The sequence below is a fragment of the Kitasatospora sp. NPDC006697 genome (assembly GCF_042869935.1).
Taxonomy (GTDB): domain Bacteria; phylum Actinomycetota; class Actinomycetes; order Streptomycetales; family Streptomycetaceae; genus Kitasatospora.
This window is the reverse complement of record NZ_JBIAGU010000047.1, coordinates 1-57,671: the sequence shown is the minus strand read 5'-3', so window position 1 is coordinate 57,671 and position 57,671 is coordinate 1. Positions and strand designations below refer to the sequence as shown.

The window sequence follows — 57,671 nt, the reverse complement described above, 5'->3', positions numbered from 1 at the left end:
CTGCCAGCCGTAGCGCGGGACCAGCCCGGCGACGACCACGGTGAGCGCGGCGGACGGGCCGGTCACCTGGAGCGGAGCACCGCCGAGCAGGCCGGCCACGATGCCGCCGGCCGCCGCCGCGACCAGGCCCGCGGTGAGCGGGGCGCCCACGGCGAGCGCGATGCCGAGCGAGATGGGCACGGCGATCAGGAAGACCACCAGCGAGGCGGCCAGGTCCTGCACGGTGGGGAGCCCGCGCCGGCCCGCCGGCCGGCCGGCCGTCCTCGCTGTCGAGGCCGCCGTCGGGGTCGTCGCGGCCGAGCCCGGCGGGGCGTGGCTGTCCACCGTGCTGCCGGAGGGGTCGGCCCCGTCCTGCGGGACGGGGAGCTGGGCGGTGTGGGGGGTGTGCGGGGTCACGGGACTTCCCGTCTTTCCGTGGGGACGAGGGCGGTGGCCGGGGCGGGCGGGGGTGCCGCAGCGGCCGACGGGTCCGGGGTCCGGGTTCGGTTACGGCCCAGGAGCACCAAGAGTTGGTAAACGATCGGTAATGGAAGCTTCGCATAGTGTGACCTGGGCGGAGAGTCCTCGCAGCGACATTCACCCGGGTGGCTGGCGCGTGCGGCCGAACGGGCGCCCCGCTGTCCGCCGGCTGTGCGCCTGACGGGTGGTCAACCACCCGCGGGTCGGACGCGGACGGCGAAGGGGCCGGTGCCCGCACCACCAAGGGTGCGGGCACCGGCCCCTCTCCTGCCTGCGCGTCAGGTCTCAGACCGCGGCCGCGGCCTGCTCCTGCACGGTGCGGCCGTCGGGCAGCACGAAGTCCGGGTCCACCTGCTCGGACAGGTCGGCGCCGGCCTTGGCATTGCCCCAGCTCTCGGCGTTGCGGCGGTGGAAGTGCGCCGCCTGGTCGGCGTACCGGCGCGGGTCCCGGTCGGCGAAGGCCGCGTCCACCGCGGCGTGCAGCAGCTCCAGCGCGGACCGGTTCTCCGGCTCCAGCTCGCCGAGGCCCGGCTCGGCGCCCTGCTCCAGTCGCCGCACCCAGTCGGACTGCCCGAAGGCGGTCAGCAGGTCGTCGCCCACCTCGCGCCGCAGGAAGGCCAGGTCGTCCGCGCTCTGCACCTTGTTGCCGACCACCCGCAGTGCGACCCCGAAGTCCCGCGCGTACTCCTTGTACTGCCGGTACACCGAGACGCCCTTCCGGGTCGGCTCGGCGACCAGGAAGGTGAGGTCGAAGCGGGTGAAGAGGCCGGAGGCGAAGGAGTCCGAGCCGGCGGTCATGTCCGTCACCAGGTACTCGTCGCCCCCGTCCACCAGGTGGTTGAGCAGCAGCTCCACCGCGCCGACCTTGGAGTGGTAGCAGGCGACGCCCAGGTCCTCCTCGGCGAAGGTGCCGGTGACCAGCAGCCGCACCGAGCCCTCGTCCAGCGCCACCGGCCGGGCGCAGGCCGCGTAGACCGGGTTCTCCTCGACGATCCGCAGCAGCCGGGAGCCGCTGCCGGGCGGAGTGGTCTTGATCATCGCCTCGGCGGAGGCGATCCGCGGGTTGCCGCCGCGCAGGTACTCCTTGATCTGCGGCAGGTGGGCGCCGAGCGAGGGCAGCTCGGCCGCCTGCCGGTCCGTCAGGCCGAGGGCGGGACCGAGGTGCTGGTTGATGTCGGCGTCCACGGCGATCACCGGTCGGCCGGTGGCGGCCAGGTGGCGGATGAACAGTGCGGACAGCGTGGTCTTGCCGCTGCCGCCCTTGCCGACGAAGGCGATCTTCATCTGGACTACGGCTCCCTTCGGTCGATCACGCGGGCCCGGCGCCGCGCGGGCGCGACGCGGACCCTTGTTGGTAATCGTTATCGTCTTCGATAGGCCTCATCGTAGACCGGGTTTGCGCGCGGCCGACCCGGGGAACCGAGGATTGCCTCGAACGGGTGATGCCGGGGTTGCTGTACCGGGCTCCCGGGGTGGTTCATTACCCTCGGGTAGGTGAGCACTGGAACTGATCCGCTGACCCCGCTCGCCGAGCTGCCCGGGGTGTCCGACACCGTCGCCGAGGTCCGCAAGGCCGTCGACCGGCTCTACGGGCACCGGGTGATGCGCCGGCGCGCCCCCGAGGTGACCTCGGAGGCCGCGCTGCGCGGTGCGCGCGCCTCGGCCGCGCTCTCCGGCGCCGACTGGCCGCTGGAGGAGGTGCGCCGCCGCAGCGACTTCAGCTCCGGCGAGCAGGAGCGGGTCGTCGGCGGCGCACTACGCATCTCGGCCGAGGCCGGCCAGCTGCTGAGCATCTGGCGGACCTCCCCGCTCCAGGTGCTGGCTCGGCTGCACCTCCTCGCGGCGGGGGACGGCGAGGGCCCCGGCGACGGTTCGGCGGGCCGGCCGCGGCGGGACGGCGAGCAGCCCGAAGAGCTGTTCCCGCTGGAGCTGACCGCGGTGGAGCCGGGCGGTGCGGCGGTCGACGGCGCGCCGCCGCTGCCGGCGGCGCCGTCCGCGGGCGAGGTCGCGGCCCGGCTGGACCAGCTGGCCCAGCTCCTGGTGGCCCGCACCGCTGGAGCGCCCGGCGGTGCGCCGGCCCTGGTCACCGCCGCGGTGGTGCACGGCGAACTGCTCGCGCTGCGGCCGTTCCGCAGCCACAACGGCCTGGTGGCCCGGGCGGCCCAGCGGATCGTACTGATCGCCGAGGGCCTGGACCCCAAGGCGATCTGCCCGACCGAGGTCGGCCTGGTCGAGCTCGGCACCGCGTCCTACCGGGCCGCGCTGGCCGGTTACGCCACCGGCACGCCGGAGGGGCTGGCGACCTGGATCGCGCACTGCGGGCGGGCACTGGGACTCGGTGTGCGGGAGAGCACGGCGGTCTGCGAGGCGATGCAGCGCGGGATGGTCTGAGCGGGGCGGTCCGGCCGGCCGGGCGGCCGGTCCCGGACGTGCCGCGCCCGGCGTGCGGAGGGCGGCTGACGGGCCGTCAGCCGCTCGAACGCCGGGGCAGAGTCCTGGGTTACGGGGCGTGGGTCGCGGGCCTCGGGTCGCGAGAAAAAGGCTCGTGACACGGGTTGCGGCGACATCCCGACTGCTGATGTCGCCGCTGGCACAGCCTTCCGGGTGACCATGCGTGCACCGTTCATGCCCATCAGGCGGGGATCCTGCCCGTTCGCCTGGTGCGGCGGCCCGATCGCGGGTCGGCTGCACGTGGGTGCTCGGAAGCTGTACGCGGTCCGTGGGCCTGAACTGCGGTGTCGGTGTGACCTCTTCGGGTCCTTCCGGGTCTCGCGGGCCGTGAGTCCTTTGTATCTCGGATCCAGGGCAAACGGAACTCGAATGGCGAAGTCTTTACCTTTTGTCCGTTTTGCTGGACCGGCCCGGTGGGCCGCGGTCAGAGCGCCGGCCGCCGACGCTTCGCCAGGTGCCAGACCAGGCCCGCCGTCAGGCAGGCGGTGCCGATCGCCACGGCGGCCAGCACCGTCTTGCTCGGGGCCTTGAACTCGGGAAGACGGCGGTGCAGTTCGATCGGCCGGTCGAAGACCAGGACCGGCCAGTCGCGGGCGGCCGCCTCCTTGCGCAGCCCGCGGTCCGGATTGACCGCGGAGGGCCGGCCGACCGCCTCCAGTAGCGGCAGGTCGGTGATCGAGTCGCTGTAGGCGTAGCAGTCGGCCAGCCGGTAGCCCTCGCGCTCGGCCAGCTCGCGGATCGCGGCGGCCTTGTTCTCCGCGTACGCGTAGTACTCGATCTCGCCGGTGTAGCAGCCGTCCGCGATCCGCATCCGGGTGGCGATCACGTGGTCCGCCCCCAGCAGGCTGCCGATCGGCTCCACCACCTCGGCGCCCGAGCTGCTGACGATGACCACGTCGCGCCCGGCCGCGTGGTGCTGGGCGATCAGCGCGGCGGCCTCCTCGTAGATCAGCGGGTTGATCAGGCTGTGCAGGGTCTCCGCGACGATCTCCTTGACCTGCTGGACGTTCCAGCCCCGGGTCATCGCCGACAGGTACTGCCGCATCTTCTCCATCTGGTCGTGGTCGGCGCCGCCGACCAGGAAGACGAACTGGGCGTACGCGCTCTTCAGCACCGTCCGACGGTTGATCAGGCCACCCTGGTAGAACGGCCGGCTGAAGGCCAGGGCGCTCGATTTGGCGATGATCGTCTTGTCGAGGTCGAAGAAGGCGGCAGTGCGGTCCCGCGCCCCCGCGATCGGGTCGGCCGCGCCGTCCGCGGCGGCGCGGGGCGCGGCGGCGGTGGGGATCGGAGCGCCGTCCGCAGCGGCATTCGGTGCGGTGTCCGAACCGGAGTTCTCGGCACCGTTGGCGATGTCGGCGTTCTCGGTGGTGTCCACAGGAACCGAGGATAGATGGCGGTTCCGAAGAGACCGCCATTCGGTGGACTCGGGGGCCTGCTGGTTTGTGTTTCTGGCCGCTCGGGTACACCATGGAAGTCACGGATCGTTCGCGACCGTGCTAACCCGGTCCGGCTCCTCCCCCCCGAGTCGGGCCGTGGATAGACGACCCCCGCTCTCCCCCCCGGCGGGGGTCGTCGCATGTCCGGGGCCGTTTTCCGGCCCGGGCGGGTGTTTCCGCGGGGGTCTCCGAGGGCCGTGGGGGCTGCGGTTCGGACGGGAACCGGCCCTCGTCGGGGCGGGCAAATCATCACTCACGGTAGTTGATCTGGCGCTGCCGCGAGACCTCCGAGAAGGCTGTCAATTCGCCGTGGACGGCTCCTCGCACGAGTGAAGCTGGGCCATCCGAGTGAGTTCGGATATCCACATCCATCCACATCCCCCGGGTTATCCACAGGATTCGATCGGTTGCTGACGGAATCCGGCACAAGCGGCACGGTGGCACCAGATCGGCAGCGCGAAGGCGCGGCCGACGGACCGTCAATCCACTCGCCGCACCGGGGAGGCAGCCATGTCGACGCCCACCACCACCGACCCGCACGGCCCGCGCTCCGAGGAGCCCGCCGACCTCGCACCGCTGGTCCTCACCGAGGACGCGGCCCTCACCGAGCAACTGCTCCGGCTCTGCGCCGCGGTCGGCACCGAACCGCAGGTCTTCGCGGGAGTCCCGCCCGGCTGGCTCTGGGAAGGTGCGCCGCTGGTCCTCGTCGGCGACGACCAGGCCGAGCGCTGCGCCGGGCTCGCCCGCCGTCCCGGCGTGCTGCTCCTCGGGCTCGACCTCGACGACTGCGACATCTGGATCCGCGGCGTCCAACTCGGCGCCGAGCAGGTGCTCTTCCTGCCCGACGCCCAGGCCTGGCTGCTGGACCGGATCGCCGACGCGGTCGAGGGGGTGACCACCCCCGCGCTGACCGTGGCCGTCCTCGGCGGCCGCGGCGGCGCCGGCGCCTCCACGCTCGCCTGCGCCCTGGCCGTCACGGCGGCCAGGGCCGGCCACCGCACCATGCTGATCGACGGCGACCCGCTCGGCGGCGGCCTGGACGTGCTGCTCGGCGCCGAGGCGGCCGAGGGGCTGCGCTGGCCCGACCTGGTCGCCGTGCGCGGCCGGGTCAGCGGGACGGAGCTGGTCCGCTCGCTCCCGCGGCCGCACGGGCTGGCGCTGCTCTCCTGGGACCGCGGCGAGACCTCCGCGGTCGCCCCCGAGGCCATGCGCGGGGTCCTCGCGGCGGCCCGCAGGCGCGGCGGCCTGGTCGTCCTCGACCTGCCCCGATTGCTGGAGCCGGCTGCCGCCCAGGCCCTCGAACAGACCGACACCGGGCTGCTCGTGGTCCCGGCCGAGCTGCGCGCCACGGCCGCCGCCGGCCGGGTCGCGGCGGCCGTCGGAATGCGGCTGGCCGACCTGCGGGCCGTGGTCCGGCTCTCCGGACCGCCCGGTCTGCGCAGCACCGAGATCGCCCGCGGCCTGAGCCTGCGCCTGGCCGGCGAACTCCCCGACGACACGGGCCTGGCGGCCGATGCCGAGCGCGGCCGCCCGCCCGGCGGGCGCGGGCGCGGCCCGCTCACCCGCTTCTGCGCCGCCTACCTCGGCGAAGTCCTGCCCACCGACGATGAACGGACCGCTCCGTGAACCCCACCCGCAAGATCCCGCGCCCGCCGTTCGGCGCGCACCGCGCCCCGGCCGCCCGCCCGACCGTGACGCCGCTGCGCCGCCGCCCGGTCGCGGCCGCCGTCCCGATCCGTCCGCCGGTGCCGTCCGATGCCCTGCTGGACGCCGTCCGGCTGCGGCTGGCCGAGTCGGGCGCCCCGCCGAGCGCCCCCGAGGTGGCCGCGGCCGTGCGCGCCACCAGCCCCTCGCTGGACGGCGACTCGGTGCTGGACGCCGTGCGCGCCGTCCGCTCCGAACTCGTCGGCGCCGGCCCGCTGGAGGAGCTGCTCCGCGCGCCCGAGGTGACCGACGTCCTGGTCAACGGCCCGGAGGAGATCTGGGTCGACCGCGGCGCCGGACTGCGCCGGGAGACCTCGGTCCGGTTCCCCGACCCCGAGGCGGTGCGCCACCTCGCGCACCGGCTCGCCACCGTGGCCGGCCGCCGGCTGGACGACGCCCGGCCCTGGGTGGACGGCCGGCTGCCGGACGGCACCAGGCTGCACGCGGTGCTGCCGCCGATCGCGGCCGGCTGTACCCACATCTCGCTGCGGATCTCCCGGCCGCAGCCGTTCACCCTGGCCGAGCTGGTGGAGGCCAGGGCGGTGCCCCGGGCCGGCGCGGAGCTGCTGCGCGCCATCGTCCGGGCCAGGCTCTCCTACCTGGTGTCCGGTGGCACGGGCGCGGGCAAGACCACCTTCCTGGCCGCGCTGCTCGGCCTGGTCGGCCGCGGCGAACGGATCGTCATCGCCGAGGACTCCGCCGAGCTGCGGCCCGACCACCCGCACGTGGTGCGGCTGCAGAGCCGCCCGCCGAACCAGGAGGGCGCCGGCGAGCTGACACTGCGGGACCTGGTCCGCCAGGCGCTGCGGATGCGCCCCGACCGGGTGGTGGTCGGCGAGGTCCGGGGCGCCGAGGTGCTGGACCTGCTCGCCGCGCTCAACACCGGCCACGAGGGCGGCTGCGGCACGGTGCACGCCAACGCGGCGGCCGATGTGCCGGCCCGGCTGGAGGCGCTGGGCTCGATGGCCGGCATGGGCCGGCTCGCCCTGCACAGCCAGCTGCAGTCGGCGCTCGACCTGGTGGTCCACCTGGTCCGCGACCCCCGGACCGGCCGGCGCCGGGTGGCCGAGGTGCACACCCTGGACCGGAGCACCGGCGGAATCACCGTCACCTCGCCCGCCGTGACCTTCGGTTCCGACGACTCGGTGGCCTGCGGCCCCGGCTGGGACCGGCTGCTGCGGCTCTGCAACGCGCGGGGCGTGCCGATCACCTGGGGGAGCCGATGACCGGGCGCCTGCTCCCGCTGCTGGCGGTGGTGCCGCTCTGCGGCGCCGCGGTGGCCGGCTGGCTCCGGGTCAACCAGCGGGCGGTGCGCCGGCGCAGGGGGTCGCTGCTGCTGCCGGGCGGGCCGCCCACCCGGCACCGGCCGTGGGCACGGGGGCGGGGGCGGCCGGGGTGGCTGGCGCCCGAGCTGGTCCTGCTGCCCTGCGGGCTGCTCGCCGGCTGGCAGCAGCACTCGCCGCTGCCGGCGGTCGCCGGAGCCCTGGCGATCGTCCCGGCCCGCCGCTGGCGGTGCGGCCGGCGAGCCGGGCGGCTGGAGCGGGACCGGGCCGCCGCGGTGGTCGAGCTGTGCGCCGCCGTGGCCGGCGAACTGCGCAGCGGAGCCACCCCCGAGCAGGCGCTGGAGACCGTGGTCGGCCCCGGCGGGGACGTGGCCCGCCGGCTCGGCTCCGAGGCCGCGGCCCGGCTGACCGCGGCCGCCCGCTACGGGGCGGACGTGCCCGCGGCACTGCGCTGGCTCGCCACCCTGCCGGGCGGCGGCGGTGCCAACGCCGTCTCGGCCTGCTGGCAGGTGGCCACCGGCAGCGGCACCGGGCTCGCCCCCGCGCTCGACCAGGTGGCCGAGGCGCTGCGCGCGGACCGGGTGCTGCGGGAGGAGATCCGCGGCGAGCTGACCGGGCCGCGGACCACGGCGCTGCTGCTCGCCGCGCTGCCGGCCTTCGGGCTGGTGCTGGGCAGCGCGCTCGGCGCCTCGCCGCTGCGCATCCTGCTGCACACTCCGGTCGGCCTGCTCTGCCTGGCCGGCGGGGCCCTGCTGGAGACGGCCGGGCTGCTCTGGACCGGCCGCATCGTCCGTCAGGCGATGGCGGACCTGGGCCTGCGGGCCGGCACCGGCTCCCGCCCCGGGCAGCAGGTACCGCTGCGGCCGGCCCGCCGGTCCGGCTCGCGCGGAGCGCGGCCCGGCGAGCGCGTCCGGCGACCGGGTCCGCCCGGACCCGGGAGGGGGCTGGCACGTCGGCGGGCGGGGAGCGGCTTCGACCGGCGGGTCCGGGGCACCGGGCCGCGGCGCCGGTCGGCTTGGGGATGCGCGATCGGAGCCGCGTCGTGACGGCGCGGTGGTGGGTGCCGGGCGGTGCGTCTCGGCGCCGGGACAGGGCCGGGGTCGGGGCCTGCGGTCGGAGGTGTCCTGTGGCAGCGGCTTCGGCTGCCGGGCGGTGCGGCTGGGGCGGCCTGCCCCGGCGCTGGACGGGTCTGGGGCCCTGTGGCCGGAGGGTCGCCGTGGTCCCGGATCGGTGGGTCCCGTGCAGGCCCACCCGGCTCTGGGACGGTCCGGGAGGCCAGGTTCCGGGGCCCGGGCTCGGAGCCGTGTCGTGAGTGCCTGGGCGGGGGTGGTGTGGTGAGCGGACTGCTCAGCCCCTACTCGGTGGCACCCGCGGTGCTGCCGGCCGGCCTGCTGGCCGCCGTGGCGCTCTCCTGCGGAACGGTGGTGGCGCTCTGCGCGGGCCGTCTGGCCCGTAGCCGACTGCGGCGGCGGGCGCTGTACCGGCGGACGCTCCGGCTCGCCCCACCCGCTGCCACCGCGGACCGCAAGCCCGCCGGGCGGCGGCGGAGGCCGACGGCACGGGCCCCGGGCGGGGCCGCCGCCCTGGCGGTGCTCGCCGGAGCGCTCACCGCCTGGCTGCTGCCCGGAGCGCTGGGGGCGCCGACAGGGGTGCTGGTCGCCGCGGTGGCGTGGCGGTTGGCCCCGGCGCTCCACTCCCCGGCGAACCAACGGGCCGATCGGGAACGGGAACTGCTCACCGCACAGCTCCCGTTGGCTGCCGATCTGCTCGCCGCCTGCCTGGGGTCGGCCACCTCGCCGGCCCAGGCGGCCGAGGCGGTGGCCCGTACCGTCGGGGGCCCGATGGAGCGCCGGCTCTCCGGCACCGCAGCCGAACTCGCCCTCGGCGCGCACCCGGAGGCCTGCTGGGACCGGTTCGGCGCGGGCAGCGCCGTGCTGGCCCCACTGGCCCGCTGCCTGATCAGAACCACGGTCAGCGGCGCCCCGCCGGCCCAGCCGCTGCGCGAACTCGCCGCCTCCCAGCGGTCGGCGGCCGCCCGGGCAGCACACGCCCGGGTGCGCAGGGCCGGGGTACTGGCCACCGCGCCGCTCGGCCTGTGCTTCCTGCCGGCCTTCGTGCTGATCGGCATCGCACCCGTGGTGGTGGGGCTGGTCTCCACCTTCGCGGACCGGCTCTGATGACCTACCTGATGGCTCATCAATTCATCGACCTCGCAGTGACATCACCCGAGGTCGGAGCAGTTGGCGGCTCCCCATGGACGGGCGAGCTCGCCGCAGTGACCAAACCGATCGGAGTACTCGCCATGACCCGCATCATCCACCCGGCCACCACCGTCGTCCCGATGGCCGGCCGCACCCCGTGCTCGATCCAGCGGCCCGCGCGTGGACCGCTGTTGGACGAGTACCAGGGCCTCGCCCGCCTGGTGGCGGTCGCTGCCCGCGAGCAGCGGAGCGCCCTCGTGGAGGCCCCGCCGGGCGCCTCCGGCGTCCCGGACGGTCCGGGCGCCCCGGATGCCCCCGACTCCCCGCCTGCCTCCCCGCCCGCCTGTCGAGCGGACTGCCGCGAGCGCCGTGACCTGCTGCGGCGACTCGCCGTCAGAACCCGTGCCTGGTGCGGTCGTCGCGGGATGGCGGCCGATGCCGGGATGTCCACCGCCGAGTACGCCATCGGCACGGTGGCGGCCTGCGGTTTCGCCGCCGTGCTCTACAAGACGGTCACCGGTGGCGCGATCGCCAGTGCGCTCACCGACCTGCTGGACCGGGCGCTCCATGCGGTCTGACCGCCGCCCGCGGGGCGGCCCGCTCCGGTGGGCCGCCGGCGTCTCGGCGCGGAGCCGGGCCGCGCCGGACGGCGGGTTCGTGACCGCGGAGACGGCCGTCGTGCTGCCGGTGCTGGTGATGCTGATGCTGCTGCTGGTCTGGGGCGTGCTGGTCGCGGCGGCCCAGCTGCGGTGCATCGACGCGGCCGGGCTGGCCGCCCGGGCCGCCGCCCGCGGTGAGCGGGACGCGGCGACCCGGGCCCGCGCGGTGGCACCGGCCGGGGCCGCGGTGGACGTGGTCGAGTCCGGCGACACCGTGCGGGTGCTGGTGGAGGCGGACTGCCCGGGGCTCGGGGCCCTCGGGTCCGGGATGTCCATGAAGGTGTCGGCGGTCGCCGTGGCCGCCAACGAGGCAGTCCTCGGAAGGGAGTGAGGAGTGAGCCGCAAGCCCGTCAACGACCCGGACCGGGGATCCGCGACGATCTGGATGGTCGGCCTGGCGCTGCTCGGCTTCGCGGTCTTCGGCGCCGCGCTCTCGCTCGGCGCGGTGCTGGCCGCCCGGCACCGCGCCGAGTCGGCCGCCGACTCGGCCGCGCTCGCGGCCGCCGGCCGGCTGCTGCTGGACGAGGACGGCGGCTGCGCCCGGGCGGCCGCGCTGGCCGCCGAGCACCGGGCGGCCCTGGTCTCCTGTACCGCCGACTTCGCGGCGGACAGCGTGGAGGTCGAGGTCCGGGTCCCGGTCCACGGGATCCGCCTGCCGATCGGACCGGCCGTCGGCCGGGCCCGGGCCGGCCCGGTCTGGTCGCTCGGCGACGCCGACGGCCTCGACCTGCCCGCGCAGCCGGGCGCCGAGCCCGAGGAGCCCGCCCGGCCCGTCGGCCGGACCGGCCGACGCTCACCCCTCCTCGCGCCGACCCGCGGGGCCGCCGGAACCTCCCGGTGCGCCGGGATCGCCGGGCGCCCCCGCCAGCAGCGTGGTGAGCAGCCGGACCGCACCGTCCTTGTCCAGCGGCTCGTTGCCGTTGCCGCACTTGGGCGACTGCACGCAGGACGGGCAGCCCCGCTCGCACTCGCAGGCCCGGATGGCGTCCCGGGTGGCGGTCAGCCATTCGACGGCGTGCCGGAAGCCGTGCTCGGCGAAGCCGGCCCCGCCCGGATGCCCGTCGTAGACGAAGACCGTGGGCAGCTCGGTGTCCGGGTGCAGTGGGACCGAGACGCCGCCGATGTCCCAGCGGTCGCAGGTGGCGAACAGCGGGAGCAGCCCGATCGAGGCGTGCTCGGCGGCGTGCGCGGCTCCCGGCAGCTGGTCGAACGGGACCAGGGCGTCCAGCAACTGCTCCTCGGTCACGGTCCACCAGACCGCCCGGGTGCGCAGCGTCCTGGGCGGCAGGTCCAGCTTGCTCTCGCCCAGCACCTCGCCGGTGGCGATCCGCTTGCGCAGGTAGCCGACCACCTGGTTGACGACCTCGACCGACCCGAAGTTGAGGGTCCCCTCGCCCCAGCGCACGGTGCGCTCGGTGGACATGACGGAGATGGAGGTGACGTCCCGTGCGGCGGTCGTGTACGAGGGATTGGCGGCGGAGACCAGGGCGACCGAGCTGTCCAGGTCGAGGTCGCGCACCAGGTAGGTGCGGCCTTGGTGGAGGTGGACGGCACCGGTGTGGACGGTGGTGTGCGCGGCCGCGGCGTCGACGGTACCGAGCAGCCGGCCGGTGGACTCCTCGACGACCTGCACCGGGTTCCCGCCGCTGCCGCGCAGGTCGACGGCGTCGGCCGCCCGCTCGCGCCTGGTCCAGTACCAGGCGCCGTCGGAGCGGCGCCGGAGCAGGCCGCGCCGCTCCAGCACCGGCAGCAGCTGCGCGGTACTCGGGCCGAACAGCTCGGAGTCCTCGGCGGTCAGCGGCAGTTCGGCGGCCGCGGCGCACAGGTGCGGGGCCAGCACGTGCGGGTTGTCGGGGTCGAGCACGGTGGCCTCGACGGGCCGTTCGAAGAGCGCCTCGGGGTGGTGCACAAGGTAGGTGTCCAGCGGGTCGTCCCGGGCGATCAGCACCGCCAGCGCGCCCTGCGCCTCCCGTCCGGCCCGGCCCGCCTGCTGCCAGAGCGAGGCCCGGGTGCCCGGGTAGCCGGCCAGCAGCACCGCGTCCAGGCCGGAGACGTCCACGCCGAGCTCGAGCGCGGAGGTGGAGGCCAGGCCGAGCAGCCGGCCCGAGTGCAGGTCGCGCTCCAGCGCGCGCCGCTCCTCGGGCAGGTAGCCGCCCCGGTAGGCGGCCACCCGGTTGGCGAGCTGGGGCTCCAGGTTGTCCTGGGCCTGCAGCGCCACCAGTTCGGCGGCGCGCCGGGAGCGGACGAAGGCCACCGTCCGGGTGCCCTCGGCCACCAGGTCGGTGAGCAGGTAGGCGGTCTCGGCGGTGGCGGTCCGCCGGACCGGGGCGCCGTGCTCGCCGACGTGCTCGGTCAGCGGCGGCTCCCAGAGCGCGAAGACCAGCGGGCCGCGCGGTGAGCCGTCCTCGGTGACCGCCACGGCCGGCAGGCCGGTGAGCCGTTCGGCGGCCGCCGCCGGGTCCGCTGAGGTCGCCGAGGCCAGCAGGAAGGCCGGGTCGGAACCGTAGCGGCGGCAGACCCGGCGCAGCCGCCGAAGCACCTGGGCGACGTGCGAGCCGAAGACGCCCCGGTAGCTGTGGCACTCGTCCACCACCACGTAGCGCAGCGCCTTCAGGAAGGTGGACCAGCGGGGGTGGGCCGGCAGGATGCCGCGGTGCAGCATGTCCGGGTTGGTCAGCACGTAGGAGGCGTACTGCCGGACCCACTCGCGCTCCTGCGGCGGGGTGTCGCCGTCGTAGAGCGCCGCGCGGACCCGTTCCGGGGCGAGTTCGGCGGCCCGGCGCCGCTGGTCCGCCGCCAGCGCCTTGGTCGGGGCCAGGTAGAGGGCGGTGGCGCCGCGCCCGTTCGGCGCCTCGGTGCCGTTCAGCAGGTCGCTCAGCACCGGCGCCAGATAGCCGAGCGACTTGCCCGAGGCGGTTCCTGTGGCGAGCACCACAGTCTGACCGGATTTGGCCAGGTTCATCGCCTCGACCTGGTGCGTCCACGGCTCCCGGATGCCCAGTTCCAGGGCCGCCGCGCGGATCTCGGGGCGCACCGAGTCCGGCCATGGGGCGTGCCGCCCCTGGCGCGCGGGGAGATGCTCCGTATGGGTGAGCCGGTCGGAGCGCCCCCGGGCGGTGGCCAGGGTGTCGAGCAGGGCTTCCGGCGGGCGATGGCTGGGCGGCATGGAGACCCAGTGTGTCACTGGAGTGACGGAGAATCGTTGCAAGCCATCGTGCGGGCATGCTGCCAGGTGGTTGAATGATGCGGTGGCGGCCGATTGGCCGGACCGGCGGCACCTGAGCCGGTCGCTCGACCATGCGGTGGAGACCGTTCGCGCGGTGGAGACCGGCGGTGGAGACCGCCCTCGGCGGGATCGGCGGCTTCGGTCGCCGACACTGTCCGAGTCGCCGTAGAGAACGCAATGTGACCTAGCAAGGCAAGGTGCTGGAGGTTCCGTGGACCTGTCCCTGTCGACCCGTACTGTCGGCGACCGCACGGTCGTCGAGGTTGGCGGCGAGATCGATGTGTACACCGCCCCTAAGCTTCGCGAGCAGCTGGTCGAGCTCGTCAACGACGGCAGCTACCACCTGGTCGTCGACATGGAGGGCGTGGACTTCCTGGACTCGACCGGTCTGGGCGTGCTGGTGGGTGGCCTGAAGCGGGTGCGCGCGCACGAGGGATCGCTGCGCCTGGTGTGCACCCAGGAGCGCATTCTGAAGATCTTCCGGATCACCGGTCTGACCAAGGTGTTCCCGATCCACTCCTCGGTGGAAGAGGCCGTCGAGTCCACCGACTGACCTGGCAGGGCCCGGGAGTCCGCGGTGCGGGCGCCCGGGCCTGACCACTGCCTTGGAGCGGCCCCGGCGGTCGGCAGTTCGCGGTCCAGGACCGTCGGACTTCCGGCCCGGCCGGGCCGGTTGGCCTGACGTCCGGGTATCCGGGCGCGGGAGACCCGAGAGGGAGAGATGGCAACCGTCGAACTGCGCTTCAGCCCCCTGCCCGAACACGTGCGGACGGCACGGCTGGTGGCGGCGGCGGTGGCCAGACGCGCCGGCGTGGACGAGTCGGTGCTGGACGAGCTCCGGCTGGCCGTCGGCGAGGCCTGCTCGCGGGCCGTCGGACTGCACCAGCAGGTCGGCAAGGGCGGTGCCGTCCGGGTCGCGCTGATCGACCAGGAGAAGCGGTTCGTCATCGAGGTCGGTGACGGTGCCGGCCAGGTCGGCGAGCCGGCCGAGCCTGCAGGCGGCAGCGGCGACGGTGCCGATCCGGCCGAGGACGCGCTGGGCCTGGCCGTGATCACCGGCCTGGTCGAGGACCTCGAGGTCGGCCAGGACGACGACGGCGGCCTGATCCGGATGAGCTGGCCGATCAACCCGGCCTGAGCCCCGGTGCGAGCCCGACCCGGACGGCGGCGGCCGAGTCCGGCCGCCGGGCCGTGAGACACAATTGACAGACTGTTGAAGCTGCCGCTTCGCCGAGTCCGGCGCGACCTGACTCAGCGAAGGAACAGCCATGCGGATCCGCATCCTCTGGCCGGCCGGCCAAGCCACCGCGACCCTGCGGTCGACCCCCACCAGCGAGGCGCTCTGGGCAGCGCTGCCGATCGTCGCGTCGGCCAGTACCTGGGGCGAGGAGGTGTACTTCGGCACCCCGGTGAGCGTGCCCCTGGAGGCGGACGCCCAGCAGGTGGTGGAACCGGGCACCGTGGCCTTCTGGACCGACGGGGACAGCCTGGCGCTGCCGTACGGCCCCACCCCCGTCTCGCGCGGCCAGGAGTGCCGCCTGGCCAGCCCCTGCAACCTGCTGGGCATACTGGACGGCGATCCGCAGCGGCTGCGCACCGTGCACCCCGGCGACCCGATCCGGGTCGAGCGCGCCTGACCCTGCCCGTACCCGTGCCCGCCCCTGTGTCTGCCCTGTGCCTGCCCCGGTACCGGGAACCGTTCCGGTGGCCGGGCTCGTCGGTCGGGGGGTGTCGGGTAGGTTCACCCGGGACGGACGGCGACTGACGGAGGGCTCTCCAGGTGGACGGGCGAGTGCGGGTGGACGGCGGGCGGGACGGAGCGCGGCGCTCCCGGGCGGGCGGCGCGGGCCGGGTGCTCGCACTGCCGCTGCTCGGGGCGCTGCTCGCCACCGGTGCGGCGGCCTGCAGCGGCAGCGACAACGGTGCGGCGCTCGACGGCTGGGCCAAGCAGGTCTGCGACGGGCTGCGCGACCCGGTCGCGCAGTCCCGGACCGCGCTCGCCGACACCGCCCAGGTCAAGCCCGACGAGGCGCCCGCGGACCTGCAGAAGCGGCTGGCCGCCGACCTGGGCACCCTGGTCACCGCCAACCAGCAGATCGCCGACGTGATGGACAAGGCCGGAGCTCCGAAGGTCGACAACGGCGCCGGCGTCCAGAAGGACGCGGTCAACGAGCTGCGACAGGCCTCCCAGGGCTTCCAGGACGTGCAGCAGAAGCTCTCCGCGCTCTCCACCGACGACCAGGCGAAGTTCGCCGACGGCCTGAAGAGCATCGGAGACCAGGCCCAGCAGATGGCCAAGCTGTCCAACGGCGCGATGACCACCGTGCAGAGCGGCGACCTCGGCAAGGCGATCGCCAAGCAGCCCGGCTGCCGCACCGCCGCCTCCGGCAGCCCGATGCCCAACGCGGCGCCCTCCGGCAGCGGTGCCCCGGCCGGCAGCGGCGCTCCGACCGACGGCGGGTCGCCCGCGGCCGGCGGCGCGCCGGCGCAGTCCGGCAGCCCTGCCCCGGCCGCCTCCGGCAGTCCGGCGGCCGGCGGTAGCCCCGCGGCGAGCGGCAGCCCGGCGGCCGCCGCCTCCGGCAGCCCCAGCGGTTCCGCCTCCCCGCATTGACGCCTCCCCGCACTGACGCCCCGCTCACGCTGCGCCGACGACGCGCGGGCAACCCGCACGGGACCGCGCCCTGACGCTGCGTGGAACCCGTACCGACGCTGCACGGGACCGGCGGCAGGAGGCGGGAGAATGGGCGGGTGACCACGCTTCCCGCCCCCGACCCCACCCGCCTCGCCCGTCTGCGGGAGGCGCTGCTGACCGCCTCCTACACCGCCGACGGCTGCCTCGACCTGCTCGGCCCGACCGCCTACGCGGCCCTGGCCCGCAGCGAGGCGGTGCCCGCGCTGCGCGCGACCCGGGGCGGCACCCCGCTGGAGACGCTGATCCGGCTCTTCCTGCTGCAGCAGCCCGCCCCGCGCGCGGCCGCCGCCGCTGCGCTGCCGGTCGAGGACTGCCTGGCCGACGGCTGGCTGCTGGCCGACGGCGACCGGGTGCGGGCCACCGTGGACGTCCGTCCGTACGCCAACGAGGTGGCCGGCCAGGAGAGCGCCGACGCCTGGGTGGTCTCCGACCTGGGTTGCGCGGTCGGCGGCGCGGGCGGCATCGGCGCCGGCGGCAGCACGGCCGGCGTGCCCCGGCGCGAGCTGGTGCTCGGCGTCGGCGGCGCCTCCACCACGCTGGCCAACCTGGCCGTCCGCCGCCCGGTCCGCAGCGCGCTGGACCTGGGCACCGGATCCGGCGTCCAGGCCCTGCACGCGGCCCGGCACGCCCAGCGGGTGACCGCCACCGACCTCAACCCCCGCGCGCTGGCCTTCGCCCGCCTCACCCTGGCGCTCTCCGGCTTCGACCAGGTGGAGACCGCCGAGGGCAGCCTCTTCGAGCCGGTCGGCGAGCAGCGGTTCGACCTGATCGTCTCCAACCCGCCGTTCGTGATCTCGCCCGGCAGCCGCTTCGTCTACCGGGACGGCGGGATGGCCGGCGACGAGCTCTGCCGCTCCCTGGTGCGCGGCGCCGCCGAGCGGCTGGTGCCCGGCGGCTACTGCCAGCTGCTGGCGAACTGGCAGCACGTCAAGGGCGAGGACTGGCACGACCGGCTGGCGGGCTGGGTGGCCGGGACCGGCCTGGACGCCTGGGTGGTCCAGCGCGAGGTGCAGGACGTGGCGCAGTACGCCGAGCTGTGGCTGCGCGACGGCGGCGACCACCTGGCCGCCCGGGAGGCCTACGAGGCCCGCTACGGCGAATGGCTGGACGCCTTCGAGGCGGGCGGCGTGGAGGGCATCGGCTTCGGCTGGATCACCCTGCGCAATTCGGGCAGCGAGCGCCCCGCCGTGCGGATCGAGGAGTGGCCGCACCCGGTGGAGCAGCCGCTCGGCCCGCACATCGAGCAGTGGTTCGCCCGCCAGGACTTCCTGCGCGAGCACGACGACGCCGCGCTGCTCGCCGCCCGCTACGTGCTCGCCGAAGAGGTGCTGCAGGAGCAGGTCGGCGCGCCCGGTGCCGAGGACCCGGAGCACGTGGTGCTGCGGCAGGGCCGGGGCATGCGGCGGGCGACCAAGGTGGACACCGTGGGCGCCGGTTTCGCCGGGGTCTGCGACGGCTCGCTGGCGGCCGGTGAGATCGTCGACGCGATCGCCCAGCTGCTCGGTGAGGACCGCCTGGTGCTCCGCGACCGGGTGCCGGAGTCGCTGCGGCTGCTGGTCGAGCAGGGCTTCGTCCAGCCGGTCTGACGGCCGCTCCCGGAGTCGGTCCGGAGGCTGTTCTGACGCGCGCTCAGCAGCCCTGCGGCCGCCGCCGGATGGCAGATCCGTTCACCCAGTCGTGATCCCGCGTTCTCCTCACGTCCCCCGTGAGTCGGCCTCCGGTTGGCCGCCGGTTGCCACCCTGCGGGAACGTGGCCCCGTGCGGGCCGGGCGAGCGGGGGGACCGGGTGGAGACGCCGACGGCGGGGGTCGCGGGGGGCGTGCTGGCGCTCTTCGGAGGCGCACTGTTGTTCTGGTGCGCGGCTGAGCTGCGCCTTCGCCACCGGCTGCGGCGGCACGGCGTTCCGGTGACCGCCCTGGTGGTGCCCGACACGGCCGCCGGCCAGGCCGCCGATCCGGCCCCGCTGCTCTCCTACGCCACGCTCTCCGCGCACGGCACCGAGGCCGCCGTGGTGCTGGCCCGCCCACGCGGCAGCACGCCGCTGAGCCGCCCGGCCGGGCTCTCGCCGGGCAGCTCGGTCCGGGTCCACTACGATCCCCGCGAGCCGTCCCGGGTGGTGTTCGCCGACCGCGGCCCGGCCCCTTCGCTGCTGCAGGACACCCTCTGGCCGCTGCTCGGCGTCGGAGCCCTGGCCGCCGGCCTCGGCCTGCTGGCCGCCGCGCTCTGACGCGGGCCGGTCGGCCGCGCCGGGGCTCGACCACTCAGCGCAGTCGGCGGGTGACCCGGCGTCAGGGCGCTGGGCGGCGGTTTCGCGCCCGATTAGCGCGAGCTTTCGGCCGGTTCCGGCCGGTTCGGCGGCCTGCGGACGCCCCCGACGCGAGAACCGCGCGGCGCCGGGGTCCATCATCGGGTTACCGTTCGAGTGGCGTCGGTCGGCCTTGCCGGTGAAAAAGCGGGATCCGTCCGTTTGACAAGGGTGACCAGGGTACGGTCACACTCCGCAGGTGGGGTCGTCGCAATGCGGTCACCCCCGGCGGTGGTGTGCCGGGCGTCGGCCAGCCGTCGGCCAGCACACACGAAGCGACCGGGAGAGAAGAGCGAAGGTGTCCCCGAGCAGCGAGACCGCGCAGGGCGGTAAGCGACTCGTCATTGTCGAGTCGCCCGCCAAGGCGAAGACGATCAAGGGCTACCTCGGCCCCGGCTACATCGTCGAGGCGAGCGTCGGGCACATCCGCGACCTGCCGAAGACGGCAGCCGAAGTGCCGGACAAGTACACCGGCGAGTTCCGTCGGCTCGGGGTGGACGTCGACCACGACTTCACCCCCATCTACGTGGTCAGCCCCGAGAAGAAGGCCCAGGTCACCAAGCTCAAGCAGCTGCTCGCGGAGTCCGACGAGCTCTTCCTGGCCACCGATGAGGACCGCGAGGGCGAGGCCATCGCCTGGCACCTGCAGGAGGTGCTGAAGCCGAAGGTCCCGGTCAAGCGGATGGTCTTCCACGAGATCACCAAGGCCGCGATCCAGGAGGCTGTGGCCAACCCGCGCGAGCTGAACCAGCGTCTGGTGGACGCCCAGGAGACCCGCCGGATCCTCGACCGCCTCTACGGCTACGAGGTCTCCCCGGTGCTCTGGAAGAAGGTCATGCCGAGCCTCTCGGCCGGCCGCGTCCAGTCGGTCGCCACCCGTCTGGTGGTCGAGCGCGAGCGCGAGCGGATCGCCTTCACCTCGGCCTCCTACTGGGACCTGACCGCCGTCTTCGGCACCGGCCGCACCCCCGCGGACGCCGCCAACCCGGAGACCTTCGGCGCCCGGCTCTCCGCCGTGGACGGCCGGCGGATCGCCAGCGGCCGCGACTTCGGCCAGGACGGCCAGCTCAAGACCGCCAACACCCTGCACCTGGACGAGCAGGCCGCCCGCTCGCTGGCCGCCGCCCTGGAGCAGACCGCGTTCAGCGTCCGCAGCGTCGAGTCCAAGCCGTACCGTCGCTCGCCCTACGCGCCGTTCCGCACCACCACGCTGCAGCAGGAGGCCAGCCGCAAGCTGGGCTTCGGCGCCAAGCGGACCATGCAGGTGGCCCAGAAGCTGTACGAGAACGGCTTCATCACCTACATGCGCACCGACTCGACCACGCTCTCCGAGACGGCCGTCAGCGCCGCCCGGGCCCAGGTCACCCAGCTCTACGGCGCCGACTACCTGCCGGAGGCCCCCCGGGTCTACGCCAGCAAGGTCAAGAACGCCCAGGAGGCGCACGAGGCGATCCGCCCCTCCGGCGACCGCTTCCGCACCCCGGCCGAGACCGCCCTGAGCGGCGACGACTTCAGGCTCTACGAGCTGATCTGGATGCGCACCGTCGCCTCCCAGATGAAGGACGCGGTCGGCCAGTCGGTCAGCGTCAAGGTGGCCGGCACCTCGGCCGACCGGCGGGAGGTCGAGTTCACCGCCTCCGGCAAGATCATCACCTTCCACGGCTTCCTCAAGGCCTACGTGGAGGGCGCCGACGACCCCAACGCCGAGCTGGACGACCGCGAGCGCCGGCTGCCCCAGGTCACCGAGGGCGACCCGCTGGCCGCCGAGCAGCTCAGCCCCGAGGGCCACGCCACCAAGCCGCCGGCGCGCTACACCGAGGCCTCGCTGGTCAAGGAGCTGGAGGAGCGGGAGATCGGCCGCCCCTCGACCTACGCCTCGATCATCGACACCATCATCAACCGCCGCTACGTGTTCAAGAAGGGCACGGCCCTGGTGCCGTCCTTCCTCTCCTTCGCGGTGGTCAACCTGCTGGAGAAGCACTTCGGCCGGCTGGTCGACTACGACTTCACCGCGAAGATGGAGGACGACCTCGACCGGATCGCGGCCGGCCAGGCCGAGTCGGTGCCGTGGCTGAAGCGCTTCTACTTCGGTGAGGGCGAGGGCGCGGGCGGTGCCGCCGACGCCGGCAACGGCGACGGCGACCACCTGGGCGGCCTCAAGGAGCTGGTGACCGACCTGGGCGCGATCGACGCCCGGGAGATCAGCTCGTTCCGGCTCAGCGACGACATCACGCTGCGGGTCGGCCGCTACGGCCCGTACGTGGAGAAGGCCGCCACCGAGGCCGACCAGCCCGGCCAGCGCGCCGACATCCCCGACGAGCTGCCGCCGGACGAGCTGACCGTCGAGCTGGCCGAGGAGCTGCTGGCCAAGCCCAGCGGCGACTACGAGCTGGGCAACGACCCGCAGACCGGCCACATGCTGGTCGCCAAGGACGGCCGCTACGGCCCGTACGTCACCGAGATCCTGCCCGAGGGCACCCCGAAGACCGGCAAGAACGCGGTCAAGCCGCGCACCGCCTCGCTCTTCAAGACGATGTCCCTGGACACCGTCACCCTGGACGACGCGCTGCGGCTGCTCTCGCTGCCCCGGGTGGTCGGCACCGACGCCGAGGGCGTGGAGATCACCGCGCAGAACGGCCGCTACGGGCCGTACCTCAAGAAGGGGACCGACTCGCGCTCGCTCACCAGCGAGGACCAGCTCTTCACGGTCACCCTGGAGGAGGCGCTGGCGATCTACGCCCAGCCCAAGCAGCGCGGCCGGGCCGCCGCCGCCCCGCCGCTGCGCGAGCTGGGCACCGACCCGGTCAGCGAGCGGCCGGTGGTGGTCAAGGACGGCCGGTTCGGCCCGTACGTGACCGACGGCGAGACCAACGCGACGCTCCGCAAGGACGACGACGTCGCCACCATCACGCCGGAGCGCGGCTACGAGCTGCTGGCGGAGAAGCGGGCCCGCGGGCCGGTGAAGAAGACCGCCAAGAAGGCGCCGGCGAAGAAGGCCACCGCGAAGAAGACGGCGGCCAAGAAGACCACGGCCACCAAGACGGCCGCGGCCAAGAAGACAGCCGCCAAGAAGACCACGACGGCCACGAAGGCCACTGCGGCGAAGAAGACCGCGGCCAAGAAGACGACGGCCGCCAAGTCGGCCGGCGACTCGGGCGCCGAGGACTGACCGGGTGACGCGGAACGCGGCGACCGAGCCGCGTTCCGCGTCACAACCCGGTCATAGCGGCGTTCGACCGGGCCATGCGCCTCTTGACGCCGCGCCCCGCCCGCTACGCTGACCGTATGACGAGCGAGGAGCAGCCCACCCCCACTGTGCCCGCCCTCCCCGAAGTGGTGCCCGCCGGAACACCCGGCGAGCGGGCGCGCGCGTTGCTGCGGTCGCGCCCGTACCGCCGGTTGTGGACGGCTCAGCTGATCAGCGGTACCGCCGACCGGTCGGCCTTCCTGGTGCTGCTCGCGCTCACCGTGGTGGCGGCCGGCACCGCCGGGCAGTTCGGCGGCGGCTACCGCGGCGCCGCCTTCGCGCTCACCCTGGTCTTCGCGGCCCGGCTGCTCGCCGCCGGCCTGGTCGGGGTGGCGCTGCTCGGCCCGCTGCACCGTCTGGTCACCGGTCCGCTGGACCGCCGCTGGACGCTGATCGCCGCCGACGGGCTGCGCGCCCTGCTGATCGGCATCGCGCCCTGGTGGCCGGTCTGGACCCACCAGTCGACGCCCGCCTACCTGCTGCTCGGCACCGTCTTCGTCAGCGGTGCGGCCGAGCGGGTCTGGTCCACGGCCAAGGGCGCGATCACGCCCACCCTGCTCCCGGTCGGCAACCCGTACGCGGCTCCCGCCGAGCAGCGCCCCTCGGCCGCCAACCTGGAGACCGTGCGCACCATCGACATGCGCACCGGCTGGGCCACCGTGCCGCTGGCCGCCGTCGTCCTGATCGCCTGCACGCTGGTGAACAACCTGCTCGCCGCGCTCGGCTCGGACTGGCTGCGCTACCACCAGCTGGCCTCGGCCGCGGTCGGCTCGGCGGTGCTCTTCGGCGCCTCGGCCGTGCTGCTCTTCCAGCAGCAGGACCTGCCGGCCCGGGCCGGCGGCCCCGTCCCCGTCTCGCCGCTGCAGGGCCTCAAGGCACCCACCGACGCCACCCCGGGCCCGGCGCTCGGCAAGGGCCGCACCGGCTCCGCCCCGTACTTCACCTTCGCGATCGCCGCCGCCTACGCCGCGGTGGCCGGCACCGCCGCGCTGGCCTTCTTCACCGCCGCCGAGCACGGCGCCGGCCCGATCGGGTACGGCCTGCTGGTGCTGGCGGCGACCGGGCTGCCCTGGCTCGGCCTGCGGCTCACCCGGGTGACGCTGCCCGCGCTCTCCCGCCGCCGGCTGCTCGCGATCGGGCTGCTCATCATCGGTGCCGCGCTGATCCTGGCCGGCCTGGTCTTCGACTACGTGCTGATCCTGCTGCTCACCTCGGTGGCGGCGGTGGCCGCCGGCCTGGTGATCGGGGTCGGCCGGGCGCTGCTCGCCCAGGAGGTCGAGGAGGCCCGGCTGCCCAAGGTCACCGAGCACCTGTACGCGGTGCTGCGGCTGGTGGTCGGCGCCGCGCTGCTCGGCATGCCGCTGCTGGCCGCCGCCTACGGCGAGGTGGACTACGGCAACCGGACGCCCGGCACCTTCACCTTCGTGCACGGCGGCGCCGCGATCGCCGTGGCCACCGCCGGCGTGCTGACCCTGGCGCTGGCCGGCCTGGTGCTGCTGCGCACCGACGACCAGCGCGGCACCGTGCCGTTCGGCCGGGAGCTGCTGGAGGCGCTGGGCGGCGGCCGCGAGGTGCCGGAGCACCGGGTCAGCGGCACCGGCTTCTTCATCGCCCTGGAGGGCGGCGACGGGGCCGGCAAGTCCACCCAGGCGCAGGCGCTGGCCGAGTGGATCCGCAGCAAGGGCCACGAGGTGGTGCTGACCCGCGAGCCCGGCGGCAGCCCGGTCGGGCAGCGGCTGCGCGGCCTGGTGCTGGACGTCGGCAACACCGGCCTGTCGCACCGGGCCGAGGCGCTGATCTACGCGGCCGACCGGGCCGAGCACGTGGAGAACGTGATCCGGCCCGCGCTGGCCCGCGGCGCCGTGGTGATCACCGACCGCTACATGGACTCCTCGATCGCCTACCAGGGCGCCGGCCGCGACCTGGCCGCCACCGAGGTGGCCCGGATCTCCCGCTGGGCCACCGGCGGGCTGGTGCCCGACCTGACCGTGGTGCTGGACGTGGACCCGGAGCGGGCCCGCGAGCGGTTCACCGAGGCGCTGGACCGGCTGGAGAACGAGCCGGTGGAGTTCCACACCCGGGTCCGGGCCGGCTTCCTGGCGCTGGCCGCCGCTGACCCGGCCCGCTACCTGGTGGTGGACGCCGGCAAGGCACCGGCCATGGTCACCACCGCGATCCGGCACCGGCTGGACCGGGAGCTGCCGCTCTCCGAGCAGGAGAAGGAGGCCCGCCGGGAGCGCGAGCGGCTGGCTCGCGAGGAGGCCGAGCGGCGTGCCGCCGAGGAGGCCCGGCAGAAGGCGGAGGCCGAGGCGGCCGAGCGCAAGCGCCAGGAGCTGCTGGAGCAGCTCCGCGCCGAGCAGGCCGAGAAGGAGCGGCTGGCCCGTGAGGAGGCCGCTCGCAAGCAGGCCGAGGAGGACCGGAAGAAGGCCGAGGAGGCTCGGCTCGCCGCCGAGGCCGAGGCGGCCCGGCAGGCGGCCCGGGCCGAGGAGGAGCGCAAGGCGGAGGAGGCCCGGCTGGCCGCCGAGGCCGAGGAGAAGGCCCGCCGGGACGCGGAGGCCGCTGCCGCCGCCGAGTTCCAGCGCCAGCGCGACGTGCAGCGCGAGGAGCAGCGCCGGCGCGCCGAGGAGGCGCTGCAGCGGGCCGAGGCGGCCCGGCAGGCGGAGGCCGCCGCGGCGGCGGCCCGGGCGGCCAATGACGCGGAGGCGGTGACCGAGGAGATCTCGGAGCGGGACCGGCAGGCGGCGGTGGCCGCGGCGGACCGGCTGGCCGCCGAGCGTGCGGAGGACGGTGCGGACGGCCCGGAGAGCGCACTGGAGCGCACGGCGGTGCTGCCGGCGGTCTCCGCGCCGGGTGCCGCGGACGAGACGGCCGTGCTGCCGGCGGTGCCGGGGAAGCCGGGCGGCAAGGCGGAGCGGCCGGACGCGGGGCGGCCTGAGCAGGCGCGGCCGGAGTCCGTGCGGCCCGAGCAGGCGCGGCCGGAGTCGGCCGTGGAGCGCACCGCGGTGCTGCTGCCGGTGGCGGACGCTCCCGGTGCTGCGTCGCGGGGCGCGTCGGGCGGGTCCGCCGGTGCGCCGGGCGGCGGCGCCGGTGCGTCGCGTGCCGCGGCCGGCGGTGCGCCGGCCGGGAAGGCCAAGCTGCTGCCGGTGCGGCCGGTCGAGGACCGGGTGCCGCCTGGCCTCTGGCGCGCTGAGCCCACCGAGCCCACCGAGCCCGCCGAGCCGGCCGGGGAGCAGGCGGCCCGGCCCCCGCGCCGGCCGTCCTGGGCCGAGGAGACCCCGATGGACGACCTGCCGAGCCTGACCGACTCGCTGCTCGGCTCCCGCGAGGAGTGGGCCCGCTGGGACGCCGAGGAGCCGGACGGCGAGGACGGTGGCCGCGGCCGCAAGCGCCGCAAGTAGGCCGCGAGGCGCCCGGCCCGCCGCGGGTTGTCCGCGGCGGCCCGTATGCTCGCTGGCGGAAGGCGTGCAAGGCGCGACGGGCAGGGGCGCCGCAGGGCGCGGAGCGTGGGAGCAGCGGTGACCGTCTGGGACGACCTGGTGGGTCAGGATCGGGTGGTCGGGCAGCTGACCGCCGCGGCCTCGGCCGCCCGGGCCACGGTGCTCGCCGGCCGCTCCGGCACCCCCGAGCCCGGCGCCAACGCCTCGCTGATGACGCACGCCTGGCTCTTCACCGGCCCGCCCGGCGCCGGCCAGACCACCGCCGCCCGCGCCTTCGCCGCCGCCCTGCAGTGCACCAGCCCGGACCTGGAGCTGGGCGGCGTGCCCGGCTGCGGGTTCTGCGAGGGCTGCCACACCGTGATGGCGGAGAGCCACGCGGACGTGAAGTTCGTCCGCAGCGACGGCCTGTCGATCGGCGTCGGCGACATGCGCGACCTGGTGCTGCGGGCCTCCTCCTACCCGACCGGCGGCCGCTGGTCGGTGATCCTTATCGACGCCGCCCACCGGCTCACCGAGGCGGCGGCGAACGCGCTGCTCAAGGGCGTGGAGGAGCCCTCGCCGCGGACCGTCTGGCTGCTCTGCGCGCCCTCGGTGCAGGACACCCTGCCGACCATCCGCTCGCGCTGCCGCCACCTGGTGCTGCGCACCCCGGCGCCGGAGGCGGTGGCCGACCTGCTGGTCCGCCGGGACGGGGTGGCGCCGCAGCTCGCCGAGCTGGCGGCCCGGGCCGGCCAGGGCGACGTGGAGCGCGCGCGCCGGCTCGCGGTGGACGAGCAGACCCGCACCCGGCGTCTTGAGGTGCTGCGGATCCCGCTGGAGGTCGGCGACATCGGCGGCTGTCTGGCCGCCGCCCAGCGGCTGGTGGACACCGCCAAGGCCGATGCCGAGGCGCTGGCCGAGACCCGGGACGCCAAGGAGACCGAGGACCTGAAGGCCGTCTACGGCGCGGCCGAGGGCCTGGGCGGCAAGGCGCCGCGCGGCATGGCCGGCGCGGTCAAGGAGCTGGAGAAGCGGCAGAAGAGCCGGGCCACCCGGACCCGCCGGGAGACCCTGGGCACCGCCTTGCTGGACCTGCTCGGCTTCTACCGGGACGTGCTGGCGCTGCAGCTCGGCGCGCCCGGCCTGCCCGCCAACCAGGACGTCCGCCCGGCCCTGGACCGGGTCGCCGCCGCCGGGCCGCCGGAGGCCACCCTGCGCCGGATCGAGGCCGTGCTGGCCTGCCGCACGGCGCTGGACCGCAACGTTGATCCGCTGCTGGCCGTGGAGGCCATGACGGTCGCGCTGCGGGCCGGCTGACGGCCCGTCGGCCGGGGGCGGCGGCACGGCGGCGCACTTCGCTCGTTCGAGTGAACACCGGGAACCGGCCTGCCCGCTGCGCCGGTTCCGGGCCGGTGTCCCGCACGCTGTGGAGCGAGCGCGCCGGGGCGGCGCGGTAGCGAATCCTCGCGAGGTGGTGCCCGATGTCCCGTCCGCTGCTGCTGTCGCTGGCCGCCGTGGTGCTGCTGGCCGGCTGCTGGCTGGCCCGCGGTGCGCTGGGCCGGTGGCGCGGTGAGCAGGCCGCGCTGGTCTACGAGCTGGTGTCCGACCTGCGCCCGGTGCTGTTCAGGCTCGGCTCGGCGCTGCTCTGCGGCCTGGGCGCGACCGCGCTGGCGGTCACGGCCCTCTTCTCCGGGCCACGGCCGACCGGTCCGACGGCCCGTCAGGCGGCCGTCGAAGCGGTGAGCGCGCAGCCGGTCCGGGCGGTGCAGCCCGCGCCGCCCTCCGAGGCCCCGTCGGCCCCGCCGGTGCCAGCCGCCCCGCACTTCGACAGCATCGGGCACCCGGCCGACGGCGAGCTGCTGCAGGCGGCGGTGGCCGGGACGGACGGCCGGCCGCGCACCGTTCGGGTCTGGCTGCCGCCGCACTACGCCGACGACCAGTCGGCCCGCTACCCGGTGCTGGTGCTCCAGGCGGCCGCCCCGGGCCGGACCGCCGACGCCGACCTGCCGGACGTCTTCGACGGCCTGGCCTCGGCGATCAAGCTGGGCCGCACCAGCCCGTTCGTGGCCGTCGCCCCCGCCGCGCCGACCGGCACCGAGCACCCCTGCGAGCTGGCCGCCGCGGCCCCGCAGTCGCTGGCCGACGACGCCCGGGTGCGCGCCGCCGTGACCGCCGCCTTCCGCACCCTGCCGCCCGGCCCGGCCGGCTGGGCGGCGCTCGGGGTGGCGGACGCCGCGCCCTGCGCCGTGGCCGCGGGCCTGACCCGGCCCGACCTGTACGGCGCGACGGCCGGCGTCTCCGGCCGCTACGACCCGGCCGCCCTCGCCCAGGCGGCCGCTGACGCCCCGCCGGGCCCGGCGCCCCGGGTGCTGCTGGCCGCCGCCAAGGCCGACGCGGACGGCCTGGCCGCCGCCCACCGGCTGGCCGACGCGCTGCACGCCGGCCGCGGCCAGGCGCCCCGGGCGGTGGTGAAGCTCTCCGACGTGGTGCAGGACTTCACCCCGGACCGGGAGCGGCTGCGCCTGGTCCGGCTGGCGGCCCAGTACCTGGGCGACACGCTGGCGCACCCGGCCGGCTGACCCGCCGCCGCCCGCTACGCTCGACGCCGACCACCGAGGGAGAACCACCCATGCCGCAGCCCGCCGCGCTGTTGAGGACGGTGGCCGCGCTGGCCGCCGCCGGCCTGCTGCTCGCCGGGTGCAGCGGCGGCCGCCCGGCCGCGGCGCCCGCGGAGCGGATGCCGCCCTCCTCGGACGGCCACGCCGCCGCCCCCGCACCGGTGCCGCTGCGGCCGCTGCCGACCGAGGTGCCGGCCGCGCTGGCCCCCTACTACCAGCAGCAGCTCTCCTGGCAGCCGTGCGACAACGGCTTCCAGTGCGCCAAGGTCAAGGTGCCGCTGGACTACGACCACCCCGGCACCGGCGACCTCAGCCTGGGCGCGGTGCGCCGCCCGGCGGACGGCGCGGGCGGCCGGCAGCGGCTCGGCTCGCTGCTGCTCAATCCGGGCGGGCCCGGCGGCTCGGCGGTGGAGTACGTGGAGGCGGTGGCGGGCGGCTACCAGCCGGTGGTCCGGGCCGCCTACGACCTGGTCGGCCTGGACCCGCGCGGAGTCGGCCGCAGCTCCCCGGTGAGCTGTCTGAGCGGCGACCGGATGGACGCCTACACGGCGGTCGCCACCACCCCGCGCAGCCAGGACGAGATCGACCGCCTGGTGGCCGCCGACCAGGAGTTCGCGGCCGGCTGCCGGACCCGCTCGGGCAGCCTGCTGGCCCACGTCAGCACGGTGGAGGCGGCCCGGGACATGGACGTGCTGCGGGCGCTGCTCGGCGACCAGCGGCTCAACTACGTCGGCAAGTCCTACGGCACGCTGCTCGGTGCCACCTACGCCGGGCTCTTCCCGTCCCGGGTCGGCCGGCTGGTGCTGGACGGCGCGATGGACCCGTCGATGGACGCGGTCACCGGCAACCGCACCCAGGCCAGCGGCTTCGAGACCGCCTGGGCGGCCTTCGCCAAGGACTGCGCCACCCGCTCCGACTGCCCGGTGGGCAGCACCGAGCAGCAGGCCGGGCAGTGGCTGGACGCGCTGATCGGCTCGGTCGGCGACCGCCCGCTGCCGGCCGGCGGGGCTCGGCAGCTGACCGAGGCGCAGGCCGTCACCGGGGTGCTGGAGGCGATGTACGCGGAGTTCCTCTGGCCGCAGCTGCGCAGCGCCCTGGCGGCCGCGCACGGCGGCGACGGCGGCCCGCTGCTCCGGTTGTCCGACTCGTACTACGAACGGGCGGCGGACGGCAGCTACCCGAACCTGATGTTCGCCAACATGGCGGTCAACTGCCTGGACCTGCCGCCTGCCTTCACCTCGCCGGCCCAGGTGGCCGCGGCGCTGCCGCAGTTCCGGCAGGCCTCGCCGCACTTCGGCACCGACATGGCCTGGATGGCGCTCTCCTGCGCCTATTGGCCGGTCCACGCGACCGGCCAGCCGCACACCATCCGGGCCGCCGGGGCGGCGCCGATCGTGGTGGTGGGCACCACCCGCGACCCGGCCACCCCCTACGCCTGGGCCCAGTCACTGGCCGACCAGCTGGAGTCCGGGCACCTGGTCACCTACGACGGCGACGGCCACACCGCCTACGGGCGGCGCAACGACTGCGTGGACAGCGCCGTCGACCTCTACCTGGTCGAGGGCAAGGTGCCGGCGGCGGGGCTGCGCTGCGCCAAGTGAACTGGCGCGGACGGGACCGTTGAGGGGAGCATGCCTCCCGTCACGTACGCCGTCCGAGGAGTAGTACCGCCGTGTTCGCCCTCCCCCTCACCGTCCCCGGTTCCGAACTGCGCCCGCTGGAGCCGCACCACGCCGCCGAGTATCTGGCGCACATGGACCGGGCCAGGGCCAACCTGGATCCGTTCATCCCCTGGGCCTCCCGCGCCACCGACCTGGACTCGGCCCGCGCCCTGCTGCGCCAGTACGCCGAGAAGCAGGCGGCCGACAGCGGCCGGCTGTTCGGCATCTGGCTGGACGGCACCCTGGTCGGTGGAGTGATGTTCGTCAGCTTCGACGTCCGCTCCGGCAACTGCGAGGTGGGCTGCTGGATGGAGCCGGCCGGCGAGGGCCGCGGCCTGGTCACCGCCGCGGTCCGGGTGCTGCTGGAGTACGCGCTGGTGGAGCGCGGGCTGGCCCGGGCCGAATGGCACTGCAGCCCCGAGAACCTGCGCAGCCGGGCGGTCGCGCAGCGGGTCGGGATGGTCCTGGAGGGCGTGCGCCGGTCCGTCTTCCCGCACAACGGCGTACGCCAGGACGGCGAGGTCTGGGCGCTGCTGGCCGAGGAGTGGACCGCCCGCGCCCAGGCGTAAATCTGCAGCTCAGAGCCGGTCCGGAGAGCTGGCTCGGCGTCAGAACGTCAGTGCTACGGTTGAGTTCGCCCATCACCGTGGTGGGCGAGTGAAGAACCGGGAGGGAATCGATGTACCAGGTCGCCGTGGCTTTCGAGGTCGCCGCCGACCGGCGGGAGGACTTCATCGCCGCCGTGCTGGAGGACAGCCGGCGCTCGACGGCGGACGAGCCGGGCACCCTGCGCTTCGAGCTGGTCGAGGACGACGAACGCCCGACCCGCTTCTACCTCAACGAGGCCTACGAGGACGAGGCGGCCTTCATCGCGCACTGCGAGGGCCCCAACTTCCAGCGCTTCTTCGAGACGGTCCAGGGCTATGCGCAGGGTCCGAGCTGGCTGCTGCGCGGCAGCCTGATAACCGAGCGGTAGGCCGCCATGGCCCCCACCCCCGGTTTGGTCCCACCCACCGGCACCAACCCCGCCCCCCGCCCCCGCGGCTAGCCGCGGGGCAGTCGGCACCCGGGCGGCGGACCCGGACAGCCCGGCCGTGCGGGGCCGGGCCCTCCTGCCGCCCCAACCCCGCCCACCAGCCCCCACGACGAGCGCCCCGTACGGATCACCCCGCAGAACTGTGTAGACTGACCCGCGTTGCCAATGCGATGGTGTCCGTACCCGGCCCATCGAACGGGCAGCGGCGCCGCCTTAGCTCAGTTGGCCAGAGCAACGCACTCGTAATGCGTAGGTCGCGGGTTCGAATCCCGCAGGCGGCTCAGTGAAGGCCCAGGTCACATAGCCCGTGACCTGGGCCTTTTGCCATTCCTTGACGTGTGGGCAGGCGTCAGTGCCGCGCTACAAGACCGCTTGCGTGAGCGATGCGTGAGCGCCGGTGTTGATCTTGGGTTAGCCCTTGGCCTTCTTGGCCTTGGACTTCGCCTTCTTCGCCGCCTTCCGCTTCGCCTTCTCAGCTTCGGCTGCGGCCTTGGCGTGAGCCTCGGCTTCGGTCTTCCGCTGGAGGGGGACGAGCTTCGCGGCAGCCTCGGCGGCGTCCTTGGCGATCTCGGGCAGGACGCTGGTGTAGATGTCCGAGGTGATCTTGATGGAGGAGTGGCCGAGCATCTCGGACACCACCTTCATGTCGACCCCGCCGGCGAGGGCGAGCGTGGCCGCGCCGTGGCGGAGGTCGTGCAGGCGGATCGGCGGCAGCCCGGATGCGGCGATCAGTCGCGCGAACATCTCGGTGACCTTGCCGGGGTGGAGCCAGGACCCGTCCTCGTTGGTGAAGGCCCGGCCGGTGTTCTTCCAGGCAGGCCCCCAGTCGTTCCGCTCCTTCTGCTGCCGCTCGCGGTGGCGCCGCAGGACGGCCACCGTGTCGTCGTCCAGCGCCACGGTCCGGAAGCTCCCGTCGGTCTTGGGGTCGGACTCCTCGACCTCCCAGCCGTCCTGTACGAGCTGGGTCGTCACGGTCAGCGAGTTGTCGTCGAGGTTGGTCTCGGACCACAGCTGCCCGCACGCCTCGCCCCGGCGAAGGCCGCGGAAGGCGATCACGTGCCACATCGCGTACAAGCGGTCGTCGGCCACGGAATCGAGGAACGCGCCGGTCTGTTGAGGCGTCCAGACCATCACGGGGGAGGGCTTCACGCCGGTCTCCCGCCACTGCGCGACCCGCTCGGGTGTCCACACCAGACCCTTCGGCTTGGTGGCCGGGTCGAGCTTGACGTGGGCGGCCGGGTTGAGGGTGATCAGGCCCTCGGGGATGGCGGCGTTCAGGGCGGTCCGGAGCGTGGCGCGGATGCGCTGGCGGGTTGCCGCGCCGGTCGTGCGCCGGAACGGCGGCATCTCGGCAAGCTCGGCGCGCATAGCCTTGCGGCGGGCGCGGTTCTCCACGCCCTTGATCGGCACCGTGGCGAGCTCGGCCTTCAGCGCATGCCGCAGGGCGTTGTTCTCCAGGATCTCCTCGTTCGTGTCGGCGATGGCCGTGAACATCTCGGCGAGCGTGCTCACCCGCAGCCGGTCGACGCGGATGTGCCCGATGCGGGGCTTGAGGTGGACCCGCACGTCACACTCGTAGCGGGTGATCCCGGACTTGCGGATCTTCTTGCCGGCCAGCCAGGTATCGAGCCACTCGCCCACGGTGACGCGGGAGGAGAGATCCTGACCGGCCTTCAGGCGGTTACGGGTCTCCTCGATGTCGGGCAGCTGGGCCTTCTCGTCGGCGACCTTCACCAGCAACTCGGCGACCAGGGCCAGGTCGTCCGGATCCTCCTTGCCGAGGGCGAGCAGGCCGCGAACGTGGTCGAGGTCGGCCTGCGCCTCCTTCAGCGTCTCGTAGCCGGCGCGGTTGAACGAACGGCGCGTGCCGTCCTCGGCGTTGGGCAGCTCCTGGCGTATGGAGTAGGCGCCGTGCTTCCGGCTGCCGAGCTTCGGGCACGCCTTGCCGAGCGGCTTACCGGTCTCGGCGTCGCGGCAGTAGCAGCGGTGGTAGGTGGAACCCTTCATTCGTCCTCCAGATCGGTATCGGTGTTCAGTGGGGGAAGCTCGGCGTCGAGAAAGTCGAGACTCGGTGCGAGGTGCGGGACTTCCAGGCCGATCTCGCGCAGGTGTGCCCTGACGGGTTGAAGCCGCTCGCGGACGGCGGCGACGAAAGCGTCGAGTTTCTCCTGCGAGCCGGGAGGCCATTCCTCCCGGAACAACTTGAATTCCAGCTGGAACGCGTCGTGATGTTCGTCCTGAAGCTCTTGCCAGATCCGTTCGTGCTCCCGGTAGAGGCGGAGGCGGTACATTCCGAGCGAGTGGCGGGCCTCTCCTGTGAAGTGGGTGAGCGCCGACCAGCGGTCGCTGGGCATCTCTGGCAGGTAGTCGACCCAGCCGCCGAGGGCCGGGGAGAAGAGCAGCTCAACAGGAGCGATGTCCAGGGCCTCCGCCACGACGATCAGCTCGGGAATCGTGATCGTCTTGCGCCTGCCGGACTCCCAGTTGGCGATGACGTTCCTGGGGACTTCGTAGCCCAAGCCCCCTGTTTCGTCGGCCACATCCTGCGCGGACAGTCCAAGGTCTTGCCTCCTTCGGGTGATTGCTCGGATCACGTCCTTGGTGATCCGTTCGGGCCAGTCGGGCGCGTCTTCGTCGTCGGTGGACCAGTGTTCCTCGCGGCGTTGTGTCATATCGACACAGTAGCCACTGGAAAGCTCTTCTCTGTTGCGGCACTCCGCCGCAGCCCCCCGTCCGGGGGAGCTCGGATTTGGAGTTCATATGCGAACTGGTGACATATCGGCGACGGCTCAGGGGATGGGTCGGGCCGAACTTCTCAGGCTGCCGGCGGCCATCGACCTCGACACCGCCAACCGGGCCATCGGCCTCGGGCGGAGCAAGGGCTACGAGCTGGCCCGCCTCGGCGCGTACCCCTGCCGGGTCCTGCGGCTGGGCAAGAAGTACCGCGTGATCACAGCGGACCTTCTGCGCCTGCTCGGCATCGACGCGGCGCTCGGCGAAGGTGCGGCGGCTGATGCAGCTTGACGTGGTGAGAGCCCGATCCACAAGCCTGTCTGCCGTGGGCGTACTTGCCCGGTTGGAGTGGATCTACCCGGCATGTGTGCGTAGGTTCGTGGTCCCTCGGCGGCCCCGGCCGCCGAGGAACCGCTGCCAACGTTTCGGCAGATCCTCCGAGTTGGGTGAGCTTGGCTTCCCGAGCTCACCCGCCCTGGACGCACGAAGGCCCCCGGTGCTGGAACACCGAGGGCCAGGCGAAGTCCCTATCCGCGACCTTCATCGGTGGCGCGCGACGGATCAGGTCCCGCGCCCCAGTCTGGAGCTTCACCATGGAGTTTACGGGCCACACGCCCGATGCGGCAGCCCCCGCTACGAGTTGGCCTCCGGTCGCCAAGCCGGGCGGGCCCGGCACCTACCTGCCCGCCCAGCAGACCCCCCTGTCCACAGCCTGTGGACACGACGCCGAGGCCGCACCGGCCGGGCCCGCCACCCCGGACGGGACCGACCTGATCCCGGACACCGAGCCGACCGAGGGCGCCGAGGTGCTCGCGCAGCTGAAGGCCCGGATCGCGCGGTTCGTGATCCTGCCCTCCGAGGAAGCGCTGGTCGCCACCACGCTGTGGGTGGCAGCGACGCACCTGCAGAAGTCGTGGCAGCACGCCCCGCGCCTGGCCGTGGTCGGCCCCGCGAAGCGGTGCGGCAAATCGCGCCTGCTGGACGTGCTCACCGAGACCGTCCACCAGGCGCTCCTGACGGTGAACTCGTCTCCGGCCGCTGTGTTCCGCTCGATCACCGACGAGCCGCCCACCCTGCTGGTGGACGAGGCGGACACGATCTTCGGCAGCCCGAAGATGGCCGAGAAGAACGAGGAGATGCGCGGCCTGCTTAACGCCGGGCACCAGCGTGACCGCTACGTGCTGCGGGTCGTCGGCAACGACCACACCCCGCGCAAGTTCCCCACCTTCGCGATGGCGGCCATCGCCGGCATCGGCGACCTGCCCGACACGATCATGGACCGGTCGATCGTGATCCGCATGCGGCGGCGTGCCGAAGGCGAGAGCGTCTCGCCGTACCGCTCCGAGCGCGACCGCCCCGGATTTCACGAGATCCGGGACCGCATCGCCCGCTGGACCGCACCGCTCGCCGGCCGGGCCCTGCACCTGGAACCGGACATGCCGGTCGAGGACCGCGCCGCCGACACCTGGGAACCCCTGGTGATCATCGCCGACCTCGCCGGCGGCCCCTGGCCTCGCCTCGCCCGCCAGGCGTGCAAGCGCATGGTCGACGCCGAGGTCCAGGCCGAGGAGGAAAACCCCGGCGGCGCGCGGATCCTCGCCGACATCCGCCGGATCTTCCACGCCAACCGCGAGGCGGACAGCCTGACCACCGACCAGCTGCTGCGCGAGCTCAACGACAACGCCGAGGCCCCGTGGGCCGAGTCGAGCCGGGGCGGGCTGACCCCGCGTGGGCTCGGCTCGATGCTCCGCGAGTTCGGCATCATCTCCGGCAACGTGCGCCTCGGCGACGGAACCCAGCGCAAGGGCTACACGCGCCACAAGTTCCTCGACGCCTGGCGCCGTTACTGCCCCACCGTCCACCCCATCACCTCCACGGCCACAGAAGAGAGCGCGGGCACGGGCAGCAGAGGCTGACCAGCCTCCCCGAACTGCCGTCCATGCCGTCCCTGCCGTAACAGCGCAGGTCACAGCACCTGCCGCCGGGACGGAACGGCATCCCAAGACGGAAACGCTTCCGCACCGGGGACGGCAGCACCCCGCCTGCAAGACGGCGCGTGGGACGGCAGCCGTCCCAATCCGCCACGGGCCCGCCGACGCCCCGACCACGGCGCGAGCGGCGGGCCCACCCGGGACGGGAAACACATCCGTCTTGTGCCGTCCCAGCCGTCCCTGCCGTAAAACCGCAGGTCACAGGCCATGCCTCCGGGACGGATACGAGCCCCAAGACGGATACCGCACCGTCCCGAACCCGAACACCGCCGCGTCCACGGCACCACCCGGGCAGCCGAACCCGCCCCAGCCCAGAGACCGTCCCGCAGCACCAAGACGGCAAGACGGCAAAGACGGCAATCCCACAAACCACCACCGCCCGACCTGCGAGGACCACCTTCCGCATGACCGCCACCACCCCACCGCGTCTGCCCCGCCCGGACGCCGTCCTCGTACAGGCCGCCATCGCGGGCGCCCTGTCCTTCGCCCACCTTCACGACATCGCCGAAGCCGCCGGACAGCACGGCTGGAAAGCCTGGGCCTACCCCGTCTCGGTCGACCTGTTGCTCGTCGCCGCCTGGCACCGGATCCGGACCCTGCACACCGCCGGCCGCCCGGCCGGCACCGCCTGGACGTGGTTCGCCATCGCCCTGACCGCCTCCCTCGGCGCGAACGTCGCCACGGCCGGACTCCTCGACCTCGCCCACGTCCCCGCCTGGCTGCGGATCCTGGTCGCCGGATGGCCCGCTCTCGCCTTCTTCGGCGGCACCCTCCTTGCCCACAACACCACCGTGACCGCCACCGCCGCCGACCCGAAGCCCGCCGAGGACGAACTCCCGCTCCGCGAAAACCCCGAGCTCACCCTGGCGGCCCAGCCCGTGCCAAAGGCGGAACAGGACAGCCCGTCCAGCCCCACGCCGGTCACAGAGCGCAGGGACGACGGCCCGGCCTCCGACGAAGAACCAGCCGCGCCTCGCAAGCGCACCGGACGCCCACCGGCGAAGACCATGGACCAGCTCGTGGAGATGCTGCGGCCGGTCGTCACCGAGCACGGCGTCAGCGTCGCCGTGGTCGAGAAGGCTCTCAGCGACGCGGGGATTCCGATCAGCAGCAAGCGCCGTACGGAGCTGATGGCGCTCCTGCGGGATGAGCAGGCCGATCCTCAGCCTGAGAACGCCGACCGCGAGCCTGAGCAGGCGCGTGAGCACCCGGTGCCCGCCTGACGTGCCACCGCTCCATGGTGGCCGCCCGCCAACGTCCGGTACGGCGCCTGGCGGGCGGCCCCTTCACCGCCAAGTGGTCTGGCGGATGTCCACCTCGTGGCCAGCGAGATCCGCCAAAGCACCGGATCACTCTTCCGCCGAACCGCTCGCCGCCGATCCGGTCCGCGCGCTGCGTTTGCATCCCGCTCACAGCACAGCACCTCCACGACCCCGCGACAGGAGACCAGCCCGTGACCGATACCCAGCACCCCCACGACACCACCGGCGAGAGCGGGAAGGAGAGGAGGAAGTCCCATACCGTGAAGGGTCTTTGGCAGTGGGCGTTCGGCAACCGTGCCCCTGGCGGAGCCAGTAGTACCGCGTGTCCGACTCGTGGCCGGACTCGCGGGATCTCCGCCCCAGGGGTGGCGGAGACGGCCCAGCGCGAGGGCACGCCGGGCCAGGAGGTCGGGGCCGAGGGCGGCCCCGACCCGGACAAGCTCCTTGCCGTCCAGCAGCAAATCCTCGCCGACGTCCGCCCGACCGAGACCGACAACGAGTCCTCCGACCACGGCACCGCCGATGATGCTGTGCCGAAGAACCGCCGCTACACCGGCACCAAGCGCGAAGAGCGCGTCGGCCCTCTGCGGTTCGAACCCGAGGAAGAGCCTCGGCTCCGTGCGGCTGCCACCGCCAACGGCTACCGCGGCCTGTCCGGGTTCGCCGCCGACGTCGTCCTGGCCTTCATAGCCGGCCGGTTCTTCATCGACCTGCCCCTGGCGGAAGAACGCCGACTCATCCACGAGTTCCGCGCCCGCGTCCTGCGCCAGATCAGCGGTATCGCCAGCAACGTCAACCAGATCGCCCGAGCCCTCAACGGCGGATACGAGCCCCCCGTCGACATCCGCCGCACCCTCGACGAACTGCACTGCCTGCTCACCGAGATCGCCGAAGCCCTTCGCCAGCCCGCCAACCAGGAAGGCTGAACACCGCCGTGATCGCGCCCATCAAGAAGCCCGGCTCCAACACCCGCGGCCTGCTCGCCTACCTCTACGGACCCGGCCGCCACGACGAGCACCGCGACCCGCACATCGTCGCCGGTTTCGCCATGCTCGGCATGCCCGACCCCGGCCGCGACGAGAACGCCACCCTCACCCAGCTCGCCCGCTACCTCGACGAGCCCGTCCGCCTGCGCAACAGCGAGCCCGGCAAGAAGCTCACCGACCACGTCTGGCACTGCCCGGTACGCGCTGCACCCGAGGACCGCTACCTCTCCGACGCCGAGTGGGCCGAGATCGCCGAGCGCATAGTCCGGGCCGCCGGCATCGCTCCCAAGGACGACGACCTGGCATGCCGCTGGATCGCCGTGCGCCACGCCGACGACCACATCCACATCCTCGCCACCACCGTCCGCGAGGACGGCCGCCGCCCCAAGCTCCACAACAGCGGCCAGCGCGTCGGCGCCAAGTGCCGCGAGATCGAGAAGGACTACGGCCTGCGCCAGCTCGGCACCGGCGACCGGACCGCCGAACGCCGCCCCACCCAGGCCGAGATGCACAAAGCCAAGCGCCTCGGCTGGGAACAGACCAGCCGAGAGTGGCTCCAGGACCGCATCCGCGCAGCCATCCCCCACGCAAGCAGCGCGGAGGAATTCCTCACCTACCTCCAGGCCGATGGCATCGAGGTCAAGATCCTCCGCTTCCCGTCCGGCGACCTCCAGGGCTACTCCGTCGCCCGCCCCGGCGACCTGAAGGCCAACGGGCAGCCGAACTACATCCCCGGCGGGAAGATCGCCCCCGACCTGTCCCTACCCAAGCTCCAGGCGCTCCTCGCGGCAAGCACACCGGAGGAGCACCCCACCGCCCGCCGCAACAAGCCCGCCACCCGCTGGCAGCACGCCACCAACGCCCTCGACACCTTCACCACCGACCACGACACCACCGGCGACAGCGGCGACGCGCGAGCGCAGGCGCACATCACCGCCCTCGGCGAACTGATCGAAGCCACCGCCCAGACCGCGCCCCAGGACCTGCGCGCCGAACTCCGAGCAGCAGCAAAGACCTTCGCCCGCGCCCAGCGCTCCCAGATTCGTGCAGACCACACGGCGGCAGCCGGTCTGCGACAGGCGGCCCGCGACCTCGTGCACGCCAGCAGCGGCAAGGACGGCAGCACCCTCGCCGTCCTCGTCGCAGCCCTCGTCTGGGCCGCGATCCTCTCCCAGCGCTGGCACACCGCCAAGGGCCACGCCCAGCAGGCCGAAGCCGCCCGCCGAACCGTCCAGCACCTCCAGGCCGCCTACGACCAGGCCGCCGCCGACCAGCTCGCCTTCCTCGCCCAACGCCAGCCCAAGGAGCAGACCCGCAGCACCCTCGCCGCCGACGTCCGCGCCGCCATCCCCGACCACGCGACACGGATCCTCGCCGACCCCAACTGGCCCGCCCTCGCCACAGTCCTCGCCGACGCCGAGGCCGGCGGCTACATACCCCACCAGCTCCTCACCGACGCCGCCGCCCGCCGCGAACTCGGCAGCGCCCGCCTGCCCGCCAAGGTCCTCATCGCCCGTATCCAACACACCAGCTACAACCCCGCACCCAACCGCACCGTCGAGGCAGCACTCCTGCGCTCGTCCACCGCCCCGACCGTCCGCCACCACATCACCAACCCGAGTACCACAGCCGCCCTCCAGCAGCCCGGCACCCAGGCTCGACGCCGCTGACCACCAGCGACCGGGTCCGAATCCTCGGTCAGTGAGCTAACAGCCCTGCTGAGATGTCGATTTGATGTCGTCTGTGGCGGCCGGGAACCATCCCGGCCGCCGTGCGTCTTGTGTGCTTGCCGATCGTCAACCGACTTGAAAGGGCACCACTTGATCAACCCCGGCATCGACCACGACGGCCACCACCGAAGCGTCATCCGCGCCGTCGCTCACCCTGGCGAACTCGATGCCCGTGGCATCCCCATCATCTGCCCCGACTGCCGTGCCCGCCTCGACTGGCTCCTGCTCAACGTCCGCCACCAGGTCTTCGTCCGCTGCCGGTGCGCGGCCGAATGGCACGAGCCCGACCTCACCCGCGCCTACTTCGACCTGCACTTCACCGCCCCCGAACACGAGTGGGACGAGTGGGACGACTACAACACCGCCATGCGGGCACTCGCCTTCGACGGCCTGCTCGCCGGCACCACCTGGGACTAGCCCAACAGCTCTACGGGCGGCCACCCGCTGGGTGGCCGCCCGTAGAGCCTGAGCCTCGGTCAGGCAGTCAGCGCAATGTCCAGGTATGCCTGCACCGGCTCGAAGAGCCCGTACGGCACATACTCGGGGATCTCGGCGAGAGCCACCCACGCGAGCTGGTCCAGCTCCTCCGTGTCGACCACCTTGGCGGTGCCGCTGACGGCCTCGCAGGCCGTGTACGACATCAGCCGACCGGTCTTCGGATGCACCCGCTCGCCCAGGAGCTTGACGGCGGCCACACCCAGTCCGGTCTCCTCCGCCGTCTCACGCACAGCCGCCTCCTCGGGTGACTCGCCGGCCTCGATCTCACCGGCCGGGAACTGCCAGGAGAGCTGGCCCTCGCTCACCCGCCGCCTCACCATCAGGACGCGGCCTTCATGGACCACGATCGCGGCGGCAATACCCGGGCGTTCCTCCGCAGTCTGCTGTGTCACGTCTGCTCCTCCAGGGCGGCCAGGATGGGTGGGAAGATCGTATCGGCGTCGATGAAGCGGGTCACCGAGTTTCGAGGAACCCACATCACGTCGACGTTCTCGATGGCGTCGCTGTTGGTTGCCTCGCCAGCCAGGTACTCGCACAGGAAGTACTCGCACAGCACGCCCGTCACGGGGTGGACACGGCTGCCGAGGCTGCCGCGGACAGCACAGTGAACCCCGGTCTCATCCAGCGTCTCCCGGACGGTCGCGGTCTCCGGCTTCGTGCCGGGCTTGATCACCCCAGCCGGGAACTGCCAGGTGATCCCGGACGCGTCGTCGTCGCGCCGGCAGACCAGCAGCACGTCGCCTTGCCGGAGGACAACCGCGATGGCCACCCGCAGGGCCTGCGCAGCTGGCGTGCCGTCCTCGGAGGATCCGTCGCCGCGTTCTTTCGCTGTCAGGAGGGCGAAGCGCTGACGAGCCGCGTCGGAAGCTCTCTCGTGCGCGGCGTCGAGGAGCTGCTGCATCTCGGCTCTCGGCACAACGGAGGAGTCGGCGTGCCAGGTGGCCACCGTTCTCACCGCGATCCCGAGCTGATTGGCGAAAGCCTCGTTGGTGAGGCGGAGGGCGGACTGGAGCAAGCAGGCGTAACGCCCGCTCCAGACCTCGATGACGTCCAACGCCGTTCCCTCTCCGTCGTGGTCGCTGCAGTGCAGGAGGCGTGCGTCGAAGATGCACATCGACTGCACTGGCGCTTCATCGCTGCGCGGCGTGGATGCCGGAAGACTTGCGGTCGGCACCCCAAGGCCAGGCTCATCTCGGCAACTTGAGCCCTGGAAGCACCTGGGAGTAACAGGACATACACGCCGATCCCTCGGAGATTCTAGGTGAGTACCCGAAGCAGGACAGCGAGTTGGGCGATTAAGCCCGCGAGACCGCCGTGTAGCCAGGATGGCGGATCGAACGCCACCGGGCCGCGCAGGGTTCACCCGTTCGGGGGGTAGGTCGGAGCGCCGAAAGTGGTTCGCCAGCGCCGGTAACCTCAGTTCAGGACGGACTGATCGTTCGTCATGTCTGAATGCCAGAAGGCTGAAAGGGAACTGATGGCCGAGGACCAGGTCCACACGGTCGAGCGTACGCTCGTCCTGCTCAAGCCCGACGCGCTGGTACGCGGCCTCGGGGGCCGGATCATCTCGCGCTTCGAGGATGCCGCGCTGAAGATCGTCGGTGTCAAGATGAAGTGGATGGACGAGGAGTTCACCCGCAAGCACTACTTCGACCTCGAAGAGCGGCTCGGGGCCGAGGTCTACAACCTCACGGCCACCTTCATGCAGCAGGGGCCGGTCATCGCCCTGGTGCTGGAGGGCTACGACGCCATCGCCACTGTCCGGAAGATCGTGGGCAGCACCTACCCGAACCAGGCTCCGGCCGGCACGATCCGCGGCGACCTCTCGCACATGAGCTCTGCGGGCAGCGTGGCGGTCGGCAAGGCCGTGGCCAACCTGGTCCACGCCTCCGGCAACAAGGAGGAGGCCGCGCAGGAGGTCGAGCTGTGGTTCGACAAGGACGAGCTGCACGAGTACCGCACGCTGGCCGAGATCTTCACCAACTAGGCCGATCGCGGCGTCACCACTGAGACGCCGCTGCGTTGACCACCACCGGGGTACCACCGTCCGATCTGAGAGGGCACCATGACCAACCAGACCCGCCTGGCCTCCGCCGAGGAGCTGGAGTCGATCTTCCAGCGTGAGCTGGCGAGCGACCGCTGGGCGGCCACCGAGACCGCCTACGCGCTGGCGGTCCGCCTCCGCGACACCGGCGACTGGCCCAAGTCCCGCGAGTGGGTCCAGCAGTGCCTCCAGCTCCTGGAGGGCTTCCCGAACGAGACCGAGGACCAGGTGGCGACCACCCGCGTGGCCGTCGGCGGCGTCCCGCTGCCGAACTACCTGCACGCCGGCGTGATCCGCGAGCGCTTCGGCGACCTGGGCTGATCCATCTCGGGTGGTGCGGCCGGTGAAGTGACGGCCCGCCGCACCACCCGGCTCCACCACCAACTCCATACAACCCATCCGGACCAGCCAGGGGCCGCCCCGCCTTGGTTCGGCTGGATCCGCCATGCCTGAAACGAGGAGACACGACCGTGGCTGTCGAGATCGAGATGCGCGCCCGCTTCGACAAGGAGACCCACGCCCAGCTCATGGATCGCCTGCGGAAAGACGGCGAGGACCTGGGTGACGACGCCAAGCACATCTACTTCTACGTGCTGCCCGAGCAGCTGCTGAAGGTCACGGACAACACGGCTGCCGGCACCGCCAAGATCACCCTCAAGGGCAGCAAGATCGGCCAGGGCGCCGCCTTCCACGAGACCGAGTTCGCGATCGCCCGAGAGGACGTCCCGGCGGCCGTGAAGGTGTTCAACGCGCTCGGCTTCGAGTCCGCGATGCACGAGGCGTTCAACTTCCGCCACAACTTCCGCTTCCAGGGCGTGGAGATCGCCCTCAAGTGGAGCGAGGCATGGGGCTACCACGCCGAGTTCGAGGTGTTGCTCGACGACGGTGCCCCGGACGCCACCCGCGACGAGGCGTCCGCCCAGATCGTCGACGTCGCCGCCGAGCTCGGCGTGACGCTGATGAGCGAGCAGGAGTTGGCCGACTTCGCCGCCGCCTTCGAGGCCGCCGAGCAGGAGCGCAAGGCCCGCGAGGCCCAGGCCGCGCCGATCCGGTAGGAGCACGTCACCGCGGTAGACCACCAGAAGGGGGTGGGCACAGATGAGCACGACCCCGACGACCACGAGTCTGGTTGACCTGGCTGCACGCAAGCAGCTGCCGCACCACCAGTACATGGACCCGGCCACCATCGAGTGGATCAAGGCCAACCGGCCGGACCTCGGCACGGCCTGGCCGCCGCCCCTGCGGCCGGCCTCGAAGCACATCCTGAGCCGGTCCGCGCCTCCGGCGACGTGGCTGGCGGAACCCCGTTTGCATGACTCGCTCCACGGCGTCCGGCACAGCATGCGAACCGCCGCACTGGCCGCTCTGCTCGCTGAGATCCACGAGCTGGACGACACCGAGACCGCCACGGTGGTCCTGGCAGCAGCCATCCACGACTGCCAGCGCCTGCACGACCAGGACGACCGTGGCCACGGTGCTCGCGCCGCCGTCTGGCTGGCCGCCAACGCCGACACCATCTGGACACACTTCGGCTTGGTGGCCACGCCCCGGCGGATCATCCAGGCAGCAACCGCCGTCCGCCTGCACGATGTGCCGTACGGCGCCTTCTGCTTGGACGACCAGGCCGACTACCACCGCGCCGGGCTCATCTGCGACTTGGTCAAGGCTGCGGATGCGCTCGACCGTTACCGCCTGCCGAAGCTCAGCTGGTGGCCCGACGCGCGGCACGTTCGTGAGCCGGCCTTCGACCAGCTCCGCGCCGTGGCCTTCGACCTCGTCGCCGTCTCCGAGACCGCGCACCTCGCCGGAGCCAGCAGCGCCGAAGCCGTCCTGTACGCGCTCGCCGAGAAGGGGCTGGTGTAACCGTGAGCCTCCGCGACGCCTACGACCTGTGGGCCGACGCGCACGCCTTCTTCGACTCCGCGCTGCCGCCCGACGCCGGGCGGTCCGACCCACTTGCAGCCCAGACGGCCGCCTGGCACAAGCGCCTGACCGACGAGACGCCGAACGGCAGCCTGCTCCGCAAGAACGCGCTCTTCGACAGCCTGAGCAGCGACGGCAAGCTGCACCTGCTCCACGTCACCCACGCCCTGGAAGAGATCAGCGAGGAGGGGGTGCTCTACCCCTCCGGCGGGTGCCTCGTCGGCAGCATCTACTGCGCGCCGCTCACAGCGACCGAGCACGGCTTCCGCATGCACAATCTGGCCGCCTACGTCCTCACCAAGGAGGCCCCGGCCTCCCTCGCCAAGGTCGGCCTGAGCGGACGCGTGCCCACACCGCTGATCTTCGAGATCACCGCGCCGCCCCAGGCGTACCGCGGATTGGCGGGCGTGGACTACCTGCGGCTGGGCTCGATTCACCTGCAGATCTACACCGACCTGGAGTACCTGCTCAGCAAGACCGAGCGACACCACCTGCGCGAGACCGTCGTCGGCAGGATCAAGAACTCGGCCGCGTTCCTGGCCCTGGCCGCCGGCATCGTCTACCAGGACTCGACCGTGGCCACGGAGGGCTTCCTCCAGCTGCTGGATGCGGTCATCCCCCGGCTGCCGATCCTCGGCTATGTCTACTTCGAGACCCTCGCCGAGTACCTCATGCTCCACTCCACCTCCGCACGGACCCGACAGCTGGCCGACCTCGGGGAGTTCAACAACTGGCTCTACAAGGAGATGCTGTTCGCCTCCTTCCCGGACATGGCCGGCAAGTTCAACCTCGCCAGGTTCCGCCCCCGCCCACAGCAGCTGGCGGCACTGCTGCAGCGGGTGGACCCCACCATCGACGCTGACCACACCCGCGCGTACATGGTCGAGCGGATCAGCTACCTCGTCGCCGCCCGGCTCTTCACCAGCGGCCAGGTGCCCGAAGCCTGGCACCGCACACGCTGGGAGTTCGACAGCCTCGCTATCCAGCTCGGCCCGCTGCTCGGCCACCTCATCCACCGCGAACTCCGCAGCTTCGGCCGCTACCCCGACTTCTACTTCTACTTCGACCAGCACAAGGCCCTACAAGCCTGGAACTACTGGAACCACATGGACATCGTCGTGCCGTTCAACGGCACGATGCCCAAGGGCGAGATCGGCATCAACCCGGCCTACCCGAACCTGGACTACCGCGTCTGGCGTGCCGAGCCGGACGACGCCGGGCACCTCCACCCGACCGAGCAACTGGCGCTCAGCATCGCGCCGCGCCTGGTCGACATCAAGTACACGCTCATGCGCAACAGCAGCCGCTGACCGCTGCCCCACGCCCCTCGACGACCGATCGCAGAGGAGACGCATGCCCACCCACGGCCCCGCCACCCAGTCCACCACTGCCTGGCCGGCACCCACCCAACCCGCCGAGACGCTCTTCACCGAGATCTACCGCACCAACCACTGGGGATCTCCCGAGTCGGTCTCCGGTCCCGGCTCCGAGATCCGTCAGACCGAGGCCGTCCGGGCCGCCCTCTCCGCGGTTCTCGCGCGCTACCCGATCCGCACCGTCACGGACGCCGGATGCGGTGACGTCAACTGGATCCGCCAGGTCGACGGGTTCGACCGGCTGGACGGCTACGTCGGCCTCGATGTCGTGCTCGACCTCGTCCAGCTCAACCAGGAACGGCACGGCAGCAAGCGCATCTCCTTCCGACAGGCCGACCTGAGCAGGGACGACATCCCGACTGCGGACCTCGTCATCGCACGGGACTGCCTCGTCCACCTCACCCACCACGAGGTACTCGCGTTCCTCGACCGCGTGGCGGCCAGCCGCTCGACCTACCTACTCGCCACCACCTACGTCGGCGAAGCCGAGAACCGCGACACCACGGACACCCACTGGCGCCCGCTCAACCTTCAGGCGGCCCCGTTCCACCTGCCCGAGCCCGTCGAGTACTTCGACACCGACTTCACGGACGGCGGCCGGCACCACCCCGGCAACGGGCTGGGCCTGTGGAAGATCGACCAGCTCAGCTCCCGAACTCCCTGACCACCACCCAGGCGCCCCAGGAAGCGAGACCCTCGATGAGCCCGCACGACCAGCAGATAACCGCCCTCCTCGCCCAACTCGACCAGGCCCTCGACTCACCCGCGACCACGCACGGCCTCGCCCGCACCCTCCGGGCGACGGTCAAGGAAATCGAACTGCACCGCCACCACCGGGCCAGCGTCGCCGCCCTGCCCGACTGCGTCCTCACGCCCGGTCCCACCAAGGTTCAGATCGGCGGCGGCGGACACCGCATCGACGGCTTCTTCAACATCGACATCGTCCCGCCGGCCGACCTCCTGTGGGACGTGCGCGAGGGCATCCCGCTCGCCGACGCCAGCACCGAGACGGTGTTCTCCGAGCACTTCCTGGAACACATCGACTACCCCCGCTCCGCCAAGTCCTACGCCCGCGAGGCCCACCGCGTCCTCGCGCCCGGAGGCCAGCTCATCACCGGCGTCCCCGACCCCGCCTTCGTCCTGAACGAGTACCCGGCGCCGCCGGAGCGGGCCGCCGAGATGATCGAACGGTGGTACGCCAAGCGGCAGTGCCGAGGCGACATGAACACCTACCTCGACCTCATCAACTACGTCTTCCGCGACCAGGACGACGACCCGACCTACAACCCCCACTACTGGGCGTACGACCACGAGAAGCTCGCCCAGCTCTTCACCGAGGCGGGCTTCCGCACCGTCGAGCCGTGGACCTTCGACCCCGTGATGGCCAACCCGAAGCGCCAGTGGGCCAGCGTCTACGTGGTCGCCATGAAGTAGCCGCGTAGCCCGCGAGAGCGATCCGCACGGGAGCGCACAGGACCTCTGACCGTGGTGGCCGGCAATCCGGCCACCACGGGACGGCGGGACCACTGATCAACGCCAACAGCAGGCACCTGCACGCCTACGCAGCCCCGAGCGGGAGGCACCTCATGTCTCAAGGCCATTCGTACATCAGCCACCTGACCTTGGCCGATACCCCGAACGCGGTGCCCTGGGCCCGCCGGCACTCCGCCGACATCCTGCGCCGGTGGCAGATCCCGGGCGCTGTCATCGAGACGGCCAACCTCATCGTCTCCGAGCTCACCACCAACGCGGTCCGTCACCCGGCCGACAACGAGCCGCAGAGCACCGGATACTCGAGCCTTTCCGCCGTCAGCACGTTCACCCTCACCCTCCAGCTGACGGGAACGGGCCTGCTCGTCCAAGTCGCAGACCACGACCCCCGGCCGCCAGTAAGGCGCGAGGTGGGCGTGGAGGCCACTGGCGGACGCGGGCTGTTCCTGGTGAGCGAGATGGCCAATCGCTGGGGCTACTACTATCCCGCCACGGCGGTGGGCAAGGTCGTCTGGGCGGAACTTCTCCTTCACGGTTCCGGGCGGTCAGGTTCAGGCCGCACGGGGCAGGCCAAGGAACGTGGGCAACCCACCGAAGCTACCGGCCCGATCTCCGACCCCCTGCTGATCGGCAGGGTGCTGGTCGGCCTGCGTGAGCTGTAGCGGAGGACGAAGCGTCCATCTGAGCGGCATCACGGGCTGGCGTGTACGTGCCACATCCGCCTGCCCGCGTGACGGGCACGGAGATCGAATCGGCCTGATGCGTCCCACCTGTCACACAGTCCCGGTACCGTTGCCAGAAGCAATACGGCTCCGCCTCCAGCAGTGCGGGACCGCCCGAGTTCCAAGGAGAGTGGTTGTACGTGGCGAGTGGGCGCCTGGCCCTGTCGTGGGTCGGCAGGGAAGAGGCCCTGCTCAACACAGCGGACGGCGGGTACGAGTGGGTCTCTCGTCAGGACCCGAGAGTCACCGAGGTCCGCCTCCTCCGCGAGACCGGCAAGTGCGGCGAGATCACCGGTACAGCGTCCGACAATCTGCTTATCCATGGCGATAGCAATGACGCTCTCCGGGCGCTCACCCGCGTCCCTGAGTACGCCGAGCAATACCGTGGCAAGGTCAAGCTCGTCTACATCGACCCGCCTTTCAACACTGGTCAGGCATTCCAGCATTACGACGATGCCCTTGAGCACTCGGTCTGGCTGACCATGATGCGCGATCGGCTTCTGCTCATCCGGGAACTGCTCGCCCCGGGGGGATCCGTTTGGGTGCACCTGGACGACGCCGAGATGGCCTACTGCCGCGTACTCATGGATGAGATCTTCGGGCGGGGAAACTTCGTGGGCACCGTCGTGTGGCAGAAGATCCATGCACGGAACAACTCGGCTCAGCACTTCTCTGCCGTGCACGACTATCTGCTGGTGTACGCCCGTTCCAAGAGCGACCTGGTGCTCAACAGGATCGACCGAACCGAGCTGAGCGATCAGGAGTTCTGGAATCCGGACAACGATCCTCGTGGGCCGTGGCGCAGATCGGACCTCACCGCCTCGCATGCCTACGAGGATGGCCGGTACGAGGTGGTCGGACCGCACGGGGATGTCTTTTCTCCCCGAGGAAACCGGTGGTGGTCGTGTTCCAGGGAGACATTCGAGACCCTGCGGGCAGACGATCGGCTTTGGTGGGGCAAGACGGGTCGGACATTCCCGTTCCGAAAGCGCTTCCAGTCGGAGCTGGGAGGCCTTGTGCCGACGACCTTCTGGACCCACGACGAGGTCGGGGATAACCGGCAGGCGAAGGGCGAGGTAACGCGGCTGTTTGATCGCTCGCGAATTTTCTCGACCCCGAAGCCCGAGGCGTTGCTGAAGCGTGTGATCCAGATCGCCACCGAACCGGACGACATCGTCGTCGACGTGTTTGCCGGCTCTGGCACCACCGCAGCGGTGGCTCACAAGATGGGCCGGCGCTGGGTTACTGCGGAGATTTCCGGAGAGACCGTAGAGACTTTCACCCGTCCTCGCCTTGAGAAGGTGGTCTGCGGGGACGACCTGGGGGGCGTGACGAAGGCCGTCGCCTGGGGAGGTGGCGGTGGTTTCCGCAGCATGGAGGTGGCACCTGCCGCCTTCGAGATCTTCGACGGCCGGGTGTTCCTGGCTGAATGGGCCAATGGTGACGACTTCGCTGAGATGGTCGCCGCCCAGCTGGGATTCACCTATGAAGGCGTTGACGGCGGCCCGTTCTGTGCCGGTCGAGGTCGGACTCGACTGGCCGTGATCGACGGTGTGATCGACGAGGTCGTTGCTCGCGGTGTTCTTGGACAACTGGACGAAGGGGAGCGTGCGGTTCTTGTGGGCAAGGGTGTGACACCAGAGGCGGAGCAGCTCGTCGCTGATCTCAGCGCGGGCTCCCGTGTACTGAAGGCGCCGCGTGACTTGGTGCGTCGGGGGAGGGCTGTCCGATGACTTGGATTCACTACAACGCGGGCCTTGTGGAAGAGATCGCCGGGGAGCTGGACCTTCGTACCCCGAACACCAAGGCGATCCACGCGATTGCTGAGACGATCAGCCCCGGTGACGGGCGCGAGGTAGTCTGCGATCTCGCTACAGGGGTGGGGAAGACCTACATTCTGGTCGGCCTCGTGGACTACCTAGCTGCCAATGGTGTCCGTAACATCCTGGTGGTGACCCCTGGCACGACGATCCAGGACAAGACGGTCGCGAACTTTACCCCGGGACACCCGAAGTATGTCTCTGGCGGGGCTACCGAGCCTCTTGTCATCACCTCGGACAATTTTTCCCGGGGCCAGGTCGGCGATGCCCTGCACGACGACACGGTGACCAAACTGTTCGTGTTCAACGTGCAGCAGTTGATCCGTCCGTCCGACAAGACGTCCCGCAAGGTCCGCGCACAGGACGAGTTCATCGGAACCGGCCTGTATCAGCACCTCCAGGAGGTCGACGACCTCGTGGTGATTGCTGATGAGCACCACGTGTACAGCGCACGGGCCAAGTCGTTCAATAAGGCCATCAACGACCTGGGGGCGCGGGCCGTCGTCGGCTTGACCGCTACGCCGGCTGGCGGCGTTGAGCCGATCTTCCGGTACACGCTGGCCGAGGCCATCGCTGACGGCTACGTGAAGATCCCGGTGATCGTCTATCGGCCTGACGGCCGCAAGGACGAGCAAACGGTGCTGGCTGACGCTTGCCACCTGCTTCGCATAAAGGATGCTGCGTGGACGGCCTGGGCGGAAACCCAGGGCAGGACGCCTGTTCACCCAGTGCTGTTCGTCGTGTGCCGCGACATCTCGGATGCCGTGCGGGTTTCGGAGAGGCTGACCGCCGACGACATGTTCCCCAGTGAGGGCCAGGTCCTCACAATCACCTCGGAGTCGAGCGACGTGGCCCTCCGTGCCCTTGCCGACGTCGAGGAGCCTGGTTCTCCCGTGCGTGCCGTCGTCTCGGTCAACATGCTCAAGGAAGGCTGGGACGTCAAGAATATCGGGGTGATCGTCGGCCTGCGAGCCCTCGCGTCGGAGACCCTGACCGAACAGGTCCTGGGGCGCGGACTCAGGTTGCCCTACGGGCGCCGCGTAGGAACGCCGATGGTCGACACGGTCGATCTAGTTGCACACGAGTCATACCGCCAGCTGCTGGAGAACAAGGACGCCCTCCTCCAGAAGGTGCTGCCGGCCGGCGGCGGTGGCATCGACGAGGACCGCCCCCAGCCAACGGCCACCGCGGGGCCTGCGGCTCCGGAAGCTCAGCAGGACGTGCTGAGCTTCACCTCCCGGCCCCGCACCGTTGATGGTGACACCATCGAGGGCGACCTGCTCCTTCAGGTTGAGTGCATGGCCGACGTGGTGACACAGGGCGAGCGGGACCTGAAGGCTGTCACTACCCTTCGGTCCAAGGTCGACGGGGCGCCGACCATTCGCTTCCCCCGCCGGGAGCAAGAGATCCTGCCGGTCAAGTTCTCGTTCAGTTTCATCGATAACGCCAGCGCGCGGGCCGAAGGCGCCGCGTACAGCCACGAGTTCGAGGTAACGCTTACACGACAGGCGATGGAAGCCCAGCGTGCCCTGGACGGTACCGTCGGTGTCCGCGTGACCGCAGCGGAGTCCGTGGACGCCACGCAGCGGCATGTATCCATCACGGAACTCCGGAACGACCTCTATGACCGGATCTGGAACAGCGGCTACGCCGAGGAAAGTGCCCCCGAGTACCAGGCTGCCAACCGTGTGGTTCGTGAGTTCCTCGCTGGGGCTGGGGTCACCTCTGAGGACCAGCAGCACGAGTGGGGGGAGCTGCGGGCACGCCAGGCCGCTGCCTCATTGGGGAAGCTCGTCAAGGCTGCGTATGACAACCGCAAGCTCCGGCCGACCTACAGGTTCGTAGAGGTTCATGTCCCTGCCGTGCCGCCACCGCCAATGCCGTCGAACGTAGTGACCAAGTGGGCTAACTACCGTAAGGACCTCTGGTACGGGGACTGGGATCGGTCGATCGAACCCGTGGCATCCTTCGACGCGCGGAGCACTGAGTACGCCCTCGCGCACCTCTTCGACGGAAGCCCGAAGGTGAAGTGGTGGCTGCGAAACTACGACCGCAGCGAGGTCTGGATCGAGCGGGACAGCGGGAAGAAGTACTACCCGGACTTCGTCGTCCTCGATGCCGAAGGAACGTACTGGGTCGTTGAAGGGAAAGCGAACGACCGCGCCAACGATCCTGAGGTGCAGGACAAGAAGCGGGCTGCTGAGGAGTGGGCTCGCTTCGTCCGGGACGATGGCAGGTTCGGAACCTGGCGGTACATCTTCGCGACTGAGAGCATCATCAAGGGAGCGGAGGGGAGTTGGGACTCCCTTCTTGCTCTCTCCAAGCCGGAGTAGCAGGCATGACTGCGCTCTGTCGCCTGGGCTCGCGTCGGCGTGAGTCCAGACGACAGAGCACTGGCACGTTGAGCGTATGCGCCCAATCCCTGGCGTAAGCCCGGCAGCATGTGTCTGAGTGCTGCAATCCTCCCCATCCACCGGTGAGGCGAGGGCCAGAGGCGGGCGAGATATTCAGCTTCCACGCCGCATATACGTACGGTCAGTTGTCGTGGCGGTCGTTCCGGGGCCGAGGCGTGGCTTGGCGCGGTCCGGACACGCTTACGGCTGCCGCAGCGATGATTGAGCAAATTCGGCTTGGAACCTTCGTAACGTCACCCGACCTCCTTCCGCCAGCACGCTCGCCCGGCGGCTACACCGGGTACACTTTCGTACAATTTCGGCGCATCGCTGCCCGAGTGCGCGTGCGGCCGTAGCACGGGAACACGGTTCAGGGCCGTCCGGGCCCTGGAGAGCGGGGCGGTGCGTGCAGGTCCGGCGATTGCAGTTGCAGAACTTCCGTGGCATCAAGCAGGGGGCCGTCTTCCTGGACGGCCACTGCCTGCTGGCCGGATCCAACAGCGCGGGAAAGTCGACCATCTGCGAAGCGCTGGATCTGGTCCTGGGCCCTGAACGGATGGCCCGGCGCCCGGTGATCGACGAGTACGACTTCTTCGGCGCGCAATACCAGGAGCACGACGGAGAGCTGCCGGAGGTCCGGATCGAGGTCGTCCTCACTGACTTGTCGGAGGTTGCCCAGCGGCGGTTCGGCAGCCATCTGCGCCTGTGGTCCCGCCGGACTAACGACTTCCTTGATCTTGGCCCGAACAGCCTCCAAGAAGCCGATTCAGCCGAGTGGTGTCTGCCTGTGGTCTTCTGCGGCCGCTACGACCCGCAGGAGGACGACTTCGTCGGGGGGACCTTCTTCGCCCACCCCGAGAACCTGGCGGACGAGCCAACCGCCGACGACACAGCGGCACTCGGCGCCGGCCTGAAGCCGTTCACCCGCGCCGACAAGAGGCACTGCGGCTTCCTCTACCTGCGGCCCAACCGGACCGGGAATCGTGCGCTCACATTCCAGCGCGGTTCATTGCTGGACACCATCGTCCGCCTGGAAGCCGAGCTGGCTGGCCCGCTCTGGGAAAGCACTCTACGCACCCTGGACCAGGTCACCATCGCCGCCGCGGACTCCGGGTTCGACAAGATCCGGACCGAGATCCACGAGCGGATCAACCGGTTCGTAACCCTGGGTGATGCTCCCGACCCGGTGGACTTCCGCGCCTCGGAGATCACCCGGGAGCATCTGCGCGAGGTCCTGCGCCTGTTCATTGCGACACAGCCCAGCACCCACTCGGTGCCGTTCAACCGACTCAGCACGGGCTCCTTGAACCTCCTGGTGTTCGCTCTGCTCACCTACATCGCCGAGCTCAAGGGCGACAAGTCAGTGATCTTCGCGATCGAGGAGCCGGAGATCGCTCTGCCGCCCCACGCCCAGCGGCGACTGGTGGACTTCGTCCTGAAGAACATGGGCCAGGTCATCGTCACCTCCCACTCGCCCTACGTCATCGAGAAGTTCGCACCTTCCCGAACAGTCGTCATCACCCGGGACGGGCGGGGCGCATTGACCAGCCGGGGCATCGCGCTTCCGCCGGACTTCAAGCCGAGCAAGTACCGCTTGTATCGCCGCCAGTTCGCCGAAGCAATCCTGGCCCGCGCGGTCTTGGTGGTCGAGGGGGCCACGGAGGCGGCGCTGTTCCCTGCTGTGTCGGACGTCCTGGAGGCTGACCCGGCGGTACCCGACTACGTTCACATCGACCTCGCCGGTATCACCGTCTTCGACGCCCAGAGCGACGTCAACGTGCCGCTATTCGCGCCGGTTTTCAAGGCGTTGAACAAGCCGGTCTACGGCATCCACGACCAGCCGAACAAGCCGCTCACAGCGGCACTCGCTGCCAAAACGACCGACTTCACGCACTACGAGGAGCTTGCGTACAAGGGCGTCGAGAGTCTCCTGGTGGCGGAAGTGCCCGTGGATGTCCAACGGCGATTCCTCGACGCAGTCGCCCAGCGCGACGACTACCCGAGCGGGTGTGCACGCCCGGTGGCCGGGGCTAGCGAAGAGCAGGTTAGCTCCCTGACCGCTGCCGTCCTCGCAGCCCGCAAGGGCGACGGGTACGGTGCCTTGCTCATCGCCGAGTGCAAGAGCCGCAGCGACCTGCCGGCAGTCCTGGCCGACTTCCTGCTCGCTATCGATAACGACCTCCGCTCCGGGGCCAGTACCGAAGCCACCGGTGGCGAGGACGGAACGCTGGCGGGCGTGTCCGATGAGGATTGACGAGGTCAGGCAGGAGATCCTCGACTCGGCTGGCCATCTTGTCATCGTTGGCGGGCCTGGCTGCGGGAAGACGTCGATCGCGCTCCTCAAAGCCCGGAAGACACTCGGCACCCTCGAAGACGAGCAACGCGTGCTCTTCCTGAGTTTTTCGAGGGCCGCAGTTCGCCAGATCACTGACCGTATGGCCGGAGTGTTCGATCGCATCGGACGCGAACGACTGGAGGTAAAGACCTTCCACGCCTCGTTCCTCGAGATCGTCCGAACCCACGGCCGACTGCTGACCGGCCAGCCGTCCAGGTTCATCGCTCCCGACCGCGAGCGGCAGCTGAAAGCAGATTTCGACGGGGACTGGGAGGCCGAGCGGCGCAGGCTTGCCGCCGAGGAAGGCAGGTACGTCTTTGATCTGCTCGCGGACGCGACGGCAGATCTTCTGGAACGCAGCGCATCCCTGCGGGCCCTATACAGCAGCGTCTACCCACTGATCATCGTCGATGAATTCCAAGACACCAACACCGATCAGTGGCGCGTGATCAAGGCGCTGAGCTCTACCTCCACCGTGATCTGCCTCGCCGACCCCGACCAGCGGATCTTCGGACATCTGGAGGGCGTCGAGGAGGGACGCCTCGACGAGGCGATCGAGCACCTGAAGCCGACGTCGTTCGACCTGTCCAAGGACAACCACCGAAGCCCAGCGGGAGGGCTGCTCGACTTCGCCAACGCTGTCCTGCGTAACATCCCGCACCCCAAGCCCAACGGCGTCTTCACCTGGACCTACACCCCAGGGTGGGGCGTCCCCGGGCCTGTGGTCGTCCACCGGGGCGTTGTTGCCATGCGCAAGCACCTGACCGAACGGCTCGGCCGGACACCCACCGTCGCCATCCTTGCCAGCGTGAACTCCATCCTCTGGTCCGTCTCCGAGGCTCTGTCGACAGAGCGACAGGCAGAGAGCGGGACGATCCCAGCGGTGGACCACGCACTCCAATGGGATCCCGAGCTATCCGCCGCCGCGGGCTACACGGTCGCATCCATCATGGAGTGGCCCGGCCTGACGCGCACCGAGGCAATCATTGGCACCGCGCGGAGCATCGCCGACTTCTACCGCGAGAAGCTCGCCGGCGGCACCACTGGCGCCCGCAGCAAGATCAATGCGATGGAGAACGGCCTGACGGCTCTGATCGCAGGCAAGCCCATCCGGTCCAAGACCGTCAACGCGCTCGTTGCGGCCTACGACGCCGGAATCTCGTTCACCGGGCAGCCCGTAACCGACTGGAAGACCGCCCGCGCTCGCCTCACCGGGTCCGCCGAACTCGACGAAGTCCTCAAGCACGCCCAGCTTCTGCGCCTGCTGAACGCCACCGACGCCCTCGCCTGGGCCCTGACCGACTCCTGGGACGGAACAGCTTCCTACAACGGTGCTGTCGCCGCCGTACGCGCAGTCCTGGGCGCGGAAGCCCTCACCGCCTCACAGCAGCCCACGGAGCCCGTAGCCCTGATGAGCATGCACCGATCAAAGGGCAAGGAGTTCGACGGAGTCGTTATCTACGAAGGCCCTTACGCTGGGCGCCTGCTCGACCCCGCCTGGGATGCGGAACGGATCCTGGCGCAACGCCGCCTCCTTCGCGTCGCCATTACCAGGGCGCGCTCACTCGTCCTCTTCGTGCGACCCCAGGACGGCCAGGCCCTGTGCGGCACCCGTACGCCATGACCGGCGAGAACCGTCGACACGCCGCCGACAGCGATGAAGGCACAGGTGCGTTGCCTCGGACGCGGGAGTCTCTGCGTGAGCGATGCGTGAGCGGATGGGGCAGCACATGCCGGTTCGGGCGGGATCGTGGATCACGGCGCAACTATCTGACCTGCGGGTTTATCACCAAGCGATCGATGCTGGCAGCAGCCATCATGATCACTGCCGGGCTCGTAATGCGTAGGTCATGGGTTCGAATCCCATAGGCGGCTCCAAGGAAGAACCCTAGATTAGGCCTCTGACCTGGGGTTCTTTGCTTTTGCTGACCATGGAATGCGCTCGAATGCGACGCTTTGAGGCTATGCACGGAGTGCGTAGGTCACGGCTTGCCGACTCTCAGTAGCATCGGACTGTACTAGGTACTGACCTGCGGGTTTGTGGGTGACTGCCTCGCATCTGATGTGCTATCAGGCGATAGGTGCGGCCGAGGTGCGGCCATCTGTGCAGCGGGGGTTCTGGCGTGGGACGCGGAACCCATCTCGAGAGGCATAAGAGAGCGCCGCTGTTGTTGGCATCCGACAAGCGGGCGCTGTGATGCGACAGTTTCAGCAGCCGTGTGCCGCCTCGGCCAGCTGCGGTCGTCTGCCGCACGGCCAACCGCTCACGGGCGGGGCTGGCGTGACTCGCCGGGGTGCGGGCGACTGGTCCAGCACCTGTGCGCGACGGTGGGGCGGTGACTGCGAGTGGTATCGCTACGCCCAGAAGCCGCTCCGCTCTCGTCCATCGGTGCGCGAGGTGCGGAAGATTTCAAGTCAAGTGAGACGGTCGTGACGCTATGAGGTTTGTGGTGCGGGTTCCCTGCGCTTGGCTGGGTCGTTGATCCATGCCGTCTTCGGGATCTCGGGTGGTCGGGGGTGGCGGCCGAAGCGTTCGGGATGCCGTGCGTAGGCCTCGGCGAGGGTGACGGCCCGCTGGTCGCGGACCTGTTCGGCGGTGCCGAAGTGGACGCTGGCGGGCGTGTGAAGTCCGATGCCCGAGTGTCGGTGCTCGTGGTTGTAGTACGAGATGAAGGCGTCGAACCATTCGCGGGCGTGGGCCAGGGAATCGAACCGTTCGGGATAGTCGGACATGTACTTGGTGGTCTTGAACTGGGCCTCGCTGTAGGGGTTGTCGTTGGAGACCTTGGGGCGTGAGTGACTCCTGGTGACGCCGAGATCGATCAGCAGCTGGGAGACTTTCTTCGACGTCACCGAGGTGCCCCGGTCGGCATGCACGGTCTCGGGGACGATGCCGTTGCGCGCGATGGTCTCGCGGATCAACTGCTCCGCCCGCTCGGCCGACTCGGCCAGTTCGACGGTGTGGCCGACGATGTAGCGGCTGAAGATGTCGATGACGACGTAGGCGTGGTACCAGATGCCCTTCCTGGGGCCGGCGGCTTTGGTGATGTCCCAGGTGAACACCTGGGAGGGGCCGTCGGCGACCAGTTCGGGCACCGTCTTGGCCGGGTGGGTGGCCTGGCGGCGGCGCTCGCCCGACTGCCCGCGCTCGCGCAGGATCCGGTACATCGTGGAGACCGAGCAGTGGTAGCGCCCGGTATCCAGCTCGCGGGCCCAGATCTGTGCGGGTGGCAGCTCGGCGTACTCGGGGCTGTTCATCAACTCCAGTACCGCGTCGCGCTCTTCGGCCGTCAGGGCCGACGGCTGGACCTGGGACGACCTGGCCCCGCGCACGGGTGGCGGTTTCAGCTTGCGGTAGTGGGTGGCCCGGGAGCGGCCGGTCAGCCGGCACGCGGCCGTGATGCCCAGCTCGTGTTCGAGGCCGGCGAACGCCTCGTCCACGACCGGGTCGGCGGCGTGGTTCAGTCCGCGCCCTCGGAGATCATTTCCAAGAGCGCCGACGCTTTTCCCAGGACCTCCAGCGCGGCCTTGTTCCGGGCGAGTTCCTTCTCCAGTCGTTCCACCTGCCGACGCAGCTTCTCGTTCTCGACCTCGGTGGCGGACTTCTTCGGGCGGGCCGGGTTCGTGCGGCGGTCGACCAGGTTCTCCAGGGCCCCGGCGTCCCGCGCGGCCCGCCACTCGGTGACGTGCGAGTGGTACAGGCGCTCGCGGCGCAGGACCGCGCCTTTCTCGCCCTCGGGCGCGGCGTCGTACTCGGCGACGATCCGCAGCTTGTACTCGGGGCTGAACGTGCGGCGCTTCGGCCGGGGAGCCGGGTCGGCTGCGGACGGATTGCTGCTGGTCATCAGGGTGGAACTCCTACTCGGGCCCTCTCAGGCTGATACGAAAATCCACTGTTTCTGCAGGTCAGGCCACCTCCACCGATTGGAGCGAGACTTGGTAGCCAAGCTGGTTGAGTTGGCCGACAAGG

Annotated in this window: 48 protein-coding genes, 1 tRNA gene and 1 pseudogene (1 of these 50 running past the window's edge); 40 read left to right on the top strand and 10 right to left on the bottom strand. The window is 71.7% G+C overall.

The annotated features are described in order from the left end of the window. Both ACFYNO_RS39050 and ACFYNO_RS39045 read right to left on the bottom strand, forming a co-directional pair. Nucleotides 1-396, bottom strand: partial view of a SulP family inorganic anion transporter gene (locus tag ACFYNO_RS39050; RefSeq protein ID WP_388022944.1) — the start only. 1,998 nt of this gene lie to the left of the window's left edge; the window shows 396 of its 2,394 coding nt (coding positions 1-396); it begins with the start codon at nt 394-396; its stop codon lies beyond the left edge, outside the window. A 348-nt stretch (nt 397-744) separates the two neighbouring features. Next, entirely contained in the window at nt 745-1,743 is a 999-nt protein-coding gene (locus ACFYNO_RS39045) for an ATP-binding protein (RefSeq protein WP_388022941.1), read from the bottom strand. A 210-nt stretch (nt 1,744-1,953) separates the two neighbouring features. Between ACFYNO_RS39045 and ACFYNO_RS39040 the strand changes: the two genes are divergently transcribed. Beyond that, a complete protein-coding gene (locus ACFYNO_RS39040; protein ID WP_388022939.1) occupies nt 1,954-2,850 on the top strand; it encodes an oxidoreductase in 897 nt (298 codons plus the stop codon). Between the two features lie 484 nt (nt 2,851-3,334). On the opposite strand, the gene ACFYNO_RS39035 is transcribed toward ACFYNO_RS39040, so the two are convergent. After that, a complete protein-coding gene (locus tag ACFYNO_RS39035) occupies nt 3,335-4,147 on the bottom strand; it encodes an HAD family hydrolase (protein ID WP_388022953.1) in 813 nt (270 codons plus the stop codon). A 712-nt stretch (nt 4,148-4,859) separates the two neighbouring features. On the opposite strand from ACFYNO_RS39035, the gene ssd reads away from it, so the two are divergent. The 7 genes and pseudogenes from ssd to ACFYNO_RS39000 all read left to right on the top strand — a co-directional run. After that, nucleotides 4,860-5,975 (top strand): septum site-determining protein Ssd, encoded by a 1,116-nt coding sequence (ssd, locus tag ACFYNO_RS39030; RefSeq protein ID WP_388022937.1) that lies wholly within the window; start codon nt 4,860-4,862, stop codon nt 5,973-5,975. Then, entirely contained in the window at nt 5,972-7,279 is a 1,308-nt protein-coding gene (locus ACFYNO_RS39025; RefSeq protein ID WP_388022934.1) for a TadA family conjugal transfer-associated ATPase, read from the top strand. Before ssd ends, ACFYNO_RS39025 begins: the two co-directional genes overlap by 4 nt. Further along, nucleotides 7,276-8,382: a type II secretion system F family protein gene (locus ACFYNO_RS39020; protein WP_388022932.1), complete on the top strand. Its 1,107-nt coding sequence runs from the start codon at nt 7,276-7,278 to the stop codon at nt 8,380-8,382. Before ACFYNO_RS39025 ends, ACFYNO_RS39020 begins: the two co-directional genes overlap by 4 nt. A gap of 288 nt (nt 8,383-8,670) precedes the next feature. Next, nucleotides 8,671-9,513, top strand: coding sequence for a type II secretion system F family protein (locus ACFYNO_RS39015; protein WP_388022930.1), 843 nt, complete (start codon nt 8,671-8,673; stop codon nt 9,511-9,513). Between the two features lie 125 nt (nt 9,514-9,638). Then, on the top strand, nt 9,639-10,115 hold the full coding sequence (locus ACFYNO_RS39010) for a DUF4244 domain-containing protein (RefSeq protein WP_388022929.1): 477 nt from the start codon (nt 9,639-9,641) through the stop codon (nt 10,113-10,115). Nucleotides 10,116-10,194: 79 nt separating this feature from the next. Continuing rightward, nucleotides 10,195-10,527, top strand: a complete 333-nt coding sequence (locus ACFYNO_RS39005) for a TadE family type IV pilus minor pilin (protein ID WP_388022927.1) — start codon at nt 10,195-10,197, stop codon at nt 10,525-10,527. A 3-nt stretch (nt 10,528-10,530) separates the two neighbouring features. After that, nucleotides 10,531-10,878: pseudogene (locus ACFYNO_RS39000) on the top strand (Rv3654c family TadE-like protein); the annotation flags it as partial. A gap of 111 nt (nt 10,879-10,989) precedes the next feature. Here the strand turns inward: ACFYNO_RS39000 and ACFYNO_RS38995 are convergent. Then, nucleotides 10,990-13,362 carry a DEAD/DEAH box helicase gene (locus tag ACFYNO_RS38995; RefSeq protein WP_388022924.1) on the bottom strand — a complete coding sequence of 791 codons (2,373 nt, stop codon included), beginning with the start codon at nt 13,360-13,362 and terminating at the stop codon, nt 10,990-10,992. 271 nt (nt 13,363-13,633) lie between these two features. Here ACFYNO_RS38995 and bldG point away from each other — a divergent pair, with 271 nt between their 5' ends. From bldG to ACFYNO_RS38925, 14 genes are all read left to right on the top strand, one after another. Continuing rightward, the gene (gene bldG / locus ACFYNO_RS38990) at nt 13,634-13,975 is read left to right on the top strand and encodes an anti-sigma factor antagonist BldG (RefSeq protein ID WP_035847612.1); all 342 of its coding nucleotides are present in this window, start codon (nt 13,634-13,636) and stop codon (nt 13,973-13,975) included. Between the two features lie 168 nt (nt 13,976-14,143). Beyond that, entirely contained in the window at nt 14,144-14,560 is a 417-nt protein-coding gene (locus ACFYNO_RS38985; protein ID WP_388022922.1) for an ATP-binding protein, read from the top strand. Nucleotides 14,561-14,690: 130 nt separating this feature from the next. Beyond that, complete coding sequence (locus ACFYNO_RS38980; protein ID WP_388022920.1) at nt 14,691-15,059, top strand: cyclophilin-like fold protein; 369 nt, start codon at nt 14,691-14,693, stop codon at nt 15,057-15,059. A gap of 143 nt (nt 15,060-15,202) precedes the next feature. Further along, nucleotides 15,203-16,033 carry a hypothetical protein gene (locus ACFYNO_RS38975; RefSeq protein ID WP_388022918.1) on the top strand — a complete coding sequence of 277 codons (831 nt, stop codon included), beginning with the start codon at nt 15,203-15,205 and terminating at the stop codon, nt 16,031-16,033. 137 nt (nt 16,034-16,170) lie between these two features. After that, nucleotides 16,171-17,700 carry a methyltransferase gene (locus ACFYNO_RS38970; RefSeq protein WP_388022916.1) on the top strand — a complete coding sequence of 510 codons (1,530 nt, stop codon included), beginning with the start codon at nt 16,171-16,173 and terminating at the stop codon, nt 17,698-17,700. Nucleotides 17,701-17,900: 200 nt separating this feature from the next. Further along, nucleotides 17,901-18,341, top strand: coding sequence for a DUF3592 domain-containing protein (locus tag ACFYNO_RS38965; RefSeq protein ID WP_388022915.1), 441 nt, complete (start codon nt 17,901-17,903; stop codon nt 18,339-18,341). Nucleotides 18,342-18,717: 376 nt separating this feature from the next. Further along, entirely contained in the window at nt 18,718-21,588 is a 2,871-nt protein-coding gene (gene topA / locus ACFYNO_RS38960; protein ID WP_388022913.1) for a type I DNA topoisomerase, read from the top strand. A 116-nt stretch (nt 21,589-21,704) separates the two neighbouring features. Beyond that, nucleotides 21,705-25,064, top strand: coding sequence for a dTMP kinase (gene tmk, locus ACFYNO_RS38955; protein WP_388022911.1), 3,360 nt, complete (start codon nt 21,705-21,707; stop codon nt 25,062-25,064). Nucleotides 25,065-25,181: 117 nt separating this feature from the next. After that, nucleotides 25,182-26,399: a DNA polymerase III subunit delta' gene (locus ACFYNO_RS38950; RefSeq protein ID WP_388022910.1), complete on the top strand. Its 1,218-nt coding sequence runs from the start codon at nt 25,182-25,184 to the stop codon at nt 26,397-26,399. Nucleotides 26,400-26,563: 164 nt separating this feature from the next. Beyond that, the gene (locus tag ACFYNO_RS38945) at nt 26,564-27,661 is read left to right on the top strand and encodes a hypothetical protein (RefSeq protein ID WP_388022907.1); all 1,098 of its coding nucleotides are present in this window, start codon (nt 26,564-26,566) and stop codon (nt 27,659-27,661) included. A gap of 50 nt (nt 27,662-27,711) precedes the next feature. Beyond that, nucleotides 27,712-29,301, top strand: a complete 1,590-nt coding sequence (locus ACFYNO_RS38940) for an alpha/beta hydrolase (RefSeq protein WP_388022904.1) — start codon at nt 27,712-27,714, stop codon at nt 29,299-29,301. Between the two features lie 71 nt (nt 29,302-29,372). Continuing rightward, complete coding sequence (locus tag ACFYNO_RS38935) at nt 29,373-29,930, top strand: GNAT family N-acetyltransferase (protein WP_388022902.1); 558 nt, start codon at nt 29,373-29,375, stop codon at nt 29,928-29,930. A 110-nt stretch (nt 29,931-30,040) separates the two neighbouring features. Further along, on the top strand, nt 30,041-30,337 hold the full coding sequence (locus ACFYNO_RS38930; RefSeq protein ID WP_388022900.1) for a putative quinol monooxygenase: 297 nt from the start codon (nt 30,041-30,043) through the stop codon (nt 30,335-30,337). A 267-nt stretch (nt 30,338-30,604) separates the two neighbouring features. Next, nucleotides 30,605-30,678 (top strand) — tRNA-Thr (locus ACFYNO_RS38925). Between the two features lie 130 nt (nt 30,679-30,808). On the opposite strand, the gene ACFYNO_RS38920 is transcribed toward ACFYNO_RS38925, so the two are convergent. Further along, the gene (locus ACFYNO_RS38920; protein WP_388022899.1) at nt 30,809-32,404 is read right to left on the bottom strand and encodes a tyrosine-type recombinase/integrase; all 1,596 of its coding nucleotides are present in this window, start codon (nt 32,402-32,404) and stop codon (nt 30,809-30,811) included. Beyond that, the gene (locus ACFYNO_RS38915; RefSeq protein ID WP_388022896.1) at nt 32,401-33,069 is read right to left on the bottom strand and encodes a helix-turn-helix domain-containing protein; all 669 of its coding nucleotides are present in this window, start codon (nt 33,067-33,069) and stop codon (nt 32,401-32,403) included. Before ACFYNO_RS38915 ends, ACFYNO_RS38920 begins: the two co-directional genes overlap by 4 nt. Before the next feature lie 88 nt (nt 33,070-33,157). Between ACFYNO_RS38915 and ACFYNO_RS38910 the strand changes: the two genes are divergently transcribed. From ACFYNO_RS38910 to ACFYNO_RS38885, 6 genes are all read left to right on the top strand, one after another. Further along, nucleotides 33,158-33,421 carry a hypothetical protein gene (locus ACFYNO_RS38910; RefSeq protein WP_388022894.1) on the top strand — a complete coding sequence of 88 codons (264 nt, stop codon included), beginning with the start codon at nt 33,158-33,160 and terminating at the stop codon, nt 33,419-33,421. A gap of 302 nt (nt 33,422-33,723) precedes the next feature. After that, nucleotides 33,724-35,046 (top strand): DUF3631 domain-containing protein, encoded by a 1,323-nt coding sequence (locus ACFYNO_RS38905; protein WP_388022892.1) that lies wholly within the window; start codon nt 33,724-33,726, stop codon nt 35,044-35,046. 479 nt (nt 35,047-35,525) lie between these two features. After that, a complete protein-coding gene (locus ACFYNO_RS38900; protein WP_388022891.1) occupies nt 35,526-36,344 on the top strand; it encodes a DUF2637 domain-containing protein in 819 nt (272 codons plus the stop codon). Between the two features lie 404 nt (nt 36,345-36,748). Continuing rightward, entirely contained in the window at nt 36,749-37,309 is a 561-nt protein-coding gene (locus tag ACFYNO_RS38895; protein WP_388022890.1) for a MobC family plasmid mobilization relaxosome protein, read from the top strand. Between the two features lie 8 nt (nt 37,310-37,317). Then, nucleotides 37,318-39,039, top strand: coding sequence for a relaxase/mobilization nuclease domain-containing protein (locus ACFYNO_RS38890; protein ID WP_388022888.1), 1,722 nt, complete (start codon nt 37,318-37,320; stop codon nt 39,037-39,039). A 150-nt stretch (nt 39,040-39,189) separates the two neighbouring features. Further along, nucleotides 39,190-39,516 carry a hypothetical protein gene (locus tag ACFYNO_RS38885; protein WP_388022887.1) on the top strand — a complete coding sequence of 109 codons (327 nt, stop codon included), beginning with the start codon at nt 39,190-39,192 and terminating at the stop codon, nt 39,514-39,516. A 59-nt stretch (nt 39,517-39,575) separates the two neighbouring features. On the opposite strand, the gene ACFYNO_RS38880 is transcribed toward ACFYNO_RS38885, so the two are convergent. Next, nucleotides 39,576-39,989 carry an NUDIX hydrolase gene (locus ACFYNO_RS38880; RefSeq protein ID WP_388022885.1) on the bottom strand — a complete coding sequence of 138 codons (414 nt, stop codon included), beginning with the start codon at nt 39,987-39,989 and terminating at the stop codon, nt 39,576-39,578. Further along, nucleotides 39,986-40,651, bottom strand: a complete 666-nt coding sequence (locus tag ACFYNO_RS38875) for an NUDIX hydrolase (RefSeq protein ID WP_388022951.1) — start codon at nt 40,649-40,651, stop codon at nt 39,986-39,988. Before ACFYNO_RS38875 ends, ACFYNO_RS38880 begins: the two co-directional genes overlap by 4 nt. A gap of 423 nt (nt 40,652-41,074) precedes the next feature. Between ACFYNO_RS38875 and ACFYNO_RS38870 the strand changes: the two genes are divergently transcribed. The 12 genes from ACFYNO_RS38870 to ACFYNO_RS38815 all read left to right on the top strand — a co-directional run bounded on the left by ACFYNO_RS38870 (nt 41,075) and on the right by ACFYNO_RS38815 (nt 55,325). Continuing rightward, a complete protein-coding gene (locus tag ACFYNO_RS38870; protein WP_033346890.1) occupies nt 41,075-41,584 on the top strand; it encodes a nucleoside-diphosphate kinase in 510 nt (169 codons plus the stop codon). A gap of 78 nt (nt 41,585-41,662) precedes the next feature. Further along, nucleotides 41,663-41,962 carry a hypothetical protein gene (locus tag ACFYNO_RS38865; RefSeq protein WP_388022883.1) on the top strand — a complete coding sequence of 100 codons (300 nt, stop codon included), beginning with the start codon at nt 41,663-41,665 and terminating at the stop codon, nt 41,960-41,962. A gap of 149 nt (nt 41,963-42,111) precedes the next feature. Beyond that, a complete protein-coding gene (locus tag ACFYNO_RS38860) occupies nt 42,112-42,696 on the top strand; it encodes a hypothetical protein (RefSeq protein WP_388022882.1) in 585 nt (194 codons plus the stop codon). 43 nt (nt 42,697-42,739) lie between these two features. After that, nucleotides 42,740-43,504: a hypothetical protein gene (locus ACFYNO_RS38855; RefSeq protein WP_388022880.1), complete on the top strand. Its 765-nt coding sequence runs from the start codon at nt 42,740-42,742 to the stop codon at nt 43,502-43,504. A 2-nt stretch (nt 43,505-43,506) separates the two neighbouring features. After that, nucleotides 43,507-44,874: a hypothetical protein gene (locus ACFYNO_RS38850; protein WP_388022878.1), complete on the top strand. Its 1,368-nt coding sequence runs from the start codon at nt 43,507-43,509 to the stop codon at nt 44,872-44,874. 43 nt (nt 44,875-44,917) lie between these two features. Next, the gene (locus ACFYNO_RS38845; RefSeq protein ID WP_388022876.1) at nt 44,918-45,604 is read left to right on the top strand and encodes a class I SAM-dependent methyltransferase; all 687 of its coding nucleotides are present in this window, start codon (nt 44,918-44,920) and stop codon (nt 45,602-45,604) included. Nucleotides 45,605-45,639: 35 nt separating this feature from the next. Further along, on the top strand, nt 45,640-46,374 hold the full coding sequence (locus tag ACFYNO_RS38840) for a class I SAM-dependent methyltransferase (protein ID WP_388022873.1): 735 nt from the start codon (nt 45,640-45,642) through the stop codon (nt 46,372-46,374). A gap of 152 nt (nt 46,375-46,526) precedes the next feature. Further along, nucleotides 46,527-47,093 carry an ATP-binding protein gene (locus tag ACFYNO_RS38835; RefSeq protein WP_388022872.1) on the top strand — a complete coding sequence of 189 codons (567 nt, stop codon included), beginning with the start codon at nt 46,527-46,529 and terminating at the stop codon, nt 47,091-47,093. 200 nt (nt 47,094-47,293) lie between these two features. Then, a complete protein-coding gene (locus ACFYNO_RS38830; RefSeq protein WP_388022950.1) occupies nt 47,294-48,886 on the top strand; it encodes a site-specific DNA-methyltransferase in 1,593 nt (530 codons plus the stop codon). Beyond that, entirely contained in the window at nt 48,883-51,306 is a 2,424-nt protein-coding gene (locus tag ACFYNO_RS38825; RefSeq protein ID WP_388022871.1) for a DEAD/DEAH box helicase family protein, read from the top strand. The genes ACFYNO_RS38830 and ACFYNO_RS38825 overlap by 4 nt, the downstream gene beginning before the upstream one ends. 481 nt (nt 51,307-51,787) lie before the next feature. Continuing rightward, nucleotides 51,788-53,620 carry an ATP-dependent endonuclease gene (locus ACFYNO_RS38820; RefSeq protein WP_388022870.1) on the top strand — a complete coding sequence of 611 codons (1,833 nt, stop codon included), beginning with the start codon at nt 51,788-51,790 and terminating at the stop codon, nt 53,618-53,620. Next, on the top strand, nt 53,610-55,325 hold the full coding sequence (locus ACFYNO_RS38815) for a UvrD-helicase domain-containing protein (RefSeq protein WP_388022867.1): 1,716 nt from the start codon (nt 53,610-53,612) through the stop codon (nt 55,323-55,325). The genes ACFYNO_RS38820 and ACFYNO_RS38815 overlap by 11 nt, the downstream gene beginning before the upstream one ends. A gap of 812 nt (nt 55,326-56,137) precedes the next feature. Here the strand turns inward: ACFYNO_RS38815 and ACFYNO_RS38810 are convergent. After that, nucleotides 56,138-57,142, bottom strand: coding sequence for an IS3 family transposase (locus tag ACFYNO_RS38810; protein ID WP_388022865.1), 1,005 nt, complete (start codon nt 57,140-57,142; stop codon nt 56,138-56,140). Between the two features lie 20 nt (nt 57,143-57,162). Continuing rightward, nucleotides 57,163-57,546, bottom strand: coding sequence for a transposase (locus ACFYNO_RS38805; protein ID WP_388022862.1), 384 nt, complete (start codon nt 57,544-57,546; stop codon nt 57,163-57,165). Nucleotides 57,547-57,671 lie beyond the last annotated feature (125 nt).

Coding starts and splice junctions, on each gene's coding strand:
- ACFYNO_RS38980 (WP_388022920.1), top strand. CDS start 14,691: ATGCGGATCCGCATCCTCTGGCCGGCCGGCCAAGCCACCGCGACCCTG.
- ACFYNO_RS38855 (WP_388022880.1), top strand. CDS start 42,740: ATGAGCACGACCCCGACGACCACGAGTCTGGTTGACCTGGCTGCACGC.
- ACFYNO_RS38840 (WP_388022873.1), top strand. CDS start 45,640: ATGAGCCCGCACGACCAGCAGATAACCGCCCTCCTCGCCCAACTCGAC.
- ssd (WP_388022937.1), top strand. CDS start 4,860: ATGTCGACGCCCACCACCACCGACCCGCACGGCCCGCGCTCCGAGGAG.
- ACFYNO_RS38995 (WP_388022924.1), bottom strand. CDS start 13,362: ATGCCGCCCAGCCATCGCCCGCCGGAAGCCCTGCTCGACACCCTGGCC.
- ACFYNO_RS38940 (WP_388022904.1), top strand. CDS start 27,712: ATGCCGCAGCCCGCCGCGCTGTTGAGGACGGTGGCCGCGCTGGCCGCC.
- ACFYNO_RS38930 (WP_388022900.1), top strand. CDS start 30,041: ATGTACCAGGTCGCCGTGGCTTTCGAGGTCGCCGCCGACCGGCGGGAG.
- ACFYNO_RS38910 (WP_388022894.1), top strand. CDS start 33,158: ATGCGAACTGGTGACATATCGGCGACGGCTCAGGGGATGGGTCGGGCC.
- ACFYNO_RS39020 (WP_388022932.1), top strand. CDS start 7,276: ATGACCGGGCGCCTGCTCCCGCTGCTGGCGGTGGTGCCGCTCTGCGGC.
- ACFYNO_RS38845 (WP_388022876.1), top strand. CDS start 44,918: ATGCCCACCCACGGCCCCGCCACCCAGTCCACCACTGCCTGGCCGGCA.
- ACFYNO_RS38835 (WP_388022872.1), top strand. CDS start 46,527: ATGTCTCAAGGCCATTCGTACATCAGCCACCTGACCTTGGCCGATACC.
- ACFYNO_RS38865 (WP_388022883.1), top strand. CDS start 41,663: ATGACCAACCAGACCCGCCTGGCCTCCGCCGAGGAGCTGGAGTCGATC.
- ACFYNO_RS38920 (WP_388022899.1), bottom strand. CDS start 32,404: ATGAAGGGTTCCACCTACCACCGCTGCTACTGCCGCGACGCCGAGACC.
- ACFYNO_RS39010 (WP_388022929.1), top strand. CDS start 9,639: ATGACCCGCATCATCCACCCGGCCACCACCGTCGTCCCGATGGCCGGC.
- ACFYNO_RS38825 (WP_388022871.1), top strand. CDS start 48,883: ATGACTTGGATTCACTACAACGCGGGCCTTGTGGAAGAGATCGCCGGG.
- ACFYNO_RS39045 (WP_388022941.1), bottom strand. CDS start 1,743: ATGAAGATCGCCTTCGTCGGCAAGGGCGGCAGCGGCAAGACCACGCTG.
- ACFYNO_RS38945 (WP_388022907.1), top strand. CDS start 26,564: ATGTCCCGTCCGCTGCTGCTGTCGCTGGCCGCCGTGGTGCTGCTGGCC.
- tmk (WP_388022911.1), top strand. CDS start 21,705: ATGACGAGCGAGGAGCAGCCCACCCCCACTGTGCCCGCCCTCCCCGAA.
- ACFYNO_RS38905 (WP_388022892.1), top strand. CDS start 33,724: ATGGAGTTTACGGGCCACACGCCCGATGCGGCAGCCCCCGCTACGAGT.
- ACFYNO_RS38915 (WP_388022896.1), bottom strand. CDS start 33,069: ATGACACAACGCCGCGAGGAACACTGGTCCACCGACGACGAAGACGCG.
- ACFYNO_RS38805 (WP_388022862.1), bottom strand. CDS start 57,546: ATGACCAGCAGCAATCCGTCCGCAGCCGACCCGGCTCCCCGGCCGAAG.
- ACFYNO_RS38985 (WP_388022922.1), top strand. CDS start 14,144: ATGGCAACCGTCGAACTGCGCTTCAGCCCCCTGCCCGAACACGTGCGG.
- ACFYNO_RS38870 (WP_033346890.1), top strand. CDS start 41,075: ATGGCCGAGGACCAGGTCCACACGGTCGAGCGTACGCTCGTCCTGCTC.
- ACFYNO_RS38900 (WP_388022891.1), top strand. CDS start 35,526: ATGACCGCCACCACCCCACCGCGTCTGCCCCGCCCGGACGCCGTCCTC.
- ACFYNO_RS38815 (WP_388022867.1), top strand. CDS start 53,610: ATGAGGATTGACGAGGTCAGGCAGGAGATCCTCGACTCGGCTGGCCAT.